Consider the following 55,677-nt stretch of genomic DNA (forward strand, 5'->3'; position numbering starts at 1 on the left):
TGCGCGCCACGTTCAGGTTGCCGAAATGGTGATCGAGAAGGCCAAGCGCCTGACCGAGCATGGCCGCGACGTTGTCATCCTGCTCGATTCCATCACCCGTCTCGGACGTGCGTACAACACCGTTGTGCCGTCTTCGGGTAAGGTGCTTACCGGTGGTGTCGATGCCAACGCCCTGCAGCGGCCGAAGCGCTTCTTCGGTGCTGCCCGTAACATCGAAGAGGGCGGGTCGCTGACCATCATCGCAACCGCGCTGATCGATACCGGCAGCCGCATGGACGAAGTCATCTTCGAAGAGTTCAAGGGTACGGGTAACTCCGAAATCATCCTCGACCGCAAGATCTCCGACAAGCGCGTTTACCCGGCGATCGACATTCAGCGCTCCGGCACCCGTAAGGAAGAGCTTCTGGTTCCGGCCGAACGTCTCAAGAAGACGTTTGTGCTGCGCCGGATCCTCAATCCGATGGGAACGGTCGATGCGATCGAGTTCCTGCTCGACAAGCTCAAGCAGACCAAGTCCAACGACGACTTCTTCGACAGCATGAACACTTGATCCCAAACGGATCGGGTTCTATTCAAAGGCGCGGCCCGCAAGGGTTCGCGCCTTTACTTTTTGTTTAGATTTGATCAGCCCACCACCGTGTTTCACGTGAATCCTGTCACATTCTGAATCGGACCCGATCTGATGACTGATGCTTCTTTTTTGCTGGAGACAGAGCGCCTCCTGCTGCGCCCTTGGAAGAACGAGGATCTGGAGCCTTTTGCCGAGCTCTGCGCAGACCCGGAGGTGATGCGGTTTTTTCCCGAAGTGCTGACGCGGGAAAAGTCTGATTTGCTGGTTTCCCGATGCAGAGAAAAAACTGCAAATGACGGGTTCAGCATGGCGCCCGTCGAAGTGAAGGCCACGAGAGAATTTCTAGGTTTCGTCGGTTTGAACGTTCCGGCCTATGCTGCACCTCTGCCATTCGATCCATGCGTTGAGATCGGCTGGCGCTTGAAACGGTCTGCCTGGGGCAAGGGTTATGCAAGCGAGGCTGCCCGGGAGTGGCTTCGATTCGGATTTGAAACCATCGGGCTTGAAGAGATCGTTGCCTTTACGATTCCGGACAATCTGCCTTCACAGAAAGTGATGAAGCGCATCGGCATGACCCGCGACCTGGAAGGGGACTTTCTTCATACCAGTCTGCCGGCGGATCATCCGATTGCGAAGCATGTACTTTATCGCCTGAAGAGATCCGACTGGATGTCCGGGGCGAAGTGAGCGGGCATTCAAATCTGATCTGAAAATCAGATTCACGTGAAACAGACCTGCATTACCTCCAGTTCAGACAATGACAAGCACCTTCAAGATTGAAACCGAACGGTTGGTACTGCGCTGTTGGGCGGAAGCACATATTGACCCCTGTGTGCACCTTTGCGCAGATCCGGAGGTGATGCGGTACTTTCCTGACGTGCTGACCCGTGATCGGACCATGAAGTTGATCGGGATGTTTCAGGACTGTTTTGAAAAGCACGGTGTTTTGTACGCGCCGATTGAACTGAAGGCGTCAGGCGAGTTCATCGGATTCGCCGGACTGGATGTACACGATGAAGAAGCGCTGCCTATTGGGGCCTGTGTCGATATCGGTTGGAGACTGAAGCGGTCAGCATGGGGCCGGGGGTTTGCCAGCGAAGCTGCTCGCGCCTGGCTTCGATTCGGCTTTGAAACCATTGGCTACGAAGAGATCGTTGCCTTCACTGTTCCTGGCAATATTCCCTCGCAGAAGGTCATGACACGAATTGGCATGACGCACGATGAGACGGGTGACTTCCAGCACCCAAAGCTTCCAGAGGGACACGCCTTCAAGCGGCACGTACTCTACAGGATGACGAAGGACGATTGGCAGAGGCGGACTGGGTAAGGGTTTGGCCGAGCCGGTGATAAACCCGAGCAAAGATTCACGTGAAACAGAAACGGGGTCATGCCGGTGTCGGAATTTGTTTCACGTGAATCCATAACGTTGAATCGGCTCCGATCCAACTAGAGGACTTTTGAGCAGGGGAAGACGAGAGGGCTCTTCTTCAACTCTGGTTGGCTCTCACCCATGAACCCAACGTTTATCCCAACTGTGCCTTGACTGGCGGATGGTGTTTTTGAAACAGGTGAAACCATCCTGCGACCAACCCTGCATGGTCATTCCCAGAACGTCCTTCGATATCCAGGGATGACAGAAATGTCCTGGATGCCATTGCCGGGGGTGAAACCGGCGCAGGGGACTTATGGACCTTCTGAAGTTAGCCGTCAGTGTTTCACGTGAATCAATCAACTTGAATCGGTTCCGAATTCAAATTCCAGCATTTCCAATCTTGGTTCCATGACGTCTGTCTCTCTTGGAATTGGTCCGGGCATGCGCGAGAGCTCTGAACCTTCGGGTGAACGTGTATGAGATCACGGTTCATCAAAGAACCATTTCCTCATGCCTCACCGACAAGTGTTGCGAATACCCGGATCAAGGAGCGACAGCCTTGACGATGGTGATGCACTGAGTGAGGAGACATGGGATCTGTGGGCTCTTTGCGAGACCTCGCCAGACGCGGAGCTTTTCCACGCAGACCAGTTTCTCGCAGCCAATTGATTCACGTGAAACAGATAGGCCTGCGGAACCACTCGCTTCGATTCGGTGGCGGAATGGCGTGGCTTGTTCTTTTCCGCCGTGACGAGACTTGATAAAGAGGCGGTCCACGTACCGACGTCGAACCGGAAGACACCATGGCTGACACGATCTTTGCGCTCTCCAGTGGAGCAGTCCCTTCGGGCGTTGCGGTGATCCGTGTGTCCGGGCCAGGCACCAGGGAGATCGTTGAGGCGCTGGCGGGCAGGGTGCCGGAACCACGCAAGACAATGCTTGCCAAGCTGCGTCACCCGGAGACGGGTGACGTCCTGGATGAGTCTCTGGTGCTCTATTTCGAGGGGCCGGCAAGCTTTACCGGAGAGGATGTTGCAGAGTTCCAGTGTCATGGTGGACGTGCCGTTGTCTCAGGTCTTCTGTCCGTGCTTTCTGCATTTCCCCAGTGCCGCCCAGCTGAAGCAGGGGAGTTCACCCGGCGCGCATTCGACCGGGGCCGGATGGATCTGACGGAAGTTGAGGGTCTGGCAGATCTCATTGCCGCAGAGACCGAGAGCCAGCGCAAGCAGGCCGTCCGACAGATGGGCGGTGCTCTCGGCAATCTTTATGACGATTGGCGGAAACGCCTTATCCATATGCGGGCGATGATCGAGGCGGACTTTGATTTTGCCGACGAGGAAGATGTTCCGGGCAGCGTTGCCGAAGAGGTCTGGTCCGAAGCAAGGCAGCTTCAAACCGAGATCGCAGAGCATCTGGAAAAGTCTCGCAGCGGGGAACGCCTGCGCTCGGGCCTTCAGGTGGTTCTGATGGGTGCACCGAACGCCGGCAAGTCCAGCTTGCTGAACGCCATTGCCGGACGGGAAGTTGCCATTGTTACCGAAGAAGCCGGCACGACCCGGGATGTCATCGAGGTTCACCTGGATCTGGCAGGTTATCCCGTGACGCTGGTCGACACTGCGGGTCTTCGGCAGACAGAGGGTGTGGTTGAGAAAGAGGGTATTCGCAGGGCAGAAGAACGGGGCCGGGGAGCAGACCTGATCCTGTGGGCCGTAGAGCCGGGCGGGGTGGAGCATGACGATGCGACTGCCGGTCTTCCGCACGATCTGCGAAGCAGCGTACCTGTCTGGACGGTTCGTACGAAGGCCGATCTTGAGACTCTTCCGGAACAAGACTCTTCCGGAACGATCCAGGAAATTGCTTGTTCCAGCACAAGTGCCGAGGGGATGAACCCGCTTTTTTCGCGCCTCACACGTTTTGCTGAGGAAACAATTTCCCTTGGTGAAGCTCCACTGGCAACACGGGAGCGGCACCGTCATTATCTAAATGACTGCCTGTCGGGGTTGCGAGCGGCCGTTGAACTGGACCATCTACCGGCAGAGCTTCGTGCAGAAGACCTCCGTTCGGCTGCCGATGCGCTGGGGCGGATCACCGGCCGGATCGATGTTGAGGATCTGCTCGATGTGATCTTCCGGGACTTCTGTATCGGCAAATGACCTGTTTCACGTGAATCATTCCAGGCGAACTGTGGATCGGTTCACTGCCGGAACATGTTTCACGTGAATCATTTTCGCGGTGGTGGAGGCGAAATGATCTGCCGTACCAGACGATGTATCTGTTCGCGGAAATTCCGCTTTGACCTCCAGCAGCGTCACACGTATAAGTCTCGGTGAACAAGTGCCGGTTTGTGCGGCCTGTGATAGTCTGGCCAAGGCCGGACAATGATCCCGAAAACCGAACCGGACAGACCCGAACCCGACACCCAGCTGCCGGGTCGCGTGAGCGGTAGAGACTATGAACGAACTGGACCTGACATTCGACGTAGTGGTGATTGGCGGTGGGCACGCGGGCTGCGAAGCCGCGGCGGCATCTGCGCGCGCCGGTGCCACGACTGCGCTGGTCACCCATCGCTTCGACACTATTGGCGTAATGTCCTGTAACCCGGCCATTGGTGGTCTGGGGAAGGGTCATCTCGTACGAGAGATCGATGCGCTCGACGGATTGATGGGACGGGTCGCCGACAAGGGCGGGATCCAGTTTCGCATGCTCAACCGGCGCAAGGGGCCTGCTGTTCGTGGGCCTCGTGCCCAGGCGGATCGCAAGCTCTACCGGGAAGCGATGCAGCGCGAGATTGCTGCGGTCGAAGGTCTGAGTGTTGTTGAGGGGGAAGCCCACAAGATCCGGTTTGACCGAGACGGCGAGACACGTTCTGTTTCCGGGATCGAATTGGCCGATGGCCGAGTGATCAACTGCCGCGCCATTGTGCTGACGAGCGGAACGTTTCTCCGCGGCCTTATTCATATCGGCGACAGGAAGATCCCGGCTGGCCGGTCCGGTGAGGCTCCGGCGCTTGGACTGTCTGAATCGCTTGAGCAGATCGGCTTCGATCTTGGCCGCCTCAAGACGGGTACACCTGCACGGCTGGACGGGAGGACAATCCACTGGGACAAGCTCGAAGAGCAGCCCGGTGATGAGGACCCGATCCCGTTTTCCACGTTGACGGACAAGATCGTAACGCCTCAGATACCGTGCCACATCACACGCACAACGCCTGAGACCCATCGGATCATTCGCGAGAACCTCTCCCGTTCCGCAATGTACTCGGGTGAGATCAAGGGACGGGGCCCGCGCTATTGCCCGTCCATCGAAGACAAGATCGTTCGCTTTGGCGACAGGGACGGACACCAGATCTTTCTGGAGCCGGAAGGGCTGGATGATCACACGGTCTATCCGAACGGCATTTCCACATCTCTGCCCGAAGACGCACAGATCGCGTTTCTGAAGACCATTCCGGGTCTGGAAGACGTGGTGGTATTGCAGCCGGGCTACGCGATTGAATATGACCATGTCGACCCGCGCGAGCTGCGTCCGACACTGGAAGCCAAGCGCTGTTCCGGTCTTTACCTGGCTGGCCAGATCAACGGGACGACCGGATATGAGGAAGCAGGGGCGCAGGGTCTCGTCGCTGGCCTCAATGCCGCGCTGAAGGCTGCCGGCAAGGAACCGTTCGTGGTGGACCGGTCTGAAGGCTATATCGGTGTCATGATCGACGATCTGATCACCAGAGGTATCACCGAACCGTATCGGATGTTCACGTCCCGCGCAGAATACCGGTTGTCGCTGCGGGCGGACAATGCGGACCAGCGTCTTACTCCGTTGGGTATCGCGATTGGCTGCGTGTCGGAAACCCGGCGCTGTGCCTTCGAAAGCAAGTTGGCCCGGATCGCCGCGGCCCGGGATCTTTTGACGAACCTGACGGTGACACCGTCAGAAGCGCAGAAAAAAGGATTGCCGGTGAACCAGGATGGCATTCGCCGGTCGGCGTTTGATCTGCTCTCCTATCCGAATGTTACCTTTGAAGGCCTGACGCATGTCTGGCCGGAACTGAAAGATATCGATCCGGCGATTGCCGAACAGGTTGCGACCGACGCGCTTTACGCTGTTTACCTCGACCGTCAGATGGCGGATATCGAAGCGTTGAAACGCGATGAAGCCTTGTCGATCCCTGATAGTTTCGACTACGAAGCGATCACCGGTCTCTCCAATGAAGTGCGCCAGAAGCTGATCGATGTTCGCCCGGCAACCCTTGGTCAGGCGTCACGAATGGACGGCATGACACCAGCCGCACTTACCCTGATCCTGTCGCGTCTGAAACGTCAAAGCCAGAAGGGGGCTGCCTGATGGGCCGCCCAGTGATGTTGAATACATCTGGACAGGTTGTGCATAAGTATGGGGATGTTTCACGTGAAACGTTGAACCGGCTCCAGATCTTTGTCGATCTCGTCTTGAAGTGGCAACCCGCACAAAACCTGATCGCGCCGTCGACGATCCCCGATATCTGGACGCGTCACGTGGCAGATAGCCTGCAAACCCAGTGGAGTTTTCCCGAGGCGCGCACATGGGTGGATATCGGCAGTGGCGGCGGTTTTCCGGGTATTGTCACGGCTATCCTTCTGGCCGATGAACCAGACGCTCATGTCCACATGATCGAGAGCAATCAGCGCAAGGTCGCGTTTCTCAGAACGGCTCTGAGGGAAACAGAATCTAAGGGAACGGTGCATCCGGGCCGGATCGAATCGGTTGCGAAAGATTGGAAGCACGACCCGGTGGACGCAGTGTCGGCACGTGCATTGGCTTCGCTAGACCTGCTTTTTCAGCTCTCCGAACCGTTCACGGCGGCAGGAGCAAAGGCTGTTTTCCACAAAGGTCAGGATTTTCAGCGAGAAGTTAACGAAGCTACTGCCCGTTGGCAGTTCGACATGATAGAAAAAGACAGTCTTGTTGATCCAATGAGCCGGATGCTTCTTTTCTCAAATATTTCAGCCCGGCCGGAGTAGCCAGGAAGGTGTCGTAGCAATGAGCATGCTTCCCGAAATGCCGCGCGTTCTCGCGCTCGCGAACCAGAAGGGCGGGGTGGGCAAAACCACGACCGCTATTAACCTCGGCACGGCGCTTGCTGCGATTGGCGAAAAAGTTCTGGTGATCGATCTTGATCCGCAGGGCAACGCCTCGACAGGTCTGGGCATCGAACATCGTGACCGGGGCCTGTCGACCTATGAAGTTCTGAGCGGCGACTGTTCCCTGGCCGAGGCCGTTCGCGAAACCGCGGTGCAGCGCCTCTGGGTGGCACCATCAACCATGGACCTTCTGGGCCTTGAACTGGAAATTGCTTCCACAAGCGATCGTGCGTTTCGGCTGCGCAGCGCCATCGAGAACCTGACCCAGTCGCGTCTGTTCCAGGAAATCGGTTTTACCTATGTCCTGGTTGACTGTCCGCCGTCGCTGAACCTGCTGACGATCAACGCCCTGTCCGCATCGCATTCCATTCTGGTACCACTCCAGTGCGAGTTCTTCGCGCTTGAAGGCCTCAGTCAGTTGCTCAGCACGGTTGAGCAGGTGAAGAATGCGCTGAACCCTGAACTCAGCATTCATGGCATCGTCCTGACCATGTACGACAGCCGTAACAACCTCTCCAGCCAGGTGGTCGCCGACGTGCGCGAAACCATGGGCGATGCGGTTTACGAAACGATCATTCCACGCAACGTTCGTATTTCGGAAGCTCCGTCCTACGGCAAGCCGGCGCTGCTTTACGATCTGAAGTGTGCGGGCAGCCAGGCCTATCTGCGGCTGGCGTCCGAGATCATTCAGCGTGAGCGCGAATTGCGACGCGTTGCGGCATAAGGCAGGATCGATTCGGCTCCGATCTGGCAAGTTTTGAGGCATGGTGGCGGAAGAGGCACAGTCACCATGCGTTATCCTATTGAATTATAAAAAGAAAAAGGTGCGGTATGGCGGAAAAAGACGTCAAGAACAAACGTTTGGGCCGTGGTCTGGCGGCGCTGATCGGAGATTCAGCTCCCGAGTCGGCCGCACCGCCTGAAAAGATCATTCGCGATTCCCGCAGGGTTCCGATTGAGCATCTTGAACCGAACCCGCGCAACCCGCGCAAGACCTTCACCGAGAAGGACCTGGGCGATCTTTCGGAATCGCTGAAGGCAAAGGGCATTGTTCAGCCGATCCTGGTCCGTCCGGCAGCAGGGAAGCCCAACCGCTTCGAGATCATTGCCGGCGAACGCCGCTGGCGGGCGGCACAGCGGGCAGGGCTGCATGAAGCGCCGATCATCATCCGCGACGTGACTGATCAGGAAGCGCTTGAGCTTGCCATCATTGAAAACGTGCAGCGCGCCGATCTCAATCCGATCGAAGAGGCGATGGGCTACGAGCAGCTCACGGCCGAGTTCAGCTACAGCCAGGGCGAACTCGCCAAGGTGATCGGCAAGAGCCGCAGCCACGTCGCCAACACGATGCGTCTGTTGAAGTTGCCGAATTCGGTGAAGGACTATCTGGCCGAAGGCCTGCTGACAGCCGGCCATGCTCGCGCCCTGATCACTGTTGACGATCCCGCGGCTCTGGCGGAGTTGATCGTGGAAAAGGGCCTGACGGTTCGCGACGCGGAAAAGCTGTCGCAGGATCCGGATGCCCTCGCCAAGATCACCGGCAAGAAAACGCCGGGCGACAAGCCGCAGAAGGACGCTGACACCAAGGCTCTGGAAAAGCGGCTGACCGACACACTGGGCCTGAAGGTGACCGTTGGTCACAAACCAGGCAAGGAAACCGGCGATCTCAAGATCAAATACACCTCGCTCGAACAGCTTGACGAGCTTTGCAAGAAGCTGGGTGTCGAAACATAATAAGTTATTGAATTTATTTATCAATTAAGAAGCCGAAGCATATCTTGCTCCGGCTTTTTTTGATTGTGTCAAGCTGCCACCCCTACACCCCTCATCCTGAGGAGCCGCAGTAGCGGCGTCTCGAAGGACGGGCCACCGGTTCTGGAGTTTGCCGCCCATCCTTCAAGACAGCGCTTGGGCGCTTTCTCAGGATGAGGGGAAGATATCCGGGGCGATGTTGGGCTTCGGAATAAGATTAGCGGAGGTTGGTAAGGAGCGTCCTAGCGCCGCTGGTGAGGCACGCTGGGGAACAAACCGCCCACACCTCGAGACAGCGCTGCGGCGCTTCCTCAGGATGAGGGCGCGTGTGAGACCATAAAGAATACAGGGAGGCTCAGGGAGAGGAGCAGAGGGTGGTCTTTTACCGCCGCTGTTGTCGTGCTCTGGCGGCTCTGCCGAGCTTGAGGAGGGCCTCGGAGAGGACAGGGACGCCGAGGGCATCGTTGAGGCGCGAAATGCGTGTGGCCTCGCTCAGAATATCCATCGCGCGTTCCAGGTCGCTCAGCGACCAGATCCGCAGCTGCTGGGTAAACCTTGGTTTGCGGGAGAAGAAGATTGGCGGGCGTTGCCCGTCAACGACGGCCTGAGCGTTTTTGCCTTGCTCGATATCGATTCGCATCCGATGCAAAAGCTGAAAGTGTTTCAGGGTCTGGTTGGCGATGACAGATGCCTTCGAGCCGGCTTCCGCAAGCCGTTCCAGACCGTGATCCAGCATGGCAAGGTCACCTGATGCTGCCGCGTCGATCAGTTCGGACATTTCGAAGGCCGATGCGTCACCGATGATGGCCTCGACGTCTTCGCTATCGATCCGGCCCTTGTTGAGGGCATACAGGCAGAGCTTTTTCAGTTCGCCGCGGCTGGCCATGCGGTCGCCGCCCAGAAGGCTGTGCAGGGCCGCGCGGGCTTCGCGGGTCACCGACAGACCGGCTTCTCGGGTTTCCTCATCGATCAGCTGATCAATGCCCCTGTCGTTATCGGCGTAACAGGGCAGGGCTACGGCGCGTTTGTGCGGTTCGATCAGCTTTCTGAGGCCGGCACCCTTCTTGATGTCGCCGCCTTCCAGAACCACCAGGGTTTGCCAGTCGTCGTGCTTGAGAACCGGCTCTACCGCCGAATTGAGATTGCGCGAGGAGGCATCCTTCACCCACACGATCCTGCGGCCGCCAAACAGCGGAACGGTCAGAACTTCGTCAATGAGCCGATTCGGATCCGAACCAAGATCCGAGGCATCAAGCTTGATCAGATTAAACGGATCGCTTTCGCCTTCAGAGGCCTTGTTGACGAGGCGGGTGGCGCGTTCCGAGACAAGTCCGGTATCAGGGCCAAAGATCAGAACAACGCCGCCAGCCTCCGGAGGATTGGCAACGAAACGGTCGATCTCCGCAGCTTTCAGGACGGTCACGGCCGTTTGCCTCCAGGGCCTGGGTTACGACTGGCTGGCGAAATAGCCGGCAATCCGGGCGGCGATATCGTCGGCAACAGCCTTGGCAACACGTTCCTGCGCATTGCGGTAGGCACGGGTGTTGGCAAATCGCTGGTTGGAGAAGTCGTAGGAAGCGGACTTGAATGCCCGGCCGGTCATCAGGGTTTCGTTGGTTGCCAGATCACTCAGAACGAAAGTGGAGTTCATCGTGGTCGTATAGGCGGACGGCACGTCGGAAAACTGCTCCACGCCGACTTCCGCGCTACCGACGTCCATCAGCACCTTGAGACGATACTTCTTGGCGCCTGAGCCTGCGCCGCGCTCGAACCGGTAGGTCAGCTCGTTGTAGAGGACGCGCGATGCATCGTTGTTGGCAAACTGGCTGGAGATGGACTCCAGTTCAATGGCTGCAAGTTCGCTCGCCACGGAAGAGGGGGCAGAGCCGAAGTCGCCCGTGCTGCTGCCATAGAGCGGGCGAACCTGGCAACCGCCCAGGGTCACGGCGGCGGCAAACGCGGCGCAAAGGGCAGCGCGCCGCAACGCGCCGCTGTTCAGGAAGAGGTTGTTAAACAACGACATTCACGATCCTTTGCGGTACCACGATGATCTTCTTGGGCGCCTTGCCTTCAAGAGCTTTCTTGACGGCGTCGAGGGCCAAGGTAGCCGCTTCGACCTCGTCTTTGGAAGCCTCTTTTGCAATCGTCAGTTCACCGCGTTTCTTTCCGTTGATCTGGATCGGATAGGTGACGGTGTCGTCGGACAGCAGCGCTTCGTCGGCCTTCGGCCAGTTTGCCTCCGAAATCAGATTGTCGTGGCCGAGTTCGGACCAGCATTCTTCTGCCAAATGCGGCATCATCGGAGCCATCATCTGCACCAGATAATCGGCTGCCTCACGCACCGCATATTCGGTGCCGGCATCCGCTGTACCGTCGTTGAAGACCTTGCTGATGGTGTTGACCAGTTCATAGAGACGGGCCACGGCCCGGTTGAAGCCAAGGCCTTCCAGATCGGCAGAGACGGCAGCCAGGGTCTTGTGGCTGGCGCGGCGCAGGTCAAGCGCCTTTCCGTCGACGCCTGGAGCCTTGCCGCTACGGGGCTCGGTCTTCTCGGCGATGTCGCCGATCAGGCGCCAGACGCGCTGAACAAAGCGCCAGGCACCCTGCACGCCGTCCTCGGTCCAGATCACGTCGCGCTCGGGGGGGCTGTCGGACAGCATGAACCAGCGGGCGGTATCGGCGCCGTAGGTGTCGATGATGTCTGTCGGGTCGACAGTGTTCTTCTTCGACTTCGACATCTTCTCGATAGAGCCGATGGCAACGTCCTCGCCGGTCTCGACGAGCATCGCGCGGCGCTTGCCGTCAACATCCTCGATGCGGATCTCTGACGGGGCGATCCAGCGGCCGTTGGCGCCTTCGCCGATACGATAAGTCTCGTGCGTCACCATGCCCTGCGTGAACAGGCCCTTGAACGGTTCTTTCAGATCCAGCGCGCCCACTTTCTGCATCGCCCGGGTGAAGAAGCGGGAATAGAGCAGGTGCAGGATCGCATGCTCGATGCCGCCGATATACTGGTCGACAGGCAGCCAGCCGTTGGCCGCCTTCGGGTCTGTCGGCTGGTCGCAGTCCGGAGCCGTGAAGCGGGCGAAATACCAGGAGCTGTCCACGAAGGTGTCCATGGTGTCGGTTTCGCGCCGGGCAGGCTTGCCGCATTTCGGGCATGAAGTGTTGCGCCAGGTCGGGTGACGGTCAAGCGGGTTGCCTGGCTTGTCGAAATTGATGTCGTCCGGCAACTGAACCGGCAGGTTTTCGTCCTTTTCCGGAACTACACCGCAATCATCGCAATGAATCACCGGGATCGGGCAGCCCCAGTACCGCTGGCGCGAAATGCCCCAGTCGCGCAGGCGGTAGTTCACCTGGCGTTCGGCCTGTGATGCTCCGTCGACAGTGATGGCTTCCAGTTTCTTTGCCACCGCTTCCTTGGCGTCCTGAATGGAGAGACCGTTCAGGAAATCGGAGTTGAAGATGGTGCCGTCGTCGGTAAAGGCTTCATCCGCCACATCGAAGGTTGCCGGATCGGCGTCCTTCGGCAGCACGACGGGCGTGACGGGCAGGCCGTATTTGCGGGCGAAGTCCAGGTCGCGCTGGTCATGCGCCGGGCAGGCAAAGATCGCGCCGGTGCCGTAATCCATCAGAATGAAGTTGGCGACATAGACCGGCAGCTCGATGGAGGCATCCAGCGGATGCTTGACGCGCAGGCCAGTATCGATGCCTTTTTTCTCTGCCTTTTCAATGGCCTCTTCGGATGTACCGACCCGGCGGCATTCCTCGATGAAGGCTTTCAGTTCCGGATTGCTTTCCGCCAGCTTGGTCGAGATCGGGTGATCCGGCGACAAGCCCATGAAGGAGGCCCCGAACAGCGTGTCCGGACGGGTGGTGAAGATTTCCAGCGTCTTGTCGCCGGTGGGGGCAGCTTCAGTAAACTCGAAGCGCACACGCAGACCTTCGGAACGGCCGATCCAGTTCTTCTGCATCAGGCGCACCTTGTCCGGCCAGCGGTCGAGCGTGTCGATCGCTTCCAGCAGGTCTTCCGAATAGTCGGAAATCTTGAAGAACCACTGGGTCAGTTCCCGCTGTTCCACCAGCGCGCCGGAGCGCCAGCCGCGGCCGTCGATCACCTGCTCGTTGGCCAGAACCGTCATGTCGACCGGGTCCCAGTTGACCTTGGCGTTCTTGCGGTAGACGAGACCGGCTTCCAGGAACTTCAGGAACAGGCGCTGCTGCTGGGTGTAATAAGCGACATCGCAGGTCGCGAATTCCCGGCTCCAATCCAGCGACAGGCCCATGATCTTGAGCTGGTCGCGCATGGTGGCGATGTTCTCATAGGTCCAATCCTTGGGATGGACCTTGTTCTGCATGGCCGCGTTTTCCGCCGGCATGCCGAAGGCGTCCCAACCCATCGGATGCAGAACGTTGAAACCCTTGGCGCGTTTGTAACGGGCAACCACATCGCCCATGGCGTAGTTGCGCACGTGGCCCATGTGGATGCGGCCGGACGGATAGGGAAACATTTCAAGGACATAGTATTTGTCGCGGGGATCGTCATTGTGGGTGACGAAAACGTCCTTGTCGTTCCAGACCTTTTGCCAGCGCGCTTCAACTTCGCGCGCGTTGTACCGTTCCGTTGCCATCTATTGTGCCGTTTGTTCTTGCCGCCGGATGCGGCGGATTTCCTGAAAGATTGACTGCCGGACTGTCACCAGAAATCGCGTCCGGGGTCAACATGTGAGAAGAGAATGATCTTGCAGATGCCTGTTTATTTCGCAACGCGGCATTCGTAAAGCTGTGGGATGGCAGCTTCCGGCCTGTTTTGCGCTCAAATGCACCTCCGGCGTCAGGGCCAACCGAAAGAGCTCTTGAGATTGAAGGTCGAGCGGGCATAAGAGAGGGGATGCCCGGACGGGCAGAGCGCCCGGCAAATTGAAGGACCAACCGATGACCTCCGCAGCAGACCGACTGGCAAATGTTAAGGCAGACATCCGAAATGCCGAAGCCGAGTTCGGGAGGGCCGAAGGGTCGGTGACGCTTATCGCGGTTTCCAAGACCTTTGACGCGGATGAAATCCGTCCGGTGCTCAGCGCGGGTCAACGGGTGTTCGGCGAGAACCGGGTGCAGGAAGCCATGCACAAATGGCCGGGGCTGCGCGAGGATTTCGAGGGCATCGAACTGCATCTGATCGGCCCGCTGCAATCCAACAAGGCCAAGGAAGCGGTCGCGACCTTTGATGTCGTGCACACTGTGGACCGGCCGAAAATTGCCAGGGCGCTGAAAGCCGAGATGGAAAAGCAGGGCAGGGATCTGCCGTGTTTCGTTCAGGTGAATACGGGCGAAGAGCCGCAAAAGGCAGGCATTGCGCCGAAGGATGTCGATGCCTTCGTGAAAGAGTGCCGGGAGGACGTCGGGCTGAACATCGTCGGACTGATGTGCATTCCGCCGGTGGATGAAGCGCCGGGCGAACATTTTGCGCTTCTGGAAAAGATCGCCGCCCGCAATGGCCTTGAGAAATTGTCCATGGGCATGTCTTCCGACTATCCGGTGGCGGTCGGCTTCGGGGCCACGCATGTGCGTGTCGGTTCGGCCATCTTCGGCTCGCGCGACTACCCCTGATCAGCTTCCGCCCGGCCAGTCTCGCCAGCGGATTCGCACGGTAGGTGCGAAGCGGGTCCGGCTTGTTAATTCAACGAATTTGTTTCGAATTTACAAATAAAATCAAATAGATAATCCAAGATCATTTTTGAGATAAGCCTAACAACTGCCCGAAATTGTCAAAAATGACGGGAGTTAGGCCTGCCTGTGGCTGATCGTAATACTCAACCACAACATTGCCGCGAAGGTTTCAAAGAGCTGCCCTTTGCGGGTCGCGATCGGCCCGCAGTGTCTGTCTCGTTCCGGTTCGGCGGGTCGCAGGGGCCTGGCGAACGGACGGAACAACAGGTGGATCCCACAGCCAACCGGCGCACGGGGCACCTGACACGACCCAAACCATTGGAGGTCATATCATGTCCAAACGTCTAACAGCTGCTCTTCTGATCGGTACATTCACCGCGTCTACCGCAGCGCTTGCCCAGGGCATGTCGTTCGAGGCGGTGGACCTCAATCAGGACGGTTACGTCAGCTACGAGGAAATCGCGGCAGCCGTCCCGACCCTTTCTGAAGACGCATTCAACGCGGCTGACAGCAACCAGGACAGCTTCCTGGATCCGGACGAGTTCGTAAACGTCCAGCCGTAATCAGGCTTCGGGCGATCAAAACCCCCCGTCGGCCGCATCTGCAGCCAGATCGCCCGAACAAGACCACCGCCGGTAAGGTCACGCCGGCGGTGGTTTTCTATATTCAAAGAGACTTGAAGACCTTCCGGCCGGATCGGGTTTAATCCAGCCAGAAATCGGGCGTCAGCAACAAGATGCCTGCGAGGATTTCAAGCCGTCCGAGGATCATCTGAACCGCCAGGAACCACTTGGCGAGATCGGGGAGGGACTGGAACGTGCCCGACGGGCCGATGGTTTCACCAACACCAGGACCGACATTCGCAAGGGCCGTGATGGAGGCGCTGAGCGCTGTCTCAAGATCGAGACCAAGCATCATGTAGACCAGCGAGAAAGCGGCGAAGGCTCCGGCATAAAGAACGGCGAACACCAGCACACCTTCCAGGACGGGATTTGAAACAGTCCGGCCCTGGTATCTTGGCTCGACCACACGGTGAGGGCGGATCATCCGCCGGAAGAGTCCCCGGATGTAGCTGCCGAGAATCGCGATCCGGAACATCTTGAATCCGCCGGATGTCGATCCGCTGCAGCCGCCGAAGAACGTCAGCACGAAGAAAATCGCGATGACCGGCGGGCCAAACTGCAGATAATCGTTGGCCGCATAACCGGTGGTGGTGATGACCGAGACCACGTTGAAAACCGCAAAGGTGAGCATCTGGAACGGGGTGTCGTGGGCAATGAAGCGCTCGAACAGGAAAACGCTGATCGAAGCTGCAGCCACAATGGCCAACAGCAGCATGATCTGGACGTCCTTCACCCAATGCCGACGTTCGATGCTGCGGATCAGATAGAGAAACGGCACGGCGGAGGCCAGCATGAACACCGAGGCGACCCAGTAGACGGCAAGACCATCGAATTGCCCGAAGGATTGATCGGACGTTGAAAAACCGCCGGTCGAGACGGTGGTCATGGAGTGGATCACCGCGTCGAAGAAGGTCATTCCGCACAGCAGATAAAGTGTGGCGCAGCTCAGCGAAAGGCCTGCATAAAGCGCCAGCAGCCGGTAGACGAACGGACCGACATGGCCATAGGGCTTGCTGGTGTTTTCTGAAGATTCCAGGGCAAAGAGCTGGCTACCGCCAACGCGCAGGCCCGGCAGAAGCCAGATCCCGATGGCAACCACGCCGATACCGCCAACCCATTGCAGCAGCGCCCGCCACAACAAGATGCCGGGGGGCAGGGTGTCGAGACCGGTCAGGATCGTCGACCCGGTGGTGGTCAGGCCCGAGGCGGTTTCGAAAAAGGCATCAGTAAAGCTGATGCCGAGGCCACTGAAATAGAACGGGATGGCACCGGCAAAGGAAAAGGCGAACCAGGCGGCATTGACGAACAGAATGGCCTCGCGGAACTGGCCCGGTGGCCGCTCTCCCTGAAAGGCCATGGTCATCAGCAAGCCGGCCGTTCCCAGAACAAGGGCCGACACCAGAAAGACCTGCCAGTCCGAGTTTCTGGCGAACACATCCGCGATCCCGGGGACGATCATCAAAACTGAAATCAGGATGAGCAATCGTCCGATTGGCAACGCAATGGCGCGGTAATTCATACACTGGACGTCCGCAACGGTCGGCTGTCAGCGCAGCCGGCGTGTGTGTCAAAAGACTTTCGTTATCGGCCTGTGCACCGCAAAATGCAAGGCCGGCCACCTCGATCCGCCCCTTATAACGCAAGGGACAACTGGAAAGACGACCGGGCGTACACGCTCCGCATCATCGTTTAATATGCACCAGCACTCTGGTTCATATTGACCGAACGGGGAGGCTTTGCCAGAGTGATTTCATAAATTTGGGAGGAAAACATGAAACCACTTTATTGGGCGCTTGGCGCAGCGATGGCGCTTGGCCTTGCAGCCGGTTCGGCGCAAGCCGCGGATACAACCCTGCGCATTTCACTGCAATTGCCTTTGACGAGCCATCTCGGCCAGAATCTCCAGCTTTTCAAGGAAGAAGTAGAGAAAAACTCCAACGGCGACATCGCGGTGGAGATCTATGATTCCGCTCAGCTCTACAAGGACAACGAAGTTCCGGCGGCGGTCGGCAGCGGCTCCATTGAAATGGGTGTTGCGTCCCTGACCCGATATGTCGGCGACATTCCCGCCGTCGACATCTTCTATCAGCCGTTCCTGTTCGACACCGAAGAAAAGGTCCGCAAGGCTGTTGCCAAAGGGTCTCCCGTCCGCGGACCGCTGGACGAAGCGATCGCGGAAACCGGGTCGACCGTGTTGTGGTGGCAGGCTTATGGCGGTTCCATCATGCTGTCGAACGGTGGCCCGCTGAAAACGCCGGACGATTTGAAGGGCAAGAAAGTCCGTGTCTTCGGCAAGACCCTTGGCGATTTCGTCTCCGTGGCCGGTGGTGCGCCGACGCTGATTTCCGGCTCGGAACAGTATCTGGCCTACCAGCGCGGTACGGTGGACGTCGGCATGACCGGCATTTCCGGCGTGAAGTCTCGCAAGCTCTGGGAAGTGATGGATACGATCACCGTCACCAACAATGCGGATATCGAGTTTATCGTCGTGGTGAACACGGATTTCTGGAACAGCCTGCCGGATGAGCACAAGAAGATCATCGAGGATGCTGCCCTGAAGGCGGAAGCCGATGTGCGTGACCGCATGTCCCAGATCGAGGCCGACGGTTACGAGGTTTCGAAGCAGAACGGCATGACGGTCTACACACCGACCGAGGAAGAAATGGCCACCTGGAAGAGCGTCAGCCAGCCGGTCTATGACAACTTCGTCGAAAAAGCAGGCCCGCTGGGCAAGCAGGTTCTTGATGCCGCTCAGAAATTCTGACGGATGATGAACGACAGAAGCGGCCGGAAACGACCGGCCGCTTCTCGTAACGGATACCGGATCTCCGGCGTCCTGCTCCGGCCTTGCCGATTGCTCGATCGACAGTTGGTTTCATGAAAGCCTTCTATTTTGTTCTCCAGGCCTTCGCCTGGATGGCCGCGTTCCTGTTCATCGCCGTGGGCTGCATGCTCACCTATGAAGTGCTGGCGCGGTATCTTTTCATTGCTCCCACCATCTGGGCGTCGGAACTGTCCCAGTTGTGCCTGATGTGGGGAACCATGCTTGCCATGCCCTGGTTGCTTAAGACCGGCCGGCACATCGCGGTTGACGCTGTGACGGACCAGTTGAGCCCGGCCTGGCGCCGCGTTTGTCATGTTCTTGCAATGGGTTTTGTGGCGGTGTTCAGCATTCTGGTCGCCTGGAAGGGCGGCGCGATTTTCTACGATTCCTTCGAACGCGGCCGTACGTCGGGCACCATGCTGGATCTTCCCATGTGGATTTCCGAACTGTCCATTCCCGTCGGTTTCGCGCTTCTGTTCCTGCAGGCTGTACTCGAGCTGGGCCAGAAGCCCAAGTCGGGCGATCATGAAGCGGTGGTTATGGAATGACCACAGTTCTCATTCTCGTCGCTTTGTTCACCTTGTTGCTGATCCGGGTGCCGGTCGCGTTCGCGCTGGGCGGCCTTGGCCTTGCATTGCTTATTCTCGGCGGCTTCTCGCCGCTGATGGCGCCACAGGCGATCCTGTCGACACTCGACGGCTTCATTCTGCTGGCAGTGCCGCTTTTTCTGCTGATGTCGAATATCTTGCTCAAGGGCGGGGTTGGACGGGATCTGTTTGCCGCCGTTCATGCCTGGGTCGGCCATTGGCCGGGCGGTCTGGCTGTCGCGACCATTCTGTCCTGCGCCATCTTCGCCGCCATTTCCGGATCGTCGGTCGCCACGGCAGCCACCATCGGCACGGTTGCGATTCCGGAAATGATCCAGCGCGGCTATGAACGGAAATTCGTCTACGGACTGCTGGCCGCTGGCGGCACGCTTGGCATTCTGATTCCGCCGTCGATCCCGATGATCGTCTATGGCTTCGTTACCGAACAGTCGGTGATCGCGCTGTTCCTGGCGGGCGTTGGTCCGGGCTTGCTGCTCGTGGCGTTTTTCATCGGTTTTTCGATGGTCTACGCCCGTTGGTTCGGCGGCTATACACCGGAACCGGCGTCAAGCTGGGATGAGCGGGTGCGGGCAACGGTGCGGGCTTTTCCCTCGATCCTGCTGGCGATGGTGGTAATAGGCGCGATTTACAGCGGCGCTGCGACACCGACAGAAGCCGCCGCCATCGGTTTTGCCGTGGCGCTTCTGATCACCGGTCCGCTCTTGCGCACGCTCACCTGGCAGGGGCTGAAGGAAGCCGCCTTCGATGCCATGGTGACGACGGTCGCCATCGTGCTGATCATCGCCGGGGCCAAGGTGTTCGGAAAGGCGATCACGCTCTACCGGATTCCGCAGGACATCTCGGTCTTCATCGGACAGACCATCGACACCCCGCTTGCCTTCATCATTGTGGTGTCAGTCGTGCTTCTGATCATGGGGCTGGTGTTCGAGTCGCTGTCCATGGTGCTGATCATGACGCCGGTGCTGTTGCCGGCGGCCATGGCGCTGGGCTTCGATCCGGTCTGGTTCGGCGTCTATATGGTCGTAATGGTGGAATGCGCGCTGATCACACCGCCGGTCGGGCTCAATCTCTATGTCATCCAGTCGGTGGCGCGGTCGAAGCTGTCCGAAGTTTCGCGCGGCGTTTTGCCGTTCCTTGTGCTCATGTTGATTTCGGTCGCCATCCTGTATGTCTGGCCTGATCTCGCACTCTATCTTCCGTTCAAGTTCTGAGGTTTTGTCATGCCGTCACCGGCAGATTTGCTCCGCGCGCTGCTGGAGCAGCCGAAACTCAACGTCATGCCCTGCTGTTACGATGCCCTGTCGGCCAAGCTGATCGAACAGGCCGGGTTCGATCTCACCTTCATGTCCGGCTTTGCCGCTTCCGCATCGCGGATCGGCCAGCCGGATCTGGGGCTGATGTCCTATGGCGAGGTGCTTGATCAGGCGCGCAACATCAGCGATGCCATTCGTATTCCGCTGCTGGCGGACGGTGATACCGGCTATGGCAATGCGATGAACGTGCGCCGCACGGTAACCGGCATGGCCAAGGCTGGCGCCGCGGCCGTGATGATCGAGGATCAGGTCGCTCCGAAGCGCTGCGGCCATACGCCGGGCAAGGCGGTCGTTTCCCGTGAAGAAGCCTTTGACCGGATCCGGGCGGCCCAGGATGCCAAGGAAGCGGGCGCCGACATTCTTATCCTCGCCCGCACCGATGCCCGCCACGAGCATGGTCTTGCCGAGGCAATCGCCCGGGCCGCCAGGTTCAAGGAGCTTGGCGCCGATATCCTGTTCGTCGAAGCGCCCAAAACGGTTGCCGAAATGCGGGAGATCTGCCGGGAACTGCCGGGACCGAAGATGGCCAATATCGTGGAAGGCGGCGAGACGCCGGATCTTTCGCACAAGGATCTTCAGGACATCGGTTACGCCATTGCCGCCTATCCGCTGACCCTGATGGCCAGCGCCATGAAGGCAATGGTGGCAACGCTGCAGGACCTGAAGAGCGATCGGGACCGCACCCCGGATCTCATGGACTTCAAGGAACTGCGTGAGCGTATCGGCTTTAACGACTATTACGAGGTTTCGGCCAAATACGAGACGTCGAAGCGGGACTGAGGACGCCAGCCTTTCCGGAGCCGCGTCTTTGTGACCAACAGCGAAACTTGGCATCGCGCCACTCGGCGTTGGATTTATTTCAAACGGGATGATAGACCCGGCGCGACCGAGAAGCTGTAACGGAAAACTTGAATGCAGGGCGAAAGACGCCGAAGACCTTCGCTGTCGCTCCCGATCCTGCGGACATCACGCGACCAGCACCGGGACGGCACACTGACGCTCGGCAATTTGCTGCTAGCGCTGGGCGAGACGTCGTTCGGCTGGGCGATCGTGCTGTTTTCCCTGCTGACGCTTCTGCCTCTGCCGCCCGGGTCCTCGCTCGTCACCGGCCTGCCGGTGCTCGTCACCACGTTCCAGATGGTGCTTGGGTTTCCTCATGTGAAGTTGCCCGGACCGCTGGCGCGTCTTTCCCTCAATCACAACAAGCTGCGGCGAACGATGGTGCGCCTGCGTCCCGTCACAATGCGGCTGGAGCGCGTGCTGGCCCACCGGTACGAAGGTCTGTTCGCGCGCAAACATGAGCGTTTGCTCGGGCTTGCGTTGTTCGTGATTGCTTTCACATTGTTTCTGCCTGTGCCGCTCAGCGGCTGGTTTCCGGCGGTCGCACTGTTCATTGCCGGTGTCGGCATCGTGGAACGCGACGGCCTTGTGGTCATCTTCGGTCTTCTGCTGGGTCTGGCCGCGGTGCTGCTGACCGCTGCCATCCTGACGTCGATCGCGATCAGCACCCAAGCGCTCATGAGCTGATTGGATAGCCGTTCGCGTGCATGAAGCGCCGAAGCGGGAGGGACCAAAGCCATCATATCGCGGTGGACAGAAAACAAGTGCCGCAGGAAACGGGAATTTCCGCCGCTTCCTTGACTCTTGGCCGCGTTTCGGGCATAGACCCGCGAACTCCATATGAGTGATTGAAATTTCGATCCGCCGACCGGGACCCGTAAAGGTGTAAAGAGATCCCGGAGGTTAACACCCGACAGCGCGTTGCGCCCTCGGGTGTCAAACTGCTTTGCGCGGGTTGATCCGGTTGGAAATGACCGGCGGTTGCCCATATGGTTCGGGAGACTTCCCGAAACCGAGATTATTCAAGGACTACTGATGTTTGAAAGCCTGTCCGATCGATTAAGCGGTATTTTCGACAAGCTCACCGGCCGCGGTGCGCTGTCGGAAAACGACGTCAACGAGGCGCTGCGCGAAATCCGCCGCGCGCTGATCGAGGCCGACGTCGCGCTGCCGATCGTACGGTCCTTCACCGACAAGGTGCGCAATCGCGCCGTCGGTGCCGAGGTGGTCAAGTCCGTGACCCCGGGCCAGATGGTCGTGAAGATCGTTCATGACCAATTGGTCGAGATGCTCGGTGAGGAAGCCCACCCGATCGACCTGAACGCACCGGCACCGGTGGCGATCATGATGGTCGGTCTGCAGGGCTCCGGTAAAACGACCACCACGGCCAAGATTGCCCGCCGCCTGACCCAGCGCGACAAGCGCAAGGTGTTGATGGCATCGCTGGACACCCGCCGTCCGGCCGCACAGGAACAGCTGAAGGTTCTGGGCGAACAGAACGACATCGACACACTTCCGATCGTCGCCGGTCAAGGCCCGGTCGAGATCTCCAAGCGGGCCATGTCCGCCGCCAAACTTGGCGGTTATGACGTGGTCATGCTCGACACCGCCGGCCGTATTCACATCGACGAGCCGCTGATGGTCGAAATGGCGGACGTCAAGGCCGCTGCCCAGCCGCACGAAATCCTGCTGGTCGCCGATAGTTTGACCGGTCAGGACGCCGTCAACCTGGCGCAAAGCTTCGATGAGCGCGTCGGCATCACCGGTATCGCCCTGACCCGTATGGACGGTGACGGCCGTGGCGGCGCGGCGCTCTCCATGCAGGCGGTCACCGGCAAGCCGGTCAAGCTGATCGGTACCGGCGAAAAGTCGGACGCTCTGGAAGACTTCCATCCGCGCCGGATTGCCGACCGCATCCTGGGCATGGGCGACATTGTCTCGCTGGTCGAAAAAGCCTCTGAAGCCATCGACGCGGAACAGGCCGCGAAAATGGCCAAGAAGATGCAGAAGGGTCATTTCGACCTGGAAGATCTCGCCGAGCAATTGCGCCAGATGGAAAAACTGGGTGGCATGTCCGGCATGATGGGCATGTTGCCGGGTGTCGGCAAGATGAAGAAGCAGATCGAGGCATCGAACATCGACGACAAGATGTTCAAGCGCCAGGTCGCCATCATTGAATCCATGACACCTGCCGAACGTCAAAAACCCGAATTGCTCAAGGCCAGCCGCAAGAAGCGTATTGCTGCCGGTTCCGGCATGGATGTGGCCGACGTCAACAAGCTTCTGAAAATGCATCGCCAGATGGCGGACATGATGAAGAAGATGGGCAAGGGCAAAGGCATGCTGGGCAAGCTGATGGGCGGCCTCGGCGGCGGCGGAATGCCGGATGTCGATCCCAAGCAGCTTGAAGAAATGGCCAAGTCCGGCCAGCTGCCGGGCGGTATGGATCTGCCGAAAGGCCTGCCTGGCGGGCTGGGCGGTGGTCTGCCGCCAGGCATGGGTATGCCGGGCCTTCCGGGCCTCGGCGGTCCGAAACTTCCCGGGTTTCCGGGTATGGGCAAGGGCAAGAAACGATGAGCGAAGCAGAGACCAAGCTGGGTGAAAGCCTTGCCTTGAGCGAACTGAAGGCTCTTCGCGCGTCCATCGACAACATCGATGCCGCCCTTGTTCACATGCTCGCCGAACGGTTCAAGTGCACCCAGAAAGTGGGCGTTCTGAAAGCGACCAACGACCTGCCGCCGGCTGATCCGGCGCGGGAGAAAATTCAGATCGAGCGGCTGCGCCAACTTGCCGGCGACGCCAATCTCGATCCTGACTTTGCCGAGAAATTCCTGAACTTCATCGTCAGGGAAGTGATCCGGCACCACGAAGCCATTGCCGCTGAAGCCGGCAACTGAACAAACTGGAGACATAAAAATGGCTACGAAAATTCGCCTGGCACGTGGCGGTTCCAAAAAGCGCCCGTACTACCGCATCGTTATTGCTGACATCCGCTCCCCGCGCGATGGCCGTTTCATTGAAAAGGTCGGTTCCTACGACCCGATGCTGCCGAAGGATTCCGAAAACCGCGTGATCCTGAACGTCGAGCGCATTCAGTATTGGCTGGGCAACGGCGCGAAGCCGACCGACCGCGTGCTTCGTTTCCTGGATGCTGCCGGCCTGCTGAAGCGCGAACCGCGCAACAACCCGAAGAAAGCCGAGCTGGGCACAAAGGCGAAGGAACGCCTGGAAGCAAAGCGTCAGGCTGAAGAAGACGCAGCCGCTGCTGCCGCTGAAGCTGCTGCCGCTCCGGCAGAAGAAGCTGCTGCAGAATAAGCAGATGCGCCAGGCCGCACCGTATTTCGTAGACCAGGGAGCCTTTTGAGATGACGTCCGAGGACGATCAGAAGGTTTTGATGGCCAAGATCGGTGCGGCGCACGGCATTCGCGGGGAAGTGCGGGTCAAGCCCTATGGCGATGACCCGCTTTCCTTTGCCGACTACGGCATTCTGACCACCCGGGACGGCAAACGCTCCTTCGAAGTGGAACGCGCGCGGGTGCAGAAGACGGTTGCGATCACCAAGTTCAAGGGGATCACGGACCGTAACCAGGCAGAAGAGCTGAACGGTATCGATCTATTCATCGACCGCGACCAGCTGCCCGAGCCTGAAGAAGACGAATTCTACTATTCCGACCTGACCGGCCTCGATGTGCTCGACCAGACTGGCGAGACACTCGGGAAAATCATTGCGGTTCAGGATTTTGGGGCCGGCGATCTGCTGGAAGTCCGGCCAAAGCGTGGCCGGAGCTTCTATGTCCCGTTCACGAAAGACTTCGTGCCGGAGATCGATCTGGAAAATGGCCGGGTCAGCGTTTCGCTGCCGGATGACTATTTTTCCGAAGGAACGCCCGAACCCTCGACGGATGCGCCGGACAGGTAACGCGTTGGCACGGGCTGCAGGCCCATCTTGCCCAGATTGAGTTCCTCGCGATCCTCTGACGGAACCTCCTGCCGGACAGCCTGCCGAACCTCGGACCGCTTCAGGGCAATCAGCGCGACGATCAGCGCAACCCCGATCCCATTGGCAAAGGCATCCTGCAGCGACATTTCGTGGTGGGGAAGGAACCCCTGCACAACTTCGCCCGCCAGACCCATGCCGAAGGCAACCACGGCGGAAATGCGCAGCCGGCAGCAGAACAGTGCATGGATGGACAGTGTCAGTAGCGCGAAGAAACCGATATGGATGACTTTGTCGTAGGGGTGGCCGACGCCGGTGTTGAACACGAGACCGGCAAACACGCCGAAGGTCATCAGCGCGAACAGGGGCAGGACACGGCTGAGGGAAATGTCGAGATAGTGACGGTCGACATGAACCTGAATGAAACGGGGAAGCTTGAAACGCAGGACTGGAAACTTTGCCACGATGGTGAACCTGATTGAAATGCTCTTGCCACGATATAGAGCGAGCCTTAATCAGAGCTTTCTTTCCGGCACCTAGCCTGATGAATTCGACAGGTTTTCAGAAAACCGGTAAACAGGCCCTTAACCAACGAGTGGTGTGGGGTGCGCTTATTGGCCAATCAGCGGAACTGACAGGCGTAATGACGTTCAAAGCAACCATTCTGACGCTCTACCCGGACATGTTTCCAGGGCCTTTGGGCCACAGCCTGTCGGGGCGTGCGCTGGACAAGGGACTGTGGCAGCTCGAAACGAGTCAGATCCGCGACTTTGCGACGGATAAACATCGCTCCGTTGATGATACTCCGGCTGGCGGTGGCGCGGGTATGGTGCTCAGAGCCGATATTCTGGCCAAAGCCATCGATGCGGCCGCCCCTGCTGACGATCCGCGTCCGCGGCTCCTGATGAGCCCGCGGGGCGCGCCCTTCACCCAGGGCCGTGCGCATGAACTTGCCGAAGGGCCCGGCGCTGTCATCGTCTGCGGCCGGTTCGAGGGGGTTGACCAGCGGGTGATCGACGCGCGTGGGCTGGAGGAAGTTTCCGTTGGTGACTACATTCTCTCGGGCGGCGAAATCGGTGCATTGACCATGTTGGACGCCATTATCCGGCTGATCCCGGGTGTCATGGGCAACATGGACAGCGCGGAAACCGAAAGCTTCGAAGGCGGTCTGCTGGAACACCCGCAGTATACGCGGCCCGCCGAATTCGAAGGCCTCACCATTCCCGAAGTTCTGACTTCGGGCAATCACCGGAAGATCCACGAGTGGCGCATGGCTGAAGCCGAGCGCCTCACGCGCGAGCGGCGGCCGGATCTCTGGGACGCCTATATGGCGGATGAAGACGACGTGGATTGAAGAATCCGCATGACAGTCGGGCAAATTTCCTGTATACGCGCGCCGAAGCTGGGTGAAGTTGTGTCTTTTCCTTGGAAAGACCTGCGCTCTGAACCGGGGCCGAAAGGGTCCAGTGGAACAGAACATCCTGGCTGACAAGCAACATGGCCCAAAGTCGGTGAACCCGTTTCCGGCCAAAACCGGATAACGCTCTGACCGCTTTGTAATTCAAAAGGGAAATATGCCATGAACATCATCGAGCAGCTCAATGCTGAGGAAATGGCGAAAATCGAAGAGCAGCGCAAGCTGCCGGAATTTTCTCCGGGTGATACCGTTCGCGTCAACGTGAGGGTCACCGAAGGTACTCGTACCCGTACCCAGGCTTACGAAGGTGTGTGCATTGCCCGTTCCGGCGGCGGCATCAACGAGAGCTTCACGGTTCGCAAGATTTCTTACGGTGAAGGCGTCGAGCGTGTCTTCCCGATCTACTCCCCGATGCTGGAAGGCGTTGAAGTGGTTCGCCGCGGTAAGGTCCGTCGTGCGAAGCTCTACTACCTGCGCGACCGTCGCGGCAAGTCTGCCCGTATCGTGGAAAACACCAACGCTCGCTCCAAGCGCCTCAACGAAGAAGTGCGTGCGGAAGTGGTTGCCGCCAAGGCTGCCGCTGCAGAAGCCAAGGCTGCTGCCAAGGAAGCTGCAGAGAACGCAGCCGAATAAGCCGGCCCGGCAAGATGTTTCGAAAAGGCGGTCCTTCGGGCCGCCTTTTTTTGTATTGGCACGAACGCCGGACGCTTCCTGAGGCAAATCGAGGGCTTTGTGGCCCGTTCCACAGGTGGCGGTCAATCTGAGTTGAATTCAGCTCAACTCGGAGCTCTTGACCTTCAGGCGGCGCTGCGTCATTCACTAGCTACGATAAACGAGGATAGACCCTTGCGGCTGGACGCGCCGCGACGGGCATCACCGGGCACTTCGCAAACTTTTGACTGTTTGACCGTTTGCTCGGATGGACCGAGGAGAGACCCATGGCCAAGGCACGGACGCTTTACGACAAGATCTGGGACGACCACGTGGTCGACATGCAGCCGGACGGAACCGGCCTGCTCTACATCGACCGCCATCTGGTGCACGAAGTCACCAGCCCGCAGGCTTTCGAAGGCCTGCGCATGGCCGGACGCAAGGTGCGTCAGCCGCTAAAGACGCTTGCCGTTGTCGACCACAACGTTCCAACCACCGACCGCCGCCATGGCATCGACGATCCGGAATCGGCGCTGCAGGTCAACACGCTGGCCAAGAACGCTGCCGAATTCGGGATCGAATATTACTCCGAACTCGACCTGCGCCAGGGTGTCGTGCACATCGTTGGTCCTGAGCAAGGTTTCACCCTGCCCGGCATGACCATTGTCTGTGGTGACAGCCACACCTCCACCCACGGCGCTTTCGGCTCCCTGGCTCATGGCATCGGCACGTCCGAAGTGGAACACGTTCTGGCCACCCAGACGCTGATCCAGAAGAAAGCCAAGAACATGCTGGTGAAGGTCGAGGGCAAGATCCCGGCCGGCGTCACCGCGAAGGACATCGTTCTGGCCATCATCGGCAAGATCGGCACCGCTGGCGGTACCGGCTATGTGATCGAATATGCCGGCGAAGCCATTCGCGCCCTGTCGATGGAAGGCCGGATGACGGTCTGCAACATGTCTATCGAGGCTGGCGCACGTGCAGGCCTGATCGCACCGGACGAAACCACCTTCAAGTACATCGAAGGCCGCCCGAAGGCGCCGAAGGGCGAAGCCTGGGATATGGCTCTTGACTACTGGAAGACCCTGCATTCGGATGCAGATGCCTATTTCGACAAGGTGATCGAGCTGGACGCCGCCAACCTGCCGCCGATCGTTTCCTGGGGGTCATCTCCGGAAGACGTCATTTCGGTGGAAGGCGTCGTGCCGGATCCGGCTGAAATCGAAGATGAAAACCGCCGCGATTCCAAGAAACGCGCCCTTGAATACATGGGGCTCGAGCCGGGAACGAAGATCACGGACATCAAGATCGACCGTGCCTTCATCGGTTCGTGCACCAACGGCCGCATCGAAGACCTGCGTGCTGCGGCTGCCGTCATCGGCAATCACAAGGTGGCATCGAGCGTCAGCGCCATGGTCGTTCCGGGCTCTGGCCTGGTGAAGGAACAGGCCGAGGAAGAAGGTCTGGACGTCATCTTCAAGGAAGCCGGATTTGAATGGCGCGAGCCGGGCTGCTCCATGTGCCTTGCCATGAACGCTGACAAGCTGAAGCCGGGCGAGCGCTGCGCATCGACGTCCAACCGCAATTTTGAAGGCCGTCAGGGCCACAAGGGCCGGACCCATCTGGTTTCACCGGCCATGGCGGCTGCGGCGGCAATTGCCGGGCATTTCGTCGATATTCGCGAGTGGACATCGAATTGATTCGACCGCATTTCGGTTCGTGAGAAAGGGCGCCGCAAGGCGCCCTTTTTTCTTCTGCGGATAAAACAGTCACAATGACGCAGGGGATTTTTCTTTTGCGTAAATAATTCATGGAGTTAAGAAAAATCGTTTGCCGGGTCTCATCTCACGGCTACGGCATTCAGAAATGATTTTCCCGGGCTTCACAAGACTGTCACCTCGGCACTACAATACTCTCGTCACAAAAGGACATGTTCCGCTGTCCATTTGCCCGGATCACGGACATTCCGACAGGTCAACGCGCTGTCAGTTGGCACCTGATTGCTGGAAGTTGATCTAACGTAAGTTGTTAGAGCAACGCATCCCTGTCTGGTTGCGGTGTGCTCTGGGAATGAGGAGCGGAAGGTGACGATAGCGGTTTCGTCGGGCGCCCATCCGGCGTTGGTGCTCAATGCGGATTACCGGCCGTTGAGCTACTACCCCCTGTCTTTGTGGAGTTGGCAGGATACGATCAAGGCTGTGTTTCTGGACCGGGTCAACATCGTCGCGGAATACGATGCGGCAGTTCGAAGTCCGAGCTTCGAGTTCCGATTACCCAGTGTGGTCTCGCTCAAGACCTTCGTGAAACCCAGCCGATACCCTGCCTTTACCCGATTTAACGTTTTTCTCCGCGACAAATTCCAGTGTCAGTATTGCGGCTCCAAGGATGAGCTGACCTTCGACCACCTTGTCCCTCGTTCCAAAGGCGGTCTGACCACCTGGGACAATGTCATCACCGCGTGCTCCCCCTGCAATCTGCGCAAATCCAACAAGTCCTGCCAACAGCTGAACATGTGGCCGATGCACATGCCGTTCCAGCCGACCATTCAGGACCTGCACAACAATGGCCGCGGTTTTCCGCCCAACTACCTTCACGACAGCTGGCTGGACTTCCTGTACTGGGACACCGAGTTGGAACCATAGGCGCGGACCTCAAAACGAGTGTTCCCGCGGATCTAAGATCTGAGGCCGTGACGATCCAACCTGAGATCTTCAGACGCGCTTTCGCGGCCAGACGTCTGTCTCAAGGCAGAAGAACGCGTTCACCCGCTCAAGCCAGGGAAACGGGTTTCAGGCGGTTTTGAAGAGAGACTGCGCAAGATCTTCGCCTTGGTATCTATTGTCCGGAACATGCGCCAGCCGGACCTGTGTCGAATTCGGCCTGCGACCCATCCACGCGCCACGGAGCGGGGCGTTTTTCTTTCCAATTGGTTTACCAAACGGAAGATACCCCCTGCTTTCTACATGCAGTTTAAGGAATTAGGTACTTTTCTACATTAACTGTCTCAGAAAATTACGAGGCAGCAATGCAGTATTTCAGGCGTCTCATTGGTCGGCCCCTGCTCACAGAGCTTGCCGGCGATCGCAAAGCATCGATTTTGCCAGTTTTCGGTATCATGGTCATCCTGATCGTGGTGATCGCCGGGATCAGCATCGACGTGTCCAGAACGGTGAACGCGCGCGAGAAGCTGTCTTTCGCCATTGATGCGGCGGCGCTTTCCGTGGCGGCGGATCTGTCGACCAGCGTCATGAGCGACAAGCAGATCACGGACGCCCTTGCAGACTCCTTCAAGGCTAACCTCGCAGGTGTCGAATTCCTAGACGAGGCAGTCAAGAATCTCGACTTTGTCGTTGATCCTGAAAATGGCACCATCAAGGTGTCGTCCTTCGCGACGCTCGACAACTATTTCATCGACATGGGCGGATACGGCAAGAAGGCTCTCGGGCCCGAAACGTTCAGTTTTGGAACGAGCTCCCAGGTTACCTATTCGCGGTTCGACGTTGAACTGGCCCTCGTCGTCGACGTCACCGGCTCCATGCGCAACGACATGCAAACGCTGCGCGATGCGTCCGAAGGTCTGGTGAACATCCTCATCCCGGAGGAGACGAAAGAAACGGACAGCAAGGTCCGCATTTCCCTCATCCCCTACAGCCAGGGGGTCAATCTGGGCAGTTACGCCGAGAAGGTGAAAGGGGGTGTCTGGGGATATGGGGACGGCAGCGTATGTGTGACCGAACGTCAGGACTACGACGACGGCGAGGATATCTACAAAGTTCGCTACACGGACAAGCCTTACAATTATTACGTCAAGACCAATCCGCCGCCGCAGGACGTTTTTTATGGCGGTGGCAGCAATAAATGTTCCAGCACGTCGAAGATGATCCCGCTGACGTCGGAGCGCGATACGTTGCTCGATGCGATTGCGGCTCTGGATGATAATGGCGGTACGGCTGGCCAGACCGGCGTGGTCTGGGGCTGGAACAGTATCTCTCCGAATTATTCGGACGTGTGGCCTCTGGCGAGCAAGCCGGAACCTTACGACAACGATGATGTGCTCAAGTTTGCGATCATCATGACCGATGGCGATAACAACCGTTACTACGAGTTTGTGAAGGAACAGGAAGAATGTGACTGGGTCTATTCGAGACGGTACGGCTGGCAGTGGACATGCGAGATGGTTCCCATCAATCGGTGGCTGGAACGCAGCGAAGGCGAGAGCTACAACAATAATTCCTCAAAAGCTCAGCGTGCGCTTTGCCAGAATATGAAGGACGAGGGAATTTCCATTTTCGGCGTCTATTTCGGGTCCAAAGACACGTCGGCCGGTTCCAAAAATATGCAGTCCTGCGCCAGCCCGGGCAATTACTACAAGGCAACGAGTTCCGACGAACTGATCAACGCCTTTGCCAATATCGCCAAGAAGATCCAACAGATCTACGTTTCCAGATAGCAGGATCCATCCGGAACCTGAATGGCAAACTGAAAAAGGCTCGCCGGTTGGCGAGCCTTTTGCGTTGTTGTTGCAGACCGTGCCGGTCAGTCGCGGTTCTGGCGATTGTCGATCAGGTCGTCGACAACGGTCGGATCGGCCAGGGTCGAAGTATCGCCGAGGCTGTCGAAGCTGTCTTCGGCAATCTTGCGCAGGATGCGGCGCATGATCTTGCCCGAGCGGGTCTTGGGCAGGCCGGGCGCAAACTGGATCAGATCAGGCGAAGCGATGGGCCCGATTTCCGAGCGCACGTGCTTGACCAGCTCCTTCTTCAATTCGTCGGTCGGTTCCTCACCCTCCATCAGCGTGACATAGGCATAGATGCCCTGCCCCTTGATGTCGTGCGGATAGCCCACGACGGCGGCTTCGGAAACCTTCGGATGCGCAACCAGCGCACTCTCGACTTCCGCCGTACCCATTCGGTGTCCGGAAACGTTGATGACGTCATCGACGCGGCCGGTGATCCAGTAGTAGCCATCTTCGTCACGACGGCAGCCGTCACCCGTGAAATACAGGCCCTTGTAGGTGGCAAAATAGGTCTGGACGAAGCGTTCATGGTCGCCATAGACGGTACGCATCTGGCCGGGCCAGCTATCCTTGATGACCAGATTGCCTTCCGTCGCACCTTCCAGGAAATTGCCATCCGCGTCGACAATTGCCGGCTGGACGCCAAAGAACGGCCGGGTGGCCGAGCCCGGTTTCAGGTCGGTTGCACCCGGAAGCGGAGTGATCAGGATGCCACCGGTTTCCGTCTGCCACCAGGTGTCGACAATCGGGCAGCGCTTCTCGCCAACCACGTTGTAGTACCAGCTCCAGGCTTCCGGATTGATCGGCTCGCCGACGGACCCCAGAAGACGCAGCGATTTGCGCGAGGTCTTGGTGACATGCTCGTCGCCGGCGCCCATCAGGGCACGGATAGCGGTCGGGGCTGTGTAGAAGATGTTGACGTTGTGCTTGTCGCACACTTCCCAGAAGCGGCCTGGTCCTGGATAGGTCGGCACACCTTCGAACATCAGCGTGGTGGCGCCATTGGCAAGCGGACCGTAAACGATGTAGCTGTGGCCGGTGACCCAGCCCACATCCGCCGTGCACCAATAGACATCGCCTTCGTGATAGTCGAAGACATATTCGTGGGTCATGGAGGCATAGACCAGATAGCCGCCGGAGGTGTGCATCACGCCCTTCGGCTTGCCGGTCGACCCGGAGGTGTAAAGGATGAACAGCGGATCTTCCGCATTCATTTCCACCGGAGCGCAGTGATCGGACACCCGGTCTGCTTCGTCATGATACCAGACGTCGCGACCGGCCTGCATGGACACGTCACCGCCGGTGCGCTTGACCACGATCACGCTTTTCACCGGTGCTTTTTCGGCGGCCTTGTCGACGTTGGCCTTCAGCGGCACCTTACGGCCGCCGCGCAGCCCCTCGTCTGCAGTAATCACGCAGTCCGAGGCGCAATCCTCGATCCGCTGGGCCAGACTGTCCGGCGAGAAGCCACCGAAGACAATGGAATGCACCGCGCCAATGCGCGCACAAGCCAGCATCGCGTAGGCAGCTTCCGGGATCATCGGCATATAAATCGTAACGCGGTCGCCTTTCTTGACGCCCTGGCCGTGCAGCACGTTGGCGAACTTGTTCACCTCGTGGTGCAATTCCTTGTAGGTGATGACCTTTTGCTCGTTCGGATCGTCACCTTCCCAGATAATCGCTGGCTGATCGCCGCGTTTTTCGAGATGGCGGTCAACACAGTTGGCTGAAACGTTGAGCGTTCCGTCCTCGAACCATTTGATCGAAACGTTGTGATAGTCGTAGGAGGTGTTCTTCACCTTGGTGAAGGGCTTGATCCAGTCGACCCGCTTGCCATGCTCACCCCAGAAGCCCTCCGGGTCTTCCACGGACCGCTGATACATTTCCAGATATTTGGCATTGTCGACATGCGCCCGCGCGGAAACTTCCGCGGGAACGGGAAAGACGGACTCAGTCATGTGAAACCTCCCAGTAAGCACAATTGGACCGGCGGTAAGTGAAAACTCCTTTCCGCGGCCTTGTTTTGCTGGGGCCATTATGCTCATGGCCCCATCGAGCGTCCAGAACCTAGACTTGGTACTTTAGTCGGCGAGTCTTTGGTCTATGGCAAGGCCTAAGACCTTCAAATTCGTACGGATTTACCCGTATATTGAGGGCGATGGCGGTCAAGTCAGCCACCCAATCACGATGCCCTGAACAAGCAGAACCCCGAGCCAATGTCCGCCATCGATCAGCGTCAGATTCCAGGACAGACCCTGGAAACGGTGATTGACAATTTGCGTGGTCATGACGATGCCGACCCAGATCATGAGTGCGGAGATGATCCCATTTCTGATGTCGGCTCCGCCGCTGTGGTAGATGACGCCGGCGAAGACGAAGGCCATGATGATCTGGCAGAAAAAGGCCGTTGCCAGAACAACGGGCCGCGGCCGGGTCTTTTCCTTTGTCAGGCCGGCGGCCTTCATCCAGGCGTTACCCAGGGTGCCGTACCAGAGCGACCCGAACAGGAATGACACAATGGCGGCCACGGCAACCGCAATCAGGTTGATACCGTCGAACATCATTGCAGGTCTCCCAGCGTCACTTTTTTCTTGGCAATTCTGTCTAGTTGCGACTTTTATCACACTTCGAGATGGCAAGAGTTTCTAAATTCGGCCCGTCTCGCCTATCTCCTTTCCGGACAAGGCTTTTTCTAAAAACTTTATAGGAGCCCATGGTTTCATGCTGTTTTCTAAGCAACCTGTGTTTCGATTACTGGGGGCCGCTCTCATTGGCGGCGCAATGGTCATGTCGCCTGCCAGGGCACAGACGGATACACCCCCGGATCTTTTGTTCGTCCTGGATTCTTCCAATTCCATGTGGGGCCAGATCGACGGCATCGCCAAGGCGGAAATTGCCCGGTCCGCGTTCGAAGGTTTTGTCAGCGAACTTCCCGATGGCACAAGGGCCGGTGTGATGGCCTACGGCCACCGCCGCAAGGCCGACTGCAGCGATGTCGAAACGGTGGTGCCGGTGAGCGAGCTGGACCGCGCCAAACTGGTGGAGAGCGTCAAGGCGCTCACGCCGCGCGGCAAGACACCGATCACTGAAACTCTGCGCCAGGCGGCCGACCTTCTCGCACAGACCGACCGTCCGGGACGGCTCATCCTGATTTCCGACGGCATCGAAACTTGCGGCGGCGACCCTTGTGCCCTCGCCGAGGCGCTCGCCAAGTCCGGTGTCGATTTCAAGGCCCATGTGATCGGCTTCGACATCGCCTCCAAGTCGGATCAGGCCAAGATCGCCTGTATCGCGCATCTGACGGGCGGCACCTACTGGAACGCCAGGGATGCGGATGGTTTGACCGAAGCGCTCAAGGAAAGTGTTGCCGCAGTGGAGGAAAAAGCGCCGCTGCCGGTAACCGTGTTGACGGCGGCCGACAAGGAAAGCGGCCAGCCCATTGACGGCCCCGTGCGGTGGACGGTATCGCGCGTCGATGACGAGACCGTGGTGGCTTCCGGCATGACCGGCGGCAGCGTCGAGGTCGAACTGGAGCCGGGATCCTACGTGGTCGGTGCCGAACTCGACGAAAAGGCCGGCGGTGCAACACTTGAAGTGTCCGACAAGGGTGGTCAGCAGACCGTTCTTCTGGATGGCAATCTTCCCGAGGCAAGTGTCACGCCTGCATCCACTGAGGCGCCTGCGACCTCGCTGCTGGATGTTGCTTTCGACGGCCCCGGTCTCGACGGTGACTTCCTGCGCGTGGTCACTCCGGACGGAAATCGGCTGGAACGGGACTTGTGGGTCTATGTCAAGGACGGCAATCCAGCCAAATTGGCACTGCCGACCCAGCCGGGCGATTATGAAGTCGTCTATGTCTGGACTAAAGCTGGCGAGCGGGTTCTGGCCAAGGCCCCGATCAAGGTGACCGAAGTTCAGGCAACCCTGACCTTTGCCGCCGAAGTGGCTGCCGGAAAGCCGGTCGAGATCGCCTTTGACGGCCCCAACGGGACTGAAGACTGGATTGGCATCGTTCCGAAGGATGGCACCGTCGACGATTATCAGGGCCGCTGGAAAGGCACTGTAGATGGGTCTCCTGTCACCCTTCAGGCCCCGAGCGAAGCCGGCAGCTATGACGTTATCTATGTCACCGGTATCGATCAGACCGTCCTGACACGGCAACCGCTCACCGTTGGCGAAAGTGGTGCCACCTTGCAGGCCGACAGCACAGTGGAAGCCAGCGGCAGACTGAACGTGACCTGGAGTGGCCCGAAGGCGCCGGACGACTGGATCGGCATCGCGCCGGTCGGCTCGGACGTTTCAGCCTATGTCACCTACGAACGGCCGGAGGGCGACAGCGTGTCGATCATCGCGCCACTGGCCCGGGATACCTATGAGCTGCGCTATATTCTCTCGACCCCCGACGGGTCGAAGATCCTCGCCAGCCAACCGTTGCAGGTCATCGACCCCGAGGTAACGCTGGAAGGTCCGCCCGAAGTTTCGGCTGCTACCTATGTCAGCGTGAAGGCGAGCGGTCCGGCCAACGGCAGCAACTTCATCGGTTTTGCCGAGCCGTCACAGGATGCGTGGAGCACGGCGCCTGGGGCCTGGGAGATCGCGGACAACATCTCCAACGGTGCTGTGGAGGTGCGGACACCGGAAGAACCGGGCACCTACGAGCTGCGCTTCGTCCTGTCGGCGGGTGATGCGGAGATTGTTGCGCGGCAGAGCGTGACGGTGAAATAGCGCCGCCAGTCCTCAACGAAGATCGAAGCCTGCTGCATAAATGTGGCGGGCTTCGTCCTGTCCGGAGCTACTGTTTCAGCCAGACGGAAAGCTGCCCGCAAGGTTCGAAACCGAGCTGCCGATAGACCGGAAGCACGTTTGCGTCTTTTTCGTAGGTGCACAGCTGCTGGTTCGGGAAAGGTTCCAGAAGATCGTGCAGGGCGCTGTAGAGCCAGGTCTTGCGGCAGAAGATGTTGGAAATTCCCAGCACGTCCTTGCCGTCCAATTTTGGCCCTTTGTTGAAAACCGCACCCGCCTTGACCGTGCCGTCCTTCACGATTGCGGCGAAATCGATGGTTTTTCGTTCCAGAAGCCTGAGAGGGAAAACGGAATGCAGGCTTTCGTTGCTGTTCCAGCCGGCCAGCCATTTCCTGAAGCTGTCCGAAGTTGCCACCTTGTGCCAGTGGGAACTGACCGGGGCGCGTCTGGAACTTGCCGGCGGACGGAACAGCCACGTGCCGGAAAAAAGCTTCTGAAAGCCGGAGGGTGCCAGATCCAGAGTGTCGAAACTGTCCTTCACCCCGGCTCCCGCCGGCACGTCGGGCAGTGCGGTAAAAAAATCGGCCCCCGGCTTTGGCGAAAGGGTGACGAGGCTCGGATAAAGCGGCAGGGTTTTGTCCCGCGCGCACCAGAACCCTGCATGAAATTCGGTCTTCGCACCTGCGGATTTCAGCACCGCATCGCACCAGAGCGCATTGTTTTGCGCGCAGGCTTCCTGTCTGCCAGCGATCATGCGGCCATCAACATCGAAGATTTACCCGTCAAGCCCACCCTTATGGACGATGAAGTCTACCACGGATTCGATGCCCTCACCCGCCTTTGTATTGGCGAAGACAAATGGCCGGTCCTTGCGCATTTTTTTCGCGTCGCGGTCCATGACTTCCAGGTTGACGCCGACATAGGGCGCCAGGTCGGTCTTGTTGATGATCAGAAGATCGGAACGCGTGATGCCCGGGCCGCCCTTGCGTGGAATTTCCTCACCGGCAGCAACGTCAATCACATAGATCGTCAGATCGGCGAGCTCCGGAGAGAAGGTTGCGGCGAGATTGTCACCGCCGGATTCGATCAGGATCAGGTCGAGATCCGGGATGCTTTCGGTCAGGTCGGCCACCGCTGCCAGATTGATGGAGGCGTCTTCACGGATTGCGGTGTGTGGGCAACCGCCGGTCTCGACACCGCGAATGCGGTCGCTGGTCAGCGCTTGCGAGCGCATCAGGGCCTCGGCGTCCTCGCTCGTGTAGATGTCGTTGGTGATGACGGCGAGCGAGTAGCGGTCGCGCATGGCCTTGCACAGCTTGTCGGTCAACGTGGTCTTGCCGGAACCGACGGGACCGCCAATGCCGACGCGCAAGGGACCGTTTTGGGAAGTCATGAACGAAACAACCTCGAATATTGGGTTTCATGTGCCATGGAGGCAATATCTGCAAGAAAGGTGGAGGTGCCGAGATCCTCAAGACCTGCCGTCTCGGCGTCTTCCGCGATTTCGAAGATCACCGGTTCCAGGCCCGCCAGCACTTTCTGGCCGTCACTCTGGCCAAGGGGGACAACCCGCACGGCGACGGAAATCAGATTGGCGGCGAAAGCATGCAGAAAACAATGGAGCGCGGCATCCACCGGTAATCCGTGCGCCGCAGCGGCAAGTCCCAGCACCACGGGATAGGGCCAGGACGTGATTTCTTCTGCTGAGAAGTCGTGAAACAGCTGAGCGGCCCGGGTCTCTGCTGACGGCATCCAGCTGTTGCAAATGGCCCTGAAAAAGGCGCTGCCCTGGGCGCTTGATTCCAGGTGCCGTTCCCTGGAGGGCTGCAAGGCCAGACCCAGGTCCCGCAGCTCGGTAACAGTGTTTCTGTCTCCCGCGAGGGCCGCCCCGTGGGTTTCCTTCATAAGGATGGCGTCGCTTCTTCCAGCGCCAAAGCGGAGGATTTCGCGCAGCCAGACATCAAGGTCCTGTGCGTTTGTCACCCCGCCCTGCTCGATCACCTGTTCCAGCCCGTGGCTGTAGGTAAAGGCGCCGATGGGAAAGGCCGGCGACAGAAAGGCCTGCAGCCGGTAAAGCGCCTGGGGCGACAGGGGTAATCGGGGCGTTGAGGGCTCAGTCATGGGAATGCCCGGACCCATGGTCGTGACTATGATCGTGGCTGTGCCCGTGCTGATGGTCGTGCGAATGCCCGTGACCATGATCATGTCCGTGGGTGCGGCCGTGGCCGTAGGCACCGCCTTCCGGATCGAAGGGGGCGGACAGCTCGGTCAGCCGGCCACCGAGCTTTTCCACCATGTCTTCAATGACATGGTCCCGCCGGATCCGCAGGGTCTCGCCCATGAGCTGCGTCGGCAGATGCCGGTTGCCCAGATGCCAGGCGATCTTTACCAGATGGGCCGCGTCGTCGGCATGAATTTCGACCAGCTCTTCCGGCTCGGCAAGAACCTCAACGATCCGGCCGTCTTCAAGCTCAAGACCGTCGCCGTGGCGCAGATGGATAGCCACAGGTTCGTCCAGCAGAACGGTCAAGCCGTCCGCCCCGGTGAGGACAGCCCTGCGCCGGTAGCGGTCTTCCCGGTCAAGCGTGACCTTGTCGAGGGCCTGGCCGTTCCATGAACCTGCGTTGTGGATCTTCGCGACGCGGATCATGCTGCCTCCGCAACTTTTGCCATTGTCGCGAGGAAGGCCGGGCGTTCCTTCAGACGTTTGAAATAGGCGCAGACAGGCCCCTCGTTCGGCAATTCGAACTTGGCATTGCTGGCCCAGCCAAGGCAGCTTCCCAGAAGAATATCGGCAATCGTAAAGGTGTCGCCCATCGCGTAGGGTCCATCCCCGAGCCGCTGCTCCAGTGTTTTGAGCCCCTGTGCGAATTCCATTCGGCAAACGTCCTTGATTGCCGGTACCCGGATTTCCTCCGGGAGGATGAAACTGTTCTTGGCCGCCGTCCAGAGCGCGCCTTCAAGGACATCAACTCCGAACTGGGTGAAACTGTCCTGCCGGGCGCGTTCGATGGTTCCGGCCGGAAAGGTGAACCGGCCATGTTTGTCGGCCAGATAGGCGCAAATGGCGATGGACTCGGTCAGCACCTCGTCTCCGACAATCAGCACAGGCACCTTGCCGGTCGGGTTCAGCGCCTTGACGGTGTCCGTTTGCGGAAAGGCCGGATCGAGCTCATATGTCTCCCCCAATTCTTCCAGCAACCAGATCACCCGCATGGCCCGTGAGCGCGGATATCCGACGATTTTGTACATGTCTTTCCTCTTCCGAACGGGTTTGTCCGGTGCTTAGAACAGGAAGTAGCGCTGGGCCATCGGCAGCACTTCGGCAGGTTCGCAGGTCAGCAGTTCGCCGTCGGCGCGAACCTCGTAGGTCTCTGGATGCACCTCGATCTGGGGCATCATGTTGTTGTGGATCATCGACTGTTTCGAGATCCCGCCGCGGGTGTTCTTGACCGGAAGCACCAGGCTGTCGAGGCCGGCCTTGTGCTTGACGCCGGTGTCATAAGCCGCCTGGGACACGAAGGTGACGCGGCTGTGCGTCAGCATCTTGCCATAAGAGGCGAACATCGGCCGGTAATGCACCGGCTGCGGTGTGGGAATGGAGGCGTTCGGATCGCCCATCGGAGCGGTCGCGATGGAACCGAGCTTGAGCACCAGCGCCGGTTTGATGCCGAAGAACTGCGGGTCCCACAGCACCAGATCTGCCAGTTTGCCGACTTCAACCGAGCCGATGTACTCGTCCAGACCGTGGGCGATGGCCGGGTTGATGGTGGTCTTGGCGATGTAGCGCTTGACCCGGAAGTTGTCGTTTTCGCCGGTTTCATCGGCAAGGCGGCCGCGCTGCACCTTCATCTTGTGCGCGGTCTGCATGGTGCGGATGATGATTTCGCCGACACGGCCCATGGCCTGGCTGTCGGAGGAAATGATCGAGAACGCGCCCATGTCGTGAAGAATGTCTTCCGCCGCAATGGTTTCCTTGCGGATGCGGCTTTCGGCGAAAGCAACGTCCTCCGGAATGTCCTTGTGCAGATGGTGGCAGACCATGAGCATGTCGAGATGCTCTTCCAGCGTGTTGATCGTGTAGGGCCGGGTCGGGTTGGTGGAGGACGGGATGACGTTGGCTTCGCCAACCACCTTGATGATGTCCGGCGCATGGCCGCCACCTGCCCCTTCCGTGTGGAAGGCGTGAATGGTGCGGTTCTTGAAGGCGGCAGTGGTGTTCTCGACAAAGCCGGATTCGTTCAACGTGTCAGTGTGGATCATCACCTGAACGTCATATTCATCAGCAACCGACAGACAGTTGTCGATGGTCGCCGGTGTGGTGCCCCAGTCTTCATGGAGCTTCAGCGCGCCCGCGCCTGCCATCACCTGCTCTTCCAGCGCCGCGGGCAGAGAGGCATTGCCCTTGCCGGCGAAAAGAAGGTTCATCGGAAAGCTTTCGGCGGCCTGGAGCATCCGCGTGATGTGCCAGGGGCCGGGTGTGCAGGTGGTCGCGTTGGTGCCGGTGGCCGGGCCGGTGCCGCCGCCGATCATGGTGGTCACGCCGGAGCACAGGGCTTCGTCGACCTGCTGCGGGCAGATGAAGTGGATATGGGCATCAATTGAGCCCGCGGTGAGGATCTTGCCCTCCCCGGCAATCGCCTCAGTGCCGGGACCGACAATGATGTCGACACCGTTCTGGACATCCGGGTTGCCGGCCTTGCCGATGCCGACGATCCGGCCGTCCCTCAGGCCCACATCGGCCTTGACGATGCCCCAGTGATCGATGATCAGCACGTTGGTGATGACCGTGTCGACCGCCCCAGCGGAGCGCGGTGCCTGAGACTGGCCCATGCCATCACGGATGACCTTGCCGCCACCGAATTTCACTTCATCGCCATAGGTGGTGAAATCCTTCTCCACCTCGACAATGAGATCGGTGTCCGCAAGGCGCAGCCTGTCGCCGGTTGTCGGTCCGAACATGTCCGCATAAGCGGCGCGGGGCATCTTGTAGGCCATATCTAGTCTCCAATCGGCGATCAGAAATCGGTGTGTTTAATTCGCGTAGTCCTCAACCGTCGCATCCAGATCTTCTGTGCGTTTCATGGTGAGGACGATCAGGCAGTTCCGGTAAAGTTCGTCGCCGCGCGTGCCACCCTTGAAGGGGAAGCTGTAGGCGGTGCAATCCTTGTCGGCATAGCTCTTCCAGGCGGTCTGGGCTTCGTCGAGGCTGGCCGGTGCACCCTTCAGGTGATTCGGCAATTCGGCATCGATCTCCACCAGTCTGGTCCGCAGGCGGTCGAAGGCTTCATGCATGCGCGCATCCGCTTCCTTCAGAGCCTTTTCCGCACAAAAGCTGCGTTCGGCATTGGTCAGCGGATAGCCGCAGTCGATGTTCTCGTTGACCTTCTCTTCCTCTGCGCGCGCCGTGCTGGCGGTCGCCAGAAACAGTGCCAAGGCAAGAAGGATCAGACCGCGCACAGACATCAATTCCCCAAACCCTGGTCAAGTTGTCTCAGCTCATCGATGCGGTCGCGGGTCAGATCGGCCCGGCAGCCGTAGACCAGCATCGGCTCCATGGTTCCGCCACGGGCCAGAAAGCCGTAGGCGTCACAGGCCTTGTCGCGATAGGGAATCCAGGTGCGCTGGGCTTCGCGCAGTGTCTCGACGGCACCTTGCAGTCCCTCCGGCAGATAGGCGTCCATCTCGGTCATCTTTTCTATCGCCGAACGGTAGACCATGTTCAGTTCCGCATCCGCCTTCAGCCAGTCGAGGTTGGCGCATTGGGTCATTTCCGCCTGCGTCATGGCATTCTCGCAGTTGATTGGTTCCTGGGCCGAGGCCGGACCGGCCAGCAAAAGGCCCAGCCCGACAAGCCAGAACGACAGAGATGGTGCAGATCTGATCACAACTCGCCCATGACTTTCTGGTTGAAGCCGTAGACCGTGCGGTTGCCCCCATAAGGCACCAGCGTCACCAGTCTGGCCTGGCCGGGTTCGAAGCGCACGGCTGTGCCGGCAGGGATATCCAGGCGCATGCCGCGCGCCTTGTCGCGGTCGAAGGACAGGCCTTCGTTGGTTTCGAAAAAATGATAGTGGCTGCCGACCTGGATCGGACGGTCGCCGGTGTTGGCGACTTCCAGTGTCAGTGTCTCGAGGCCTGTGTTCAGTTCGATTTCGCCGTCGGCGGGAAACAGTTCTCCGGGGATCATGGTCGTCTCCTTGGATGTGGCGGTCAGCGGATAGGCTCGTGCACGGTCACGAGCTTGGTGCCGTCGGGAAAGGTTGCCTCGACCTGAACATCGTGGATCATCTCGGAAACACCTTCCATCACCTGGTCGCGGGTCAGCACCTTGGCGCCTGCCGACATCAGGTCGGCGACGGTGCGCCCGTCACGGGCACCTTCCACTACAAAATCGGTGATCAGGGCAACGGCTTCAGGGTGGTTCAGCTTCACGCCGCGCTCCAGGCGGCGACGGGCGACCATCGCGGCCATGGAAATAAGCAACTTGTCCTTTTCGCGGGGCGTCAGAATCATGAAAGAAAGTCCTCCAAATCAGCAGTACCAGACGCGCGGCAGCGCGGTCATTCGGTATCCGGTGAGAAACGACATCAGGGCCGTGCGCAAGCTGCGGCCATCATTGGACACAAACCGGGTGATCAGCAACCCGTTCCAGGCGCTGGCGGCCGCCTGGGCGGTTTCGGCCGGCAGGGCGTCGATCAGGTCTCTTGCCCGCGGCAGCCTGTCTTCAGCATCGGCAGAGCAGTCGACAAAGGTTGCGGCGGCAATGGCGCCGGCGGCCGTGGCGGGACCGGCCAGCGCTTCAGCCGGGTCGCCATCCAGGCGGATATCGTCGGCGAAAATCAGCTTCCCGTCGCGGCGGATGCGCCAGCTGTCCCGATAGAACGTGGATTTGACCTGTTCGCCCATCGCCTTGCGGCCGAGAACGAAGGATTCAACCATCATCAACCTCGCATCGCCTTCCAGATCCGCACGTAGCGTGCGGCGGAGGCGTGAGGCATCGAACAGGATGGTTTCCTGCGGTAGCCATTCCAGGGTCGCGCCCGCTCCGACAGTGAACTGCCCGCTCACTTCAGCGGTGCCACCCGGGCTGCGGTAGGCGCGTTCGGCGGTTTGGCTTGTCACGATTACGTGTACACCGGCATCGGCGCCAACTTCATAGTCGAGCTTGTCGCCTCCGGTGAGGCCGCCGGCGGTGTTGATGAGAACGGCTGTGGCAGGGGTGTCATAGACTTTGGGCAGGCGAACCTTTGCCGACCCGCTCTGGTAAAGGTCGGTCAGACGGGTTTTGCCATCCGGCGCTGAAAAGCGGACCTTGCCGATGCCCTTCACGCGCTGAAGGACGATGGCCTTTCCGTCCGTTTCTGATGCCAGACCAGCATCATACATCGCTTGACCGCCCCCCCTGCGGGCTCATTCAGTCATTGTTATTTTTCACATCTGTTCAAATTGGTCCAGACGGAGGCCGGGCCGCAATAGGCAATATGCCCTCGTCAATCTTAGCAAGAGCCGGGCCAAGGCCGTCATTTGGAAACGCAAGGCGATGCCAGCGCGAAAAAGGCCCTGTTTCCCGAAGCTTATCAACGTCCGCGCTCAAAAACTGCCTAAAAAACAGGCAAACGCAAGAAAGATTGGCGCGGAACGGATTTCAGGAAGGGCTTGCTCTCGCCGTCATGTTCCGGTTTTTTAAGGGAATAGCAGCTAAATATGCTGCCACTGCCCAATTGCGACGTGTCATCCGACGGATGATAAGCGAGGGAAATCGTGTTTTTAAGCCCGTTTGGCCGCCTGACTTCCATTTGTCTGACCGTAACCGCCCTTGTCATGAGTCTGGCCATCAGCCAGGCACGGGCGGATATAGGTGCCTATGTCCTGATCGACGCAAGTTCCGGCGCCGTGATCGAGGAGGAGAATGCCACGCGCAAGTGGTATCCGGCCTCGCTTACCAAGCTCATGACCGCCTATGTCACCTTCAAGGCCATCCGCGAAGGCCGAGCCTCGCTCGACAGTGTCGTGGTGCAATCCAAGAACTCGGCAGCCGAGCCGCCGAGCAAGATGGGGTTCAAGGTCGGGACGCGCTTCACCGTCGACACGGCTTTGAAAATCATTCTGATCAAGTCGGCAAACGATGTCGCGGTTGCGCTGGGCGAGGCCATCGGGGGATCGGAAGCTGGTTTCATCGCCATGATGAACGCGGAAGCTCAACGCCTCGGCATGACCAACACTCGTTTTTACAATCCGCACGGCTTGCCCGACAACCGGCAGGTGACCACGGCACGAGACCTTGCCATTCTGGCTATGGCGCTGCGCCGGGATTTTCCTGAAGCCCGCAACTATTACAAACATCCGGGAATTCGCTTCGGCAAGAAGACCTTGCGCTCCGCCAACCGCGAGTTTCTGTTGCGCGTGCCCGGGGCCAATGGCATGAAGACCGGCTATATCTGCAATTCCGGGTACAATGTCGCCGCCTCCGCGACGCGGGGCAACAAGACGCTGATCGCGATCATCCTGGGTGCCGGTTCGGGACTGGAGCGCACGGCGTTTGCCCGGCAGCTCTTTGACGAAGGGTTCCGCAAGCGCGGCGGACGTAGAGTTTCCAGCCTCACGGGCTCCTCCGGAAATCCACCTGCCGATGGATATTGCCGGCGCAACAAGAGCCCGGGACCGAAGGGCTATATGGCCCGGTTCGACATGGAAAAGGAAGAGCAGGGCGGTTTCCTGTTTTTCGCCAAGGCCAACAAAACCGACGAAGACAAGCTTGACGACAGCGGCTTCAAACTGGCGAACGGCAAGCCGGATTGGGCGAAGATCCTGGATCGAACCCTCGGTCCGCGCCGAATCGCCTACCGTCCGCTGACTGTTGGTCTCGGCAACCCGAAAGGGTCGCCATCGGTTAGTCCTGGCATTGTTCCAGCCGATGCGACCGGCGCGATAGTGCTGGAAGACGTGCCGCTGCCGGTTGCCAATCCCGTGCGGCGTGCGGAACACGAAATTCGCACCAAGATGCAGCTGACGGCGGATGCCAAGGTGGCAGGGGCAATTCCGCAGAACGGTGATGGTGCGCCACGCCCGGGAGCCGCCGCTGCCGTGTCCAAGTCCTCTCCCGGTTCGATCTTCCGCAAGGGCCTGGACTTCACCGTTCCGGTTCCCTCGCCAAGTCCCCGCAAGTAAATCGATGTCAGATCTCTGACTGTGCCGGTGGTTTAGCGTTTCGGTCAACACGGTTAACCTTTTATTTACGCTACTCCTTAACACTGAAGTAAGCATTTTTCTGGCAAAGGCGTGCTCGCTGCCGGATGTCAAAATGTCTCTGCGGCATAGAATATGCCGGTACAACAGGTCGAGAGATCGCATGATGATTGAACCGAGATCCACCGCTACTATCCGGGCTCTTGCCAGCCTTGCGGAGCTTTCCGCCAATCAACTGGAGGAAGGGGTTTCGGTCGACGACGTGATCGCGACCTTGCGAAAGGCGGCCGAGGCTGTCCGGCATGTTGTGGATGCCGACATAGAAGACGAAGCCGACGACTTCGAGTTTGAAGGCGATGCCGACGATGAAGCTGAGCTGGAAGCAGCGGAAGCGGACATCGTGCAGGATCTGACCCCATTGACCTTGTCCGAGGATGATGCGGACAGGAAAATTATCGCGATGGACAAGAAGGACGCCGAAGCGGTTTCCGAAGAAGACATCGTCCTCAACGCGGGCTGATTCGGCAGCGACCGGACAAAATTTCAAGTAAACACACCGACGTGGCGGGAGCAGCATTTGCGCTGACCCGCCTTTCTGCCTATGTGTCTGCGGAAAGGCCGCCGGGTCCGATCCAGGAACGGCGATTGCATCTGGAGACAAACCATGGCCTCGCCGACACCGGTTTCCGAAGGACAAAAACCCAAGGGTCCGAAGCCCCCCATTCCCCTGTCCGTCCTGACGGGCTTTCTGGGATCGGGCAAGACGACGCTCCTCAACCGGATCCTGAAAGATCCGTCGATGGCGGACACGGCGGTCATCATCAACGAATTCGGCGAAATCGGACTGGACCATCTGTTTGTCGATCAGGCCGGCGACGGCATCGTGGAGCTTGCCTCCGGTTGCCTGTGCTGCACCATTCGCGGAGATCTGGTCACCACGCTGGAAAATCTCCTGCGCCGGCTGGACAATGGCCGCATGGACAGGCTCAACCGGGTGATCATCGAGACGACGGGTCTGGCGGACCCTGCGCCGATCCTGCACACGGTGATGCTGCATCCGTATCTTGTGATGCGCTACCGGCTCGACAGCGTGATCACGCTGGTAGATGCGGTCAACGGCCTGTCGACCCTCGACAACCACGAAGAAGCCCGCAAGCAGGCCGCTGTTGCTGACCGCCTGGTGTTCACCAAGACCGATCTGCTTCAAGGCGATGAGGCGCAAGCTTCCTTCGAAGCGCTCAAGCAGCGCTTGCAGCAGCTCAATCCGGGCGCCCGCCGGCTGGAGGCGCAGGCAGATGATGCAACGGTGGAGAATCTTTTCAACGCTGGCCTCTACGATCCCAAGAGCAAGATCCCGGACGTGGCTGCCTGGCTGAACGCGGAAGCCTACGAAGACCAGCCGCATGATCACCATCACGGCCATGATCACGCGCATGGCCATTCGCACGGGGATCACCACGGTCACCATCATGACCATGCCCATGATGTGAACCGGCACAGCGATGCCATCCGGGCCTTCACCCTGTCGACCGACCGTCCGGTTCCGGCGTCCGCGCTGGAAATGTTTCTTGATCTGCTGCGTTCGGCGCACGGCCCGAAGCTGCTTCGGGTCAAGGGCATCGTGCAATTGGCCGAAGATCCGGACCGGCCCGTGGTGATCCACGGCGTCCAGCACGTCTTCCATCCACCCGCGACGCTTGAAGCCTGGCCCGATCAGGACCGGCGAACCCGCATGGTGTTCATCACCAAGGATCTGCCGGAGGGTTTCGTGCGGCGCATGTTCGAGGCTTTCTCGGGCGCTTTCCTGCCCGACACGCCGGATCATCAGGCCCTGACCGACAATCCGTTGGCTGTGTCAGGTTTCACCAGTCCGCTGAGATAGGTCGCAGACCCACGGTACGCCGACCCACTCCCAAAGGGATCCCTCATCCTGAGGAGCCGCGAAGCGGCGTCTCGAAGGATGGGCGACACCCACAGGAACAAGTGGCCCATCCTTCGAGACGGGCCTGATGGCCCTCCTCAGGATGAGGCTTCAGGGTTTTGAGCAGCAGCGAGCGGCGACTGCATCATCGTCCCGGAAACTCAATCCTTATTGCGCAGGCGGATCAGGCCTTCCTGGGCGGTCGAGGCGATCAGGGTGCCGTCTCTGGTGAACAGAGATCCGCGGTTCATGCCGCGCGAGCCGGAGGATGAGGTGCTGTCGGTGGCGTAGAGCAGCCATTCATCCGCTCGGAACGGACGGTGGAACCACATGGCATGGTCGAGGCTGGCCGCCTGGATCTTCGGGCTGAAGACGGACGTGCCATGCGGAAACAGCGAGGTATCCAGGAGGGTCATGTCGGAGGCATAGGCGAGCACGCACTGATGCATGCGCTCGTCGTCTGGCAGCGCGCCGCTCGCCCGCACCCAGACATATTGCTGGGGTGGCAGCGGCTTCTTGCTGAAGTAGTGCGTCATATCGACCGGGCGCATCTCGATCGGCCGTTCGCGCTCCCAATAGCGGCGGATGTTTTCCGGAGCCATCGACAGGAATTTTTCCTTCAGTTCCTGCTCGCTCGGCAGGTCTTCCGGTGCCGTGACATCCGGCATGTCGATCTGGTGCTCCAGCCCCTCTTCCCGGACCTGGAAGGACGCTGACATGGAAAAGATCGCTTCGCCATGCTGGATCGCGACAACGCGCCGCGTGGTGAAGCTGCCGCCGTCGCGGATGCGGTCGACTTCATAGATGATTGGCACCGCCGGGTCGCCGGGCCTCAGGAAGTAGCCGTGAAGTGAGTGAACGTGCCGGTCTTCCACCACTGTGCGCGACGCCGCAACCAGTGCTTGGCCGATCACCTGTCCACCAAAAACGCGCTGCCATCCGACCTGTGGGCTGCGACCACGGAACAGGTTGCGTTCCAGTGGTTCCAGGTCAAGTATCTCAAGAAGTGTATCAATAGCCGTGTTCATCGGCGCGATCCCTGTTAGATAGACGGCAGGTGATTTGGTGCGGGCTGAAGCAGGCCCGCTCCGCACTCTTGGACCGGCAGTTGACGTTAAAGTCAAGATGCCTTTGGGGAAACCGAAGGCAAGGAGAAGAAGACGATGGCGAGGAAAAAAAGCGTCCCGGACATGTTCGATGTCGTGATCGCAGGTGGCGGTTATGTCGGCCTGTCGTTGGCCGTGGCGTTGAAGCAGGGCGACGCCAGCCTGACATGTGCCGTCGTCGATCCGAAGCCGATGGCGGATCTGCACAAGGATCCGCGCGCTTCGGCCATTGCGGCGGCGGCCTCGCGTATGCTGTCACAGCTCGGCATCTGGCAGAAGATTGCAGACGAGGCTCAGCCGATCAACGAAATGATCGTCACCGACAGCAAGCTCCGCGACGCGATTCGGCCGGTGTTTCTGACCTTTGGCGGTGAGGCGACGGAGGGCGAGCCCTTCGCTCACATGATGCCGAACGGCGTGATGATGCCGGCGCTCTACAAGGCCGCAAAGGCGCTTGGTGTTTCCTTTTTTGCGCCGGGCACCGCGGAGTCCTTCCGCAGCCATCCCGACCACGTCGAACTGACACTGGAAGACGGCGCGCTTTTGAAAACCCGCCTTCTTGTTGCGGCTGACGGTGTTCGCTCCCGCCTGCGCGACCTTGCCGGAATTCGAACGGTCAACTGGGACTACGGCCAGTCGGGTATCGTCACCACGGTCAAGCATGAACGGCCGCACAACGGCCGGGCGGAAGAACATTTCCTGCCCGCAGGGCCGTTCGCCATCCTGCCCCTGCCGGGCAACCGGTCGTCGCTGGTCTGGACGGAAAAGACAGTGGACGCCGACCGGCTGGTCCGGTCGGACGATTTTACCTTCGAACTGGAGTTGGAGCGCCGCTTCGGTCATCACCTCGGTACGCTGGAACTGGCCGGTCCGCGCCGTGCCTATCCGCTGGGATTGAAGCTGGCGCGTGATTTCGTCAAGCCGCGCTTCGCCCTGATCGGAGATGCCGCGCACGGCATTCATCCGATTGCAGGCCAGGGCCTCAATCTTGGCTTCAAGGATGTTGCTGCGTTGGCCGAGGTGCTGGTCAATGCGCGGCGTCTTGGGCAGGACCTCGGTGCGTTCGATGTTCTGGAACGCTATCAGCGCTGGCGCCGATTCGACACGTTCCAGATGGGCGTTGTCACCGACGTGCTCAATCGCCTGTTTTCCAATGACAATGATGTGTTGCGCGCCATGCGTGATTTCGGACTTGGCCTGGTCGACAGGATGCCGAGCCTGAAAACGCAGTTCATCAAGGAAGCCGCCGGCTTTGCCGGGCCGGTGCCGAAATTGCTTTCCGGTGAACCTATCTGATAGGTGTGAGCTCGGATCGTTTTCCACTCCGCAGGATTTCCGTTTGATGATTGCCAATCCGGAGAGTATTCCCACCTACCGGTCGATATTGATTACGGGGTGTTCCTCCGGCATTGGCCTGTCCGCGGCCCATATCTTGCGCGGCCGCAACTGGCGTGTCTTTGCGACGGCCCGGCGGCAGGACGACATCGACCGTCTGAGCGACCTCGGTTTCGAAACCTTCCGCCTGGACTATGAAGATGCCGGCAGCATCGAGGCGACCGCAAACGAGGTTCTGCAACGGACGGACGGCGCCTTGAGCGCGGTGTTCAACAATGGTGCCTACGCGGTTCCCGGAGCATTGGAAGATGTGCCGACGGAGGCGATGAGGTCGCTTTTCGAGGCAAATTTCATTGGCTGGCACGATCTCACGCGCCGATTGGTGCCTGCCATGCGCGCCAACAGGTTTGGACGGATCGTTCAATGCTCGTCCGTGCTGGGCCTCGTGGCACTCAAATACCGCGGCGCCTACACGGCGTCCAAATTCGCGCTGGAAGGCTATTCAGACACGCTTCGGCAGGAGCTGAAGGGGACGGGGGTCCATGTAAGTCTGATCGAGCCGGGACCCATCGACACAAGGTTCACCCAAAACGCACTGGCGAATTTTGATCGCTGGATCGGCGAGGATGGTCTGCAGGCGTCACATCATCGTAAGACCTATGAAAAGCGCCGCATCCGGATGGAGGCAGGTGAACCCGGTCCGTTCAAGCTGCAGCCGGAGGCCGTTGTCAAGCGGCTGGTGCATGCGGTGGAAGCAAAACGGCCCAAGGCGCGCTATCATGTCACAATTCCGACCACCTTCATGGCGGTGGCCAGACGGGTGCTGCCAGTCAGTCTGCTTGACTGGATCTGCATCAGGGCCGCAGATGGCGAGGAATAGCTGCCTGCCGACCGGTGACTGCGCCGGACAGCGGTGAAACAAGGAACACGAAATGGCAGATCTGATCAATATTCTCATCCCGGTCGGCATGGCCGCAGTTGCCCTGGTGCTGCTGCTTGGCATCTGGAACATGTTCCGCCGCGGCCCGGCCAACCGTTCGCAGATGCTGATGCGCTGGCGTGTCGGCCTTCAGTTTCTGGTGATTGTGCTGGTGATGGGCGGGCTCTACTTTTTCGGAAGCGGCCACTAGGGTGTAGACCCATCCGCCTCAAACCATTTCATCTTCATTCACGGGTCCACACCCCAAGCCAAAACGACCGGATCATTCTGGAGGAACAAGGGCACAATGGTTGTTCTGAACAAGATCTACACGAAGACGGGCGACGATGGCACGACGGCGCTCGGGTCAGGTGAGCGGCGCCTGAAAAGCGATCTCAGGATCGAGGCTTACGGCACCGTTGACGAGACGAATTCCGTGGTGGGTCTGATCCGCCTACACACCGGGCAGGCAGCTCCGGACGTCGATCTGGTGCTTGGCAGGATTCAGAACGATCTGTTCGACCTCGGGGCCGATCTTGCGACGCCGGAAACGGGCGAGGATCTCGGATATGAACCGCTTCGGATGACCGATGCCCAGGTTACGGCAATTGAAGAGGCGATTGACGTTCTCAATGCCGAGCTCAAACCGTTGCGTTCCTTCGTGCTGCCCGGGGGCAGTCAGGCGGCTGCTCATCTGCATCTCGCGCGCACCGTCTCGCGGCGGGCGGAAAGGCTGATGGTGGATCTGGCGGCGCGCGAACAGGTCAATCCGGCCGCCGTGCGCTACATGAACCGCCTGTCGGACTATTTCTTCGTCGCTTCGCGTCACCTGAACGACAAAGGTGAGCAGGACGTACTGTGGGTGCCCGGGAAGAACCGCTAGGTCGGTTCCCCTTGCCGGAGGTGTGGCGCTGAATGTTCCTTCCCCTGCACGATCAAAACCGGCTGGTGCATGTTCCTCGCCCCTATGTGAACCTCAGCCTGATTGCGGCCAACATCCTGATCTTCCTGTTTTATCAGGGAGCAGGCTCGCAGCAGGCCGTAGCCGCCTCTTCCTATTCCTTCGGCCTGATACCGGTTGTTCTGTTCGATATCCGGGACCTGTCGCCGGAGTTGCAGGTGCTGCCGGACTGGATGTCGGTGGTCACCTATGCGTTTCTGCACGGCAGCTTCATGCATCTTATTGGCAACATGCTGTTCCTGTGGGTGTTCGGCGACAATATCGAGGATGCGGTGGGACACCTGAGATATCTGGGGTTCTATCTCTTGAGCGCCATCGCCGGCGGGCTTGCCTATGCCTTTCTCGATGTGAATTCGGACGTACCGCTGATTGGGGCGTCCGGCGCCGTTTCAGGCGTGGTCGCCGCCTATCTGATGCTGCACCCCCGCGTGAAGGTCTGGGTTCTGGCTCTCGGCCGGATACCCTTGCGCCTGTCCGCGATCTGGTTGCTTGGTGGATGGATCGTCTATCAGATCGTCAACGCGGCGATTGCATCCGGCAGCGAAGTTGCCTGGATCGCCCACATCGGCGGCATGGCGGCCGGAGCGTTGCTGATCGTGTTTTTCCGGCGCAAAGGTGTTCCCCTGTTCGACCGGCCTGTTGTCTAGGGTCGTCTGCTCAAGGCATCCAGCGGGCGGCTGAAACAAGACATTTGTGCGGGCTGAAACTTGACGGCTAGGCTGACTTCCAGACGGCCTTGCCAGTGCGGCAGGCGACGCCCCGGCGGCTGATGGTCTTGCCGTCAGCCAGTTTGATTCGTTCCCGGTACGAGCGGCAGAAGTCCCCGGAGGTGTTTTTCCAGGTCTTGAGGGGGGTGACCGTGCCACTTGCGCCGCTTGACGGGTTTTTCCAGCTTCGAATATTGCCGGAAATCGACTTTTCCAGTGCGGCCTGAAGGGTTCTTTCCGCACGGTATTTGTCGGATGCCATCAATTTGGGTGCTGGTTTGCCTGTAGATGTCCGCGTCGATGCCTGGAGAGGATCAACTGCGCCTTGTGGCGACACTACAGAACAGCCGGCCAGGATATTTACGACCAAAAACAGAAAAATCGTCCCTCTCGGGACGCTGCCTCCAAAACAAATCAAGTTCGACCCCGCCTCTTGGATCTATTGCCAGCCGTTCGAGATTGCCTCCCGTTCCTCCCGCCTGCTGAGGGACCCACCTGAAGGCTCACTGTCACCGCGAAACTGGCTTCCGCCAAAGATGCTACCTAGAAAACCGCCAGAACTGGGCTTTTGTGTGGCAATGCGGCGGGAAGAGCGGCTCAATGAGGTAGGGTCGCTCGCCTCCGCAGGGTTGAACGAAGATCCGCCGGAGGAAGAGGAGTTGTTGCTTCTTCCGCCCGAATTGTTATTGCCTGAACTGCTGCCACCGGAGCTGCTGCCTCCGGAGCTTGTGCTTCCGCCGCCGCCGGAACTGCCGCCGCTGGAACTACTTCCACCGGAACTACCGCCGCCGCTGCTCGACTCGCCTCCGCCACCGGAACTGCCGCCACCGCTGCTCGACTCGCCTCCACCACCGGAACTGTCTCCACCGCTGCTCGACTCGCTTCCGCCGCCGGAACTGTCGCCGCCGCTTCTTTCTGGCTGATCCCGGCTTTCGCTACGCTCGGTCCGGCTTGACCGTTCGCCGCGGCTGCTGCGCTCACCACGCGTATCTGCGGCCGCGGCAATGCTGTCCTTCATGTCGATCAAAGGATTGAAGTAGACAGAAGAGAACACCATCGCCGCAGCTGCAGCACCCGGCAGCATGCGAAACATCGCAGAGAGGCGGTCTTGCAATGTAGACTGACGGGCACGTTTCATCGGCAACTGTTTCAACTTGTATTCTGAGGCCTATTACGGTCGTTGAGAGCGGTTTACGACCTTCGCATGCATAACACCCGGGCAATCTTCGTTCTTCCCGAAGATAGTCTAAAAAAAGCCGGGATCAAAAGATCTGCTCAGGTGTTGTCTCCCTGAGAGCGGTTTGCGGAGAACTCCTTGCCTGAAGATACCTTAAAGACGGAGATGATTCGTCTGCTCCCGAAGCTGAGGAGTTTTGCTTTAAGGCTGTGCCGGAATCCGGATCAGGCAGACGATCTGGTGCAGATGACATGTGAACGCGCGATCCGCTCGCTTGAACAGTTCGATCCGGCAACCCGGCTAGATAGCTGGATGTACCGGATTTTGCAGAACCTTTACTTCAATACGGTTCGCGACACCGCAAACCGGGCCAGATTGTTTGATCTTGCCATGCTGGATTTCGAGGAAAGCTACGATGGCGCGAAAGCCGCCGCAAGCAGCCTTGAACTTCAGAAGGTGCAGGATTTCATCGGCGAACTGGAGGAAGACAACCGTGAGGTTCTTCTGAAGATCGCTGTAGAGGGCAGAAGCTACAAGGATGTAGCGGATGAACTCGGTGTTCCGATCGGAACGGTAACCAGCCGGCTTGCTCGCGCACGGTTGAAGCTGCGTGAGTTGCTGGAGACGAACGATGCCCCGCAAGGGGTCAGGCTGCGCAGCATGCCAGGGGGTATGTGATGACTTTTGACGAAAAGCGCGAACAGGTCCTGCTCGCCAAGGATATCGGCAAGATCCTGGATGCGGAAGGTCCGGAAGACGAGCGTGCGGCGCTGCTTCGCCGGATCGAGGAGACTGACGGCGGACAAGAGCTTCTGGAGCAGATGTCGAAAGACAACACGCTGCTGCAGAATGCCGTTTCCGCGCCGGTGCCGGACGAATCAATGGCCCGGTTCGAGGCACTCATCGACAGGGAATTCGACAAACGCCAAGGGCTTGTGCGTCACCCCGTGCACGGTTCCTGGACAGGCGTTCTGGTCCAGATTGCGGCTGCGCTGGTGATGGTGGCCGGCACCTTCGCCTTCACCACCTACTGGATGCAGACGCGAATGGACAATGCCGTGTCTTCTCTTGCCGCACACATGGAGACCGAGCGGGTCCTTCTGGCGCAGACCGTTCAGGAAGCGCTGGAGACAAAGGTCAGCGGGGAGCCCGTGTTGGTGGGGCAGGAAGGCAACTGGACGGAGGTTCTGACGCCGATCAAGACCTACCGCAGCAAAAGCGGGCACTGGTGTCGCCAGTACCTTCGGCAGACGACCTTCAGCAAGCTCGATCTTTCCATTCGCGGAACGGCCTGTCGGGACGAGAGTGGTACCTGGGTGACGGTTTTCGCCGAACCGGTCTCGGACAATTTCTCGCCGGAGACCCCCGGCATCTGAGTGGAGGCCGGTCAAAGAAATTCGACAGTTCATCGCGCGTTTCCGGCAACGGGACGCGCGGTTTTGTTTTTCGCCTGAGGCCCTGATTTTCCCCGCTTTGCTGCGTTGCCGAACTATCCACATTGCGACGCATGTTTTTCCAGGCCCGGCAATTTGCCGCTTTAGACTATTTACGGCAATTGACAGTCGCCGTGTCGGTCAGTACCGTCCCCCGCCATGCGCCACGATTGGCTCAATTCTGCCGTTTGTTACCTGAGGTTAAGATGGCAGGGAGCCGGAGAATGCGGTGCGGTGAAAGCCGGCCCAGCAAGAGGTTGAGACCAAATGAAGATCCTCGTACCCGTAAAACGGGTCATCGATTACAACGTGAAGGTCCGTGTGAAGGCGGATGGTTCTGGCGTCGATCTTGCCAACGTCAAGATGTCCATGAACCCCTTTGACGAAATTTCCGTCGAAGAAGCTCTGCGGTTGAAGGAAGCAGGCAAGGCGAGCGAAGTGATCGTCGTTTCCGTCGGGCCGCAGCAGGCCACCGAAACGCTGCGCACCGGCCTTGCCATGGGCGCCGACCGCGGCATTCTGGTGAAGACCGACGACACCACCGAACCGCTGGCGGTCGCGAAGATCCTGAAAGCCATTGTCGAAGCCGAAGAGCCCGGTCTCGTGATCCTTGGCAAGCAGGCCATTGACGATGACTGCAACCAGACCGGCCAGATGCTGGCAGCCCTCCTCGGCTGGAGCCAGGGCACCTTTGCCTCCAAGGTCGATCTGGGCGACGGCACTGTCGATGTCACCCGTGAAGTCGACGGCGGCCTGCAGACCGTCAAGCTGAAGCTGCCGGCCATCGTGACGACGGACCTGCGCCTCAACGAACCGCGCTATGCCTCTCTGCCGAACATCATGAAGGCGAAGAAGAAGCCGATCGACGAGAAGACCCCGGCTGATTTCGGCGTCGACACCGCGCCGCGTCTGACTGTTGTCAGCACCGCCGAGCCGGCATCGCGCCAGGCTGGTATCAAGGTCGGTTCGGTTTCCGAGCT

The 55,677-nt window shown here is 59.2% G+C and carries 56 protein-coding genes and 1 pseudogene (2 of these 57 cut by a window edge); 37 read left to right on the forward strand and 20 right to left on the reverse strand.

What is annotated here, in order from left to right:
- The 8 genes from rho to FMN63_RS07545 form a co-directional block, all read left to right on the forward strand.
- Positions 1 to 550 carry the 3' portion of a transcription termination factor Rho gene (gene rho, locus FMN63_RS07510; RefSeq protein WP_148583333.1) on the forward strand. The gene continues 716 nt to the left of window position 1, outside the view, so the window shows 550 of its 1,266 coding nt (coding positions 717-1,266); the start codon falls outside the window, past its left edge; the stop codon is at positions 548 to 550.
- A 132-nt stretch (positions 551 to 682) separates the two neighbouring features.
- Positions 683 to 1,258, forward strand: coding sequence for a GNAT family N-acetyltransferase (locus FMN63_RS07515; RefSeq protein ID WP_148583334.1), 576 nt, complete (start codon positions 683 to 685; stop codon positions 1,256 to 1,258).
- A 70-nt stretch (positions 1,259 to 1,328) separates the two neighbouring features.
- Complete coding sequence (locus FMN63_RS07520; protein ID WP_148583335.1) at positions 1,329 to 1,898, forward strand: GNAT family N-acetyltransferase; 570 nt, start codon at positions 1,329 to 1,331, stop codon at positions 1,896 to 1,898.
- An 848-nt stretch (positions 1,899 to 2,746) separates the two neighbouring features.
- Positions 2,747 to 4,096, forward strand: a complete 1,350-nt coding sequence (mnmE, locus tag FMN63_RS07525) for a tRNA uridine-5-carboxymethylaminomethyl(34) synthesis GTPase MnmE (protein ID WP_148583336.1) — start codon at positions 2,747 to 2,749, stop codon at positions 4,094 to 4,096.
- A 298-nt stretch (positions 4,097 to 4,394) separates the two neighbouring features.
- Positions 4,395 to 6,281: a tRNA uridine-5-carboxymethylaminomethyl(34) synthesis enzyme MnmG gene (gene mnmG / locus FMN63_RS07530; protein ID WP_148583337.1), complete on the forward strand. Its 1,887-nt coding sequence runs from the start codon at positions 4,395 to 4,397 to the stop codon at positions 6,279 to 6,281.
- Between the two features lie 14 nt (positions 6,282 to 6,295).
- Positions 6,296 to 6,937: a 16S rRNA (guanine(527)-N(7))-methyltransferase RsmG gene (gene rsmG / locus FMN63_RS07535; protein ID WP_148583459.1), complete on the forward strand. Its 642-nt coding sequence runs from the start codon at positions 6,296 to 6,298 to the stop codon at positions 6,935 to 6,937.
- Positions 6,938 to 6,956: 19 nt separating this feature from the next.
- Positions 6,957 to 7,781 (forward strand): ParA family protein, encoded by an 825-nt coding sequence (locus FMN63_RS07540; protein ID WP_148583338.1) that lies wholly within the window; start codon positions 6,957 to 6,959, stop codon positions 7,779 to 7,781.
- Between the two features lie 107 nt (positions 7,782 to 7,888).
- Positions 7,889 to 8,791 carry a ParB/RepB/Spo0J family partition protein gene (locus tag FMN63_RS07545; RefSeq protein WP_148583339.1) on the forward strand — a complete coding sequence of 301 codons (903 nt, stop codon included), beginning with the start codon at positions 7,889 to 7,891 and terminating at the stop codon, positions 8,789 to 8,791.
- A 400-nt stretch (positions 8,792 to 9,191) separates the two neighbouring features.
- Here the strand turns inward: FMN63_RS07545 and holA are convergent, their stop codons facing one another.
- Genes holA through leuS form a run of 3 tightly spaced genes read right to left on the reverse strand, consistent with a single transcriptional unit; the run spans position 9,192 to position 13,440 of the window.
- A complete protein-coding gene (holA, locus tag FMN63_RS07550) occupies positions 9,192 to 10,232 on the reverse strand; it encodes a DNA polymerase III subunit delta (protein WP_148583340.1) in 1,041 nt (346 codons plus the stop codon).
- A gap of 24 nt (positions 10,233 to 10,256) precedes the next feature.
- Entirely contained in the window at positions 10,257 to 10,832 is a 576-nt protein-coding gene (locus FMN63_RS07555) for a hypothetical protein (protein WP_209000997.1), read from the reverse strand.
- Positions 10,819 to 13,440, reverse strand: a complete 2,622-nt coding sequence (gene leuS / locus FMN63_RS07560) for a leucine--tRNA ligase (RefSeq protein WP_148583341.1) — start codon at positions 13,438 to 13,440, stop codon at positions 10,819 to 10,821. Before leuS ends, FMN63_RS07555 begins: the two co-directional genes overlap by 14 nt.
- A 304-nt stretch (positions 13,441 to 13,744) precedes the next feature.
- Here leuS and FMN63_RS07565 point away from each other — a divergent pair, with 304 nt between their 5' ends.
- Together FMN63_RS07565 and FMN63_RS07570 are read left to right on the forward strand one after the other, a co-directional pair.
- Positions 13,745 to 14,416, forward strand: coding sequence for a YggS family pyridoxal phosphate-dependent enzyme (locus FMN63_RS07565; RefSeq protein WP_148583342.1), 672 nt, complete (start codon positions 13,745 to 13,747; stop codon positions 14,414 to 14,416).
- A 392-nt stretch (positions 14,417 to 14,808) separates the two neighbouring features.
- Positions 14,809 to 15,039 (forward strand): EF-hand domain-containing protein, encoded by a 231-nt coding sequence (locus tag FMN63_RS07570; protein ID WP_148583343.1) that lies wholly within the window; start codon positions 14,809 to 14,811, stop codon positions 15,037 to 15,039.
- A 139-nt stretch (positions 15,040 to 15,178) separates the two neighbouring features.
- Here FMN63_RS07570 and FMN63_RS07575 read toward each other — a convergent pair whose 3' ends face one another.
- Positions 15,179 to 16,618 (reverse strand): TrkH family potassium uptake protein, encoded by a 1,440-nt coding sequence (locus FMN63_RS07575; protein WP_209000998.1) that lies wholly within the window; start codon positions 16,616 to 16,618, stop codon positions 15,179 to 15,181.
- Positions 16,619 to 16,870: 252 nt separating this feature from the next.
- Between FMN63_RS07575 and FMN63_RS07580 the strand changes: the two genes are divergently transcribed.
- The 9 genes and pseudogenes from FMN63_RS07580 to rimM all read left to right on the forward strand — a co-directional run.
- Positions 16,871 to 17,863, forward strand: coding sequence for a TRAP transporter substrate-binding protein (locus FMN63_RS07580; protein ID WP_148583344.1), 993 nt, complete (start codon positions 16,871 to 16,873; stop codon positions 17,861 to 17,863).
- Between the two features lie 113 nt (positions 17,864 to 17,976).
- Positions 17,977 to 18,471 (forward strand): TRAP transporter small permease, encoded by a 495-nt coding sequence (locus FMN63_RS07585; RefSeq protein WP_148583345.1) that lies wholly within the window; start codon positions 17,977 to 17,979, stop codon positions 18,469 to 18,471.
- Positions 18,468 to 19,742 (forward strand): TRAP transporter large permease, encoded by a 1,275-nt coding sequence (locus tag FMN63_RS07590; RefSeq protein ID WP_148583346.1) that lies wholly within the window; start codon positions 18,468 to 18,470, stop codon positions 19,740 to 19,742. Before FMN63_RS07585 ends, FMN63_RS07590 begins: the two co-directional genes overlap by 4 nt.
- 9 nt (positions 19,743 to 19,751) lie before the next feature.
- Positions 19,752 to 20,624 carry an isocitrate lyase/PEP mutase family protein gene (locus FMN63_RS07595; protein WP_148583347.1) on the forward strand — a complete coding sequence of 291 codons (873 nt, stop codon included), beginning with the start codon at positions 19,752 to 19,754 and terminating at the stop codon, positions 20,622 to 20,624.
- 132 nt (positions 20,625 to 20,756) lie between these two features.
- Entirely contained in the window at positions 20,757 to 21,371 is a 615-nt protein-coding gene (locus tag FMN63_RS07600; protein WP_148583348.1) for an exopolysaccharide biosynthesis protein, read from the forward strand.
- Between the two features lie 348 nt (positions 21,372 to 21,719).
- Entirely contained in the window at positions 21,720 to 23,261 is a 1,542-nt protein-coding gene (ffh, locus tag FMN63_RS07605; RefSeq protein ID WP_148583349.1) for a signal recognition particle protein, read from the forward strand.
- Positions 23,258 to 23,581, forward strand: coding sequence for a chorismate mutase (locus FMN63_RS07610; RefSeq protein WP_148583350.1), 324 nt, complete (start codon positions 23,258 to 23,260; stop codon positions 23,579 to 23,581). The genes ffh and FMN63_RS07610 overlap by 4 nt, the downstream gene beginning before the upstream one ends.
- Positions 23,582 to 23,600: 19 nt before the next feature.
- Positions 23,601 to 23,999: a 30S ribosomal protein S16 gene (gene rpsP, locus FMN63_RS07615; RefSeq protein ID WP_148583351.1), complete on the forward strand. Its 399-nt coding sequence runs from the start codon at positions 23,601 to 23,603 to the stop codon at positions 23,997 to 23,999.
- 80 nt (positions 24,000 to 24,079) lie between these two features.
- A pseudogene (gene rimM / locus FMN63_RS07620) lies at positions 24,080 to 24,541 on the forward strand (ribosome maturation factor RimM); the annotation flags it as partial.
- A gap of 11 nt (positions 24,542 to 24,552) precedes the next feature.
- Here the strand turns inward: rimM and FMN63_RS07625 are convergent.
- Positions 24,553 to 25,086, reverse strand: a complete 534-nt coding sequence (locus FMN63_RS07625) for a VanZ family protein (protein WP_148583353.1) — start codon at positions 25,084 to 25,086, stop codon at positions 24,553 to 24,555.
- A 179-nt stretch (positions 25,087 to 25,265) separates the two neighbouring features.
- Here FMN63_RS07625 and trmD point away from each other — a divergent pair, with 179 nt between their 5' ends.
- The 5 genes from trmD to FMN63_RS07650 all read left to right on the forward strand — a co-directional run bounded on the left by trmD (position 25,266) and on the right by FMN63_RS07650 (position 31,140).
- Positions 25,266 to 25,976: a tRNA (guanosine(37)-N1)-methyltransferase TrmD gene (gene trmD / locus FMN63_RS07630; protein WP_148583354.1), complete on the forward strand. Its 711-nt coding sequence runs from the start codon at positions 25,266 to 25,268 to the stop codon at positions 25,974 to 25,976.
- A gap of 225 nt (positions 25,977 to 26,201) precedes the next feature.
- Positions 26,202 to 26,672: a 50S ribosomal protein L19 gene (gene rplS, locus FMN63_RS07635; RefSeq protein ID WP_148583355.1), complete on the forward strand. Its 471-nt coding sequence runs from the start codon at positions 26,202 to 26,204 to the stop codon at positions 26,670 to 26,672.
- A 305-nt stretch (positions 26,673 to 26,977) separates the two neighbouring features.
- Positions 26,978 to 28,390 carry a 3-isopropylmalate dehydratase large subunit gene (gene leuC, locus FMN63_RS07640; RefSeq protein WP_148583356.1) on the forward strand — a complete coding sequence of 471 codons (1,413 nt, stop codon included), beginning with the start codon at positions 26,978 to 26,980 and terminating at the stop codon, positions 28,388 to 28,390.
- 384 nt (positions 28,391 to 28,774) lie between these two features.
- Positions 28,775 to 29,332 carry an HNH endonuclease gene (locus tag FMN63_RS07645; protein WP_006936861.1) on the forward strand — a complete coding sequence of 186 codons (558 nt, stop codon included), beginning with the start codon at positions 28,775 to 28,777 and terminating at the stop codon, positions 29,330 to 29,332.
- 383 nt (positions 29,333 to 29,715) lie between these two features.
- Entirely contained in the window at positions 29,716 to 31,140 is a 1,425-nt protein-coding gene (locus FMN63_RS07650) for a TadE/TadG family type IV pilus assembly protein (protein ID WP_209000999.1), read from the forward strand.
- Between the two features lie 86 nt (positions 31,141 to 31,226).
- Here FMN63_RS07650 and acs read toward each other — a convergent pair whose 3' ends face one another.
- Together acs and FMN63_RS07660 are read right to left on the reverse strand one after the other, a co-directional pair.
- Positions 31,227 to 33,164 (reverse strand): acetate--CoA ligase, encoded by a 1,938-nt coding sequence (gene acs, locus FMN63_RS07655; protein WP_148583357.1) that lies wholly within the window; start codon positions 33,162 to 33,164, stop codon positions 31,227 to 31,229.
- Between the two features lie 207 nt (positions 33,165 to 33,371).
- Positions 33,372 to 33,770 (reverse strand): DUF1761 domain-containing protein, encoded by a 399-nt coding sequence (locus FMN63_RS07660; protein ID WP_148583358.1) that lies wholly within the window; start codon positions 33,768 to 33,770, stop codon positions 33,372 to 33,374.
- Between the two features lie 157 nt (positions 33,771 to 33,927).
- Between FMN63_RS07660 and FMN63_RS07665 the strand changes: the two genes are divergently transcribed.
- Positions 33,928 to 35,931, forward strand: a complete 2,004-nt coding sequence (locus FMN63_RS07665; protein ID WP_148583359.1) for a vWA domain-containing protein — start codon at positions 33,928 to 33,930, stop codon at positions 35,929 to 35,931.
- A 67-nt stretch (positions 35,932 to 35,998) separates the two neighbouring features.
- On the opposite strand, the gene FMN63_RS07670 is transcribed toward FMN63_RS07665, so the two are convergent.
- Genes FMN63_RS07670 through FMN63_RS07720 form a run of 11 tightly spaced genes read right to left on the reverse strand, consistent with a single transcriptional unit; the run spans position 35,999 to position 43,338 of the window.
- A complete protein-coding gene (locus tag FMN63_RS07670; RefSeq protein ID WP_148583360.1) occupies positions 35,999 to 36,703 on the reverse strand; it encodes a hypothetical protein in 705 nt (234 codons plus the stop codon).
- 21 nt (positions 36,704 to 36,724) lie between these two features.
- Positions 36,725 to 37,342 carry an urease accessory protein UreG gene (gene ureG / locus FMN63_RS07675; protein WP_148583361.1) on the reverse strand — a complete coding sequence of 206 codons (618 nt, stop codon included), beginning with the start codon at positions 37,340 to 37,342 and terminating at the stop codon, positions 36,725 to 36,727.
- Complete coding sequence (locus tag FMN63_RS07680) at positions 37,339 to 38,070, reverse strand: urease accessory protein UreF (RefSeq protein WP_148583362.1); 732 nt, start codon at positions 38,068 to 38,070, stop codon at positions 37,339 to 37,341. The genes ureG and FMN63_RS07680 overlap by 4 nt, the downstream gene beginning before the upstream one ends.
- The gene (locus FMN63_RS07685) at positions 38,063 to 38,599 is read right to left on the reverse strand and encodes an urease accessory protein UreE (protein ID WP_148583363.1); all 537 of its coding nucleotides are present in this window, start codon (positions 38,597 to 38,599) and stop codon (positions 38,063 to 38,065) included. The genes FMN63_RS07680 and FMN63_RS07685 overlap by 8 nt, the downstream gene beginning before the upstream one ends.
- On the reverse strand, positions 38,596 to 39,201 hold the full coding sequence (locus FMN63_RS07690) for a glutathione S-transferase family protein (RefSeq protein WP_148583364.1): 606 nt from the start codon (positions 39,199 to 39,201) through the stop codon (positions 38,596 to 38,598). The genes FMN63_RS07685 and FMN63_RS07690 overlap by 4 nt, the downstream gene beginning before the upstream one ends.
- Before the next feature lie 33 nt (positions 39,202 to 39,234).
- Positions 39,235 to 40,947, reverse strand: coding sequence for an urease subunit alpha (gene ureC / locus FMN63_RS07695; protein ID WP_148583365.1), 1,713 nt, complete (start codon positions 40,945 to 40,947; stop codon positions 39,235 to 39,237).
- Positions 40,948 to 40,983: 36 nt separating this feature from the next.
- Complete coding sequence (locus FMN63_RS07700; RefSeq protein WP_148583366.1) at positions 40,984 to 41,415, reverse strand: lysozyme inhibitor LprI family protein; 432 nt, start codon at positions 41,413 to 41,415, stop codon at positions 40,984 to 40,986.
- Positions 41,415 to 41,837 carry a lysozyme inhibitor LprI family protein gene (locus FMN63_RS07705; protein ID WP_148583367.1) on the reverse strand — a complete coding sequence of 141 codons (423 nt, stop codon included), beginning with the start codon at positions 41,835 to 41,837 and terminating at the stop codon, positions 41,415 to 41,417. The genes FMN63_RS07700 and FMN63_RS07705 overlap by 1 nt, the downstream gene beginning before the upstream one ends.
- Complete coding sequence (locus FMN63_RS07710) at positions 41,834 to 42,139, reverse strand: urease subunit beta (protein WP_148583368.1); 306 nt, start codon at positions 42,137 to 42,139, stop codon at positions 41,834 to 41,836. Before FMN63_RS07710 ends, FMN63_RS07705 begins: the two co-directional genes overlap by 4 nt.
- Before the next feature lie 23 nt (positions 42,140 to 42,162).
- A complete protein-coding gene (locus FMN63_RS07715; protein ID WP_148583369.1) occupies positions 42,163 to 42,465 on the reverse strand; it encodes an urease subunit gamma in 303 nt (100 codons plus the stop codon).
- Between the two features lie 18 nt (positions 42,466 to 42,483).
- Entirely contained in the window at positions 42,484 to 43,338 is an 855-nt protein-coding gene (locus FMN63_RS07720; protein ID WP_148583370.1) for an urease accessory protein UreD, read from the reverse strand.
- Positions 43,339 to 43,713: 375 nt separating this feature from the next.
- Between FMN63_RS07720 and FMN63_RS07725 the strand changes: the two genes are divergently transcribed.
- The 3 genes from FMN63_RS07725 (at position 43,714) to FMN63_RS07735 (ending at position 47,020) form a co-directional block, all read left to right on the forward strand.
- A complete protein-coding gene (locus FMN63_RS07725) occupies positions 43,714 to 45,120 on the forward strand; it encodes a D-alanyl-D-alanine carboxypeptidase family protein (protein ID WP_209001000.1) in 1,407 nt (468 codons plus the stop codon).
- A gap of 181 nt (positions 45,121 to 45,301) precedes the next feature.
- On the forward strand, positions 45,302 to 45,658 hold the full coding sequence (locus tag FMN63_RS07730) for a hypothetical protein (RefSeq protein WP_148583371.1): 357 nt from the start codon (positions 45,302 to 45,304) through the stop codon (positions 45,656 to 45,658).
- A gap of 144 nt (positions 45,659 to 45,802) precedes the next feature.
- A complete protein-coding gene (locus FMN63_RS07735; RefSeq protein ID WP_148583372.1) occupies positions 45,803 to 47,020 on the forward strand; it encodes a CobW family GTP-binding protein in 1,218 nt (405 codons plus the stop codon).
- Positions 47,021 to 47,220: 200 nt separating this feature from the next.
- Here FMN63_RS07735 and tesB read toward each other — a convergent pair whose 3' ends face one another.
- Complete coding sequence (tesB, locus tag FMN63_RS07740; RefSeq protein ID WP_148583373.1) at positions 47,221 to 48,087, reverse strand: acyl-CoA thioesterase II; 867 nt, start codon at positions 48,085 to 48,087, stop codon at positions 47,221 to 47,223.
- Between the two features lie 135 nt (positions 48,088 to 48,222).
- Between tesB and FMN63_RS07745 the strand changes: the two genes are divergently transcribed.
- The 5 genes from FMN63_RS07745 to FMN63_RS07765 all read left to right on the forward strand — a co-directional run bounded on the left by FMN63_RS07745 (position 48,223) and on the right by FMN63_RS07765 (position 52,027).
- Positions 48,223 to 49,461: a ubiquinone biosynthesis hydroxylase gene (locus FMN63_RS07745; protein WP_148583374.1), complete on the forward strand. Its 1,239-nt coding sequence runs from the start codon at positions 48,223 to 48,225 to the stop codon at positions 49,459 to 49,461.
- Between the two features lie 46 nt (positions 49,462 to 49,507).
- A complete protein-coding gene (locus FMN63_RS07750) occupies positions 49,508 to 50,380 on the forward strand; it encodes an SDR family NAD(P)-dependent oxidoreductase (protein ID WP_148583375.1) in 873 nt (290 codons plus the stop codon).
- Positions 50,381 to 50,432: 52 nt separating this feature from the next.
- Positions 50,433 to 50,630, forward strand: coding sequence for a twin transmembrane helix small protein (locus FMN63_RS07755; RefSeq protein ID WP_148583376.1), 198 nt, complete (start codon positions 50,433 to 50,435; stop codon positions 50,628 to 50,630).
- 96 nt (positions 50,631 to 50,726) lie between these two features.
- Complete coding sequence (locus FMN63_RS07760; protein WP_148583377.1) at positions 50,727 to 51,302, forward strand: cob(I)yrinic acid a,c-diamide adenosyltransferase; 576 nt, start codon at positions 50,727 to 50,729, stop codon at positions 51,300 to 51,302.
- Positions 51,303 to 51,334: 32 nt separating this feature from the next.
- Positions 51,335 to 52,027, forward strand: coding sequence for a rhomboid family intramembrane serine protease (locus FMN63_RS07765; RefSeq protein ID WP_148583378.1), 693 nt, complete (start codon positions 51,335 to 51,337; stop codon positions 52,025 to 52,027).
- Between the two features lie 67 nt (positions 52,028 to 52,094).
- Here FMN63_RS07765 and FMN63_RS07770 read toward each other — a convergent pair whose 3' ends face one another.
- Positions 52,095 to 52,349, reverse strand: a complete 255-nt coding sequence (locus FMN63_RS07770; RefSeq protein WP_209001001.1) for an RT0821/Lpp0805 family surface protein — start codon at positions 52,347 to 52,349, stop codon at positions 52,095 to 52,097.
- 4 nt (positions 52,350 to 52,353) lie between these two features.
- Here FMN63_RS07770 and FMN63_RS29475 point away from each other — a divergent pair, with 4 nt between their 5' ends.
- The 4 genes from FMN63_RS29475 to FMN63_RS07790 all read left to right on the forward strand — a co-directional run.
- Positions 52,354 to 53,010, forward strand: coding sequence for a hypothetical protein (locus FMN63_RS29475; protein WP_162529997.1), 657 nt, complete (start codon positions 52,354 to 52,356; stop codon positions 53,008 to 53,010).
- Positions 53,011 to 53,429: 419 nt separating this feature from the next.
- Positions 53,430 to 53,942, forward strand: a complete 513-nt coding sequence (locus FMN63_RS07780; RefSeq protein ID WP_148583381.1) for an RNA polymerase sigma factor — start codon at positions 53,430 to 53,432, stop codon at positions 53,940 to 53,942.
- Positions 53,942 to 54,640 carry a hypothetical protein gene (locus FMN63_RS07785; RefSeq protein ID WP_148583382.1) on the forward strand — a complete coding sequence of 233 codons (699 nt, stop codon included), beginning with the start codon at positions 53,942 to 53,944 and terminating at the stop codon, positions 54,638 to 54,640. Before FMN63_RS07780 ends, FMN63_RS07785 begins: the two co-directional genes overlap by 1 nt.
- A gap of 324 nt (positions 54,641 to 54,964) precedes the next feature.
- A protein-coding gene (locus FMN63_RS07790; RefSeq protein ID WP_148583383.1) for an electron transfer flavoprotein subunit beta/FixA family protein crosses the window boundary here: on the forward strand, positions 54,965 to 55,677 show its 5' portion. 37 nt of this gene lie beyond the right edge of the window; the window shows 713 of its 750 coding nt (coding positions 1-713); its start codon is at positions 54,965 to 54,967; the stop codon falls past the right edge of the window.

The organism is Stappia sp. BW2, from assembly GCF_008107695.1.
Classification (GTDB): Bacteria; Pseudomonadota; Alphaproteobacteria; order Rhizobiales; family Stappiaceae; genus Roseibium.

What these genes read in the sequence shown, in the direction of transcription:
- FMN63_RS07515 (WP_148583334.1), top strand. Translation starts at nt 683, where the DNA reads ATGACTGATGCTTCTTTTTTGCTGGAGACAGAGCGCCTCCTGCTGCGC.
- FMN63_RS07520 (WP_148583335.1), top strand. Translation starts at nt 1,329, where the DNA reads ATGACAAGCACCTTCAAGATTGAAACCGAACGGTTGGTACTGCGCTGT.
- mnmE (WP_148583336.1), top strand. Translation starts at nt 2,747, where the DNA reads ATGGCTGACACGATCTTTGCGCTCTCCAGTGGAGCAGTCCCTTCGGGC.
- mnmG (WP_148583337.1), top strand. Translation starts at nt 4,395, where the DNA reads ATGAACGAACTGGACCTGACATTCGACGTAGTGGTGATTGGCGGTGGG.
- rsmG (WP_148583459.1), top strand. Translation starts at nt 6,296, where the DNA reads ATGTTGAATACATCTGGACAGGTTGTGCATAAGTATGGGGATGTTTCA.
- FMN63_RS07540 (WP_148583338.1), top strand. Translation starts at nt 6,957, where the DNA reads ATGAGCATGCTTCCCGAAATGCCGCGCGTTCTCGCGCTCGCGAACCAG.
- FMN63_RS07545 (WP_148583339.1), top strand. Translation starts at nt 7,889, where the DNA reads ATGGCGGAAAAAGACGTCAAGAACAAACGTTTGGGCCGTGGTCTGGCG.
- FMN63_RS07555 (WP_209000997.1), bottom strand. Translation starts at nt 10,832, where the DNA reads ATGTCGTTGTTTAACAACCTCTTCCTGAACAGCGGCGCGTTGCGGCGC.
- leuS (WP_148583341.1), bottom strand. Translation starts at nt 13,440, where the DNA reads ATGGCAACGGAACGGTACAACGCGCGCGAAGTTGAAGCGCGCTGGCAA.
- FMN63_RS07565 (WP_148583342.1), top strand. Translation starts at nt 13,745, where the DNA reads ATGACCTCCGCAGCAGACCGACTGGCAAATGTTAAGGCAGACATCCGA.
- FMN63_RS07570 (WP_148583343.1), top strand. Translation starts at nt 14,809, where the DNA reads ATGTCCAAACGTCTAACAGCTGCTCTTCTGATCGGTACATTCACCGCG.
- FMN63_RS07575 (WP_209000998.1), bottom strand. Translation starts at nt 16,618, where the DNA reads ATGAATTACCGCGCCATTGCGTTGCCAATCGGACGATTGCTCATCCTG.
- FMN63_RS07580 (WP_148583344.1), top strand. Translation starts at nt 16,871, where the DNA reads ATGAAACCACTTTATTGGGCGCTTGGCGCAGCGATGGCGCTTGGCCTT.
- FMN63_RS07585 (WP_148583345.1), top strand. Translation starts at nt 17,977, where the DNA reads ATGAAAGCCTTCTATTTTGTTCTCCAGGCCTTCGCCTGGATGGCCGCG.
- FMN63_RS07590 (WP_148583346.1), top strand. Translation starts at nt 18,468, where the DNA reads ATGACCACAGTTCTCATTCTCGTCGCTTTGTTCACCTTGTTGCTGATC.
- FMN63_RS07595 (WP_148583347.1), top strand. Translation starts at nt 19,752, where the DNA reads ATGCCGTCACCGGCAGATTTGCTCCGCGCGCTGCTGGAGCAGCCGAAA.
- FMN63_RS07600 (WP_148583348.1), top strand. Translation starts at nt 20,757, where the DNA reads ATGCAGGGCGAAAGACGCCGAAGACCTTCGCTGTCGCTCCCGATCCTG.
- ffh (WP_148583349.1), top strand. Translation starts at nt 21,720, where the DNA reads ATGTTTGAAAGCCTGTCCGATCGATTAAGCGGTATTTTCGACAAGCTC.
- FMN63_RS07610 (WP_148583350.1), top strand. Translation starts at nt 23,258, where the DNA reads ATGAGCGAAGCAGAGACCAAGCTGGGTGAAAGCCTTGCCTTGAGCGAA.
- rpsP (WP_148583351.1), top strand. Translation starts at nt 23,601, where the DNA reads ATGGCTACGAAAATTCGCCTGGCACGTGGCGGTTCCAAAAAGCGCCCG.
- trmD (WP_148583354.1), top strand. Translation starts at nt 25,266, where the DNA reads ATGACGTTCAAAGCAACCATTCTGACGCTCTACCCGGACATGTTTCCA.
- rplS (WP_148583355.1), top strand. Translation starts at nt 26,202, where the DNA reads ATGAACATCATCGAGCAGCTCAATGCTGAGGAAATGGCGAAAATCGAA.
- leuC (WP_148583356.1), top strand. Translation starts at nt 26,978, where the DNA reads ATGGCCAAGGCACGGACGCTTTACGACAAGATCTGGGACGACCACGTG.
- FMN63_RS07650 (WP_209000999.1), top strand. Translation starts at nt 29,716, where the DNA reads ATGCAGTATTTCAGGCGTCTCATTGGTCGGCCCCTGCTCACAGAGCTT.
- acs (WP_148583357.1), bottom strand. Translation starts at nt 33,164, where the DNA reads ATGACTGAGTCCGTCTTTCCCGTTCCCGCGGAAGTTTCCGCGCGGGCG.
- FMN63_RS07660 (WP_148583358.1), bottom strand. Translation starts at nt 33,770, where the DNA reads ATGATGTTCGACGGTATCAACCTGATTGCGGTTGCCGTGGCCGCCATT.
- FMN63_RS07665 (WP_148583359.1), top strand. Translation starts at nt 33,928, where the DNA reads ATGCTGTTTTCTAAGCAACCTGTGTTTCGATTACTGGGGGCCGCTCTC.
- FMN63_RS07670 (WP_148583360.1), bottom strand. Translation starts at nt 36,703, where the DNA reads ATGATCGCTGGCAGACAGGAAGCCTGCGCGCAAAACAATGCGCTCTGG.
- ureG (WP_148583361.1), bottom strand. Translation starts at nt 37,342, where the DNA reads ATGACTTCCCAAAACGGTCCCTTGCGCGTCGGCATTGGCGGTCCCGTC.
- FMN63_RS07680 (WP_148583362.1), bottom strand. Translation starts at nt 38,070, where the DNA reads ATGACTGAGCCCTCAACGCCCCGATTACCCCTGTCGCCCCAGGCGCTT.
- FMN63_RS07685 (WP_148583363.1), bottom strand. Translation starts at nt 38,599, where the DNA reads ATGATCCGCGTCGCGAAGATCCACAACGCAGGTTCATGGAACGGCCAG.
- FMN63_RS07690 (WP_148583364.1), bottom strand. Translation starts at nt 39,201, where the DNA reads ATGTACAAAATCGTCGGATATCCGCGCTCACGGGCCATGCGGGTGATC.
- ureC (WP_148583365.1), bottom strand. Translation starts at nt 40,947, where the DNA reads ATGGCCTACAAGATGCCCCGCGCCGCTTATGCGGACATGTTCGGACCG.
- FMN63_RS07700 (WP_148583366.1), bottom strand. Translation starts at nt 41,415, where the DNA reads ATGTCTGTGCGCGGTCTGATCCTTCTTGCCTTGGCACTGTTTCTGGCG.
- FMN63_RS07710 (WP_148583368.1), bottom strand. Translation starts at nt 42,139, where the DNA reads ATGATCCCCGGAGAACTGTTTCCCGCCGACGGCGAAATCGAACTGAAC.
- FMN63_RS07715 (WP_148583369.1), bottom strand. Translation starts at nt 42,465, where the DNA reads ATGATTCTGACGCCCCGCGAAAAGGACAAGTTGCTTATTTCCATGGCC.
- FMN63_RS07720 (WP_148583370.1), bottom strand. Translation starts at nt 43,338, where the DNA reads ATGTATGATGCTGGTCTGGCATCAGAAACGGACGGAAAGGCCATCGTC.
- FMN63_RS07730 (WP_148583371.1), top strand. Translation starts at nt 45,302, where the DNA reads ATGATGATTGAACCGAGATCCACCGCTACTATCCGGGCTCTTGCCAGC.
- FMN63_RS07735 (WP_148583372.1), top strand. Translation starts at nt 45,803, where the DNA reads ATGGCCTCGCCGACACCGGTTTCCGAAGGACAAAAACCCAAGGGTCCG.
- tesB (WP_148583373.1), bottom strand. Translation starts at nt 48,087, where the DNA reads ATGAACACGGCTATTGATACACTTCTTGAGATACTTGACCTGGAACCA.
- FMN63_RS07745 (WP_148583374.1), top strand. Translation starts at nt 48,223, where the DNA reads ATGGCGAGGAAAAAAAGCGTCCCGGACATGTTCGATGTCGTGATCGCA.
- FMN63_RS07750 (WP_148583375.1), top strand. Translation starts at nt 49,508, where the DNA reads ATGATTGCCAATCCGGAGAGTATTCCCACCTACCGGTCGATATTGATT.
- FMN63_RS07755 (WP_148583376.1), top strand. Translation starts at nt 50,433, where the DNA reads ATGGCAGATCTGATCAATATTCTCATCCCGGTCGGCATGGCCGCAGTT.
- FMN63_RS07760 (WP_148583377.1), top strand. Translation starts at nt 50,727, where the DNA reads ATGGTTGTTCTGAACAAGATCTACACGAAGACGGGCGACGATGGCACG.
- FMN63_RS07765 (WP_148583378.1), top strand. Translation starts at nt 51,335, where the DNA reads ATGTTCCTTCCCCTGCACGATCAAAACCGGCTGGTGCATGTTCCTCGC.
- FMN63_RS07770 (WP_209001001.1), bottom strand. Translation starts at nt 52,349, where the DNA reads ATGGCATCCGACAAATACCGTGCGGAAAGAACCCTTCAGGCCGCACTG.
- FMN63_RS07780 (WP_148583381.1), top strand. Translation starts at nt 53,430, where the DNA reads ATGATTCGTCTGCTCCCGAAGCTGAGGAGTTTTGCTTTAAGGCTGTGC.
- FMN63_RS07785 (WP_148583382.1), top strand. Translation starts at nt 53,942, where the DNA reads ATGACTTTTGACGAAAAGCGCGAACAGGTCCTGCTCGCCAAGGATATC.